The organism is Pseudomonas sp. OIL-1 (assembly GCF_010669185.1).
In the GTDB taxonomy this organism is placed as follows: Bacteria; Pseudomonadota; Gammaproteobacteria; order Pseudomonadales; family Pseudomonadaceae; genus Halopseudomonas; species Halopseudomonas profundi.
The window spans coordinates 804460-861739 of record NZ_CP048629.1 but is presented as its reverse complement, the minus strand read 5'-3'; the positions used below and the strand labels follow the sequence as shown (position 1 = coordinate 861739).

The 57280-nt window shown below is 59.1% G+C and carries 54 protein-coding genes (2 of these 54 running past the window's edge); 20 read left to right on the top strand and 34 right to left on the bottom strand.

All coding sequences use genetic code 11. The annotated features are described in order from the left end of the window. Window positions 1-58, top strand: partial view of a GFA family protein gene (locus tag G3M63_RS03890; protein WP_163981912.1) — the 3' end only. It extends 428 nt beyond the left edge of the window; only the last 58 of its 486 coding nucleotides appear in the window; the start codon falls outside the window, past its left edge; it ends in the stop codon at window positions 56-58. A gap of 51 nt (window positions 59-109) precedes the next feature. Here G3M63_RS03890 and G3M63_RS03885 read toward each other — a convergent pair whose 3' ends face one another. Both G3M63_RS03885 and hexR read right to left on the bottom strand, forming a co-directional pair. Further along, entirely contained in the window at window positions 110-388 is a 279-nt protein-coding gene (locus G3M63_RS03885) for a peptidylprolyl isomerase (protein ID WP_150299826.1), read from the bottom strand. Between the two features lie 29 nt (window positions 389-417). Continuing rightward, window positions 418-1293, bottom strand: a complete 876-nt coding sequence (hexR, locus tag G3M63_RS03880) for a transcriptional regulator HexR (protein ID WP_150299825.1) — start codon at window positions 1291-1293, stop codon at window positions 418-420. A gap of 148 nt (window positions 1294-1441) precedes the next feature. On the opposite strand from hexR, the gene zwf reads away from it, so the two are divergent. Beyond that, window positions 1442-2989 carry a glucose-6-phosphate dehydrogenase gene (gene zwf, locus G3M63_RS03875; RefSeq protein WP_163981911.1) on the top strand — a complete coding sequence of 516 codons (1548 nt, stop codon included), beginning with the start codon at window positions 1442-1444 and terminating at the stop codon, window positions 2987-2989. A 7-nt stretch (window positions 2990-2996) separates the two neighbouring features. On the opposite strand, the gene G3M63_RS03870 is transcribed toward zwf, so the two are convergent. Then, window positions 2997-5837 carry a bifunctional diguanylate cyclase/phosphodiesterase gene (locus G3M63_RS03870; protein WP_150299823.1) on the bottom strand — a complete coding sequence of 947 codons (2841 nt, stop codon included), beginning with the start codon at window positions 5835-5837 and terminating at the stop codon, window positions 2997-2999. Window positions 5838-6040: 203 nt separating this feature from the next. On the opposite strand from G3M63_RS03870, the gene uvrD reads away from it, so the two are divergent. Beyond that, the gene (uvrD, locus tag G3M63_RS03865; RefSeq protein WP_163981910.1) at window positions 6041-8221 is read left to right on the top strand and encodes a DNA helicase II; all 2181 of its coding nucleotides are present in this window, start codon (window positions 6041-6043) and stop codon (window positions 8219-8221) included. A gap of 58 nt (window positions 8222-8279) precedes the next feature. On the opposite strand, the gene G3M63_RS03860 is transcribed toward uvrD, so the two are convergent. The 7 genes from G3M63_RS03860 to G3M63_RS03830 all read right to left on the bottom strand — a co-directional run bounded on the left by G3M63_RS03860 (window position 8280) and on the right by G3M63_RS03830 (window position 15256). Continuing rightward, window positions 8280-8672 carry an acyl-CoA thioesterase gene (locus G3M63_RS03860; RefSeq protein WP_150299821.1) on the bottom strand — a complete coding sequence of 131 codons (393 nt, stop codon included), beginning with the start codon at window positions 8670-8672 and terminating at the stop codon, window positions 8280-8282. A gap of 1279 nt (window positions 8673-9951) precedes the next feature. Further along, window positions 9952-10677 (bottom strand): phosphate signaling complex protein PhoU, encoded by a 726-nt coding sequence (gene phoU, locus G3M63_RS03855; RefSeq protein ID WP_163981909.1) that lies wholly within the window; start codon window positions 10675-10677, stop codon window positions 9952-9954. Window positions 10678-10694: 17 nt separating this feature from the next. Next, window positions 10695-11561, bottom strand: coding sequence for a phosphate ABC transporter ATP-binding protein PstB (pstB, locus tag G3M63_RS03850; protein WP_150300065.1), 867 nt, complete (start codon window positions 11559-11561; stop codon window positions 10695-10697). Window positions 11562-11642: 81 nt separating this feature from the next. Further along, the gene (gene pstA, locus G3M63_RS03845) at window positions 11643-12578 is read right to left on the bottom strand and encodes a phosphate ABC transporter permease PstA (protein WP_150299819.1); all 936 of its coding nucleotides are present in this window, start codon (window positions 12576-12578) and stop codon (window positions 11643-11645) included. 8 nt (window positions 12579-12586) lie between these two features. Further along, window positions 12587-13525, bottom strand: coding sequence for a phosphate ABC transporter permease subunit PstC (gene pstC, locus G3M63_RS03840; protein WP_150299818.1), 939 nt, complete (start codon window positions 13523-13525; stop codon window positions 12587-12589). Window positions 13526-13622: 97 nt separating this feature from the next. After that, on the bottom strand, window positions 13623-14624 hold the full coding sequence (locus G3M63_RS03835) for a PstS family phosphate ABC transporter substrate-binding protein (protein ID WP_150299817.1): 1002 nt from the start codon (window positions 14622-14624) through the stop codon (window positions 13623-13625). Window positions 14625-14929: 305 nt separating this feature from the next. Then, the gene (locus G3M63_RS03830; protein ID WP_150299816.1) at window positions 14930-15256 is read right to left on the bottom strand and encodes a c-type cytochrome; all 327 of its coding nucleotides are present in this window, start codon (window positions 15254-15256) and stop codon (window positions 14930-14932) included. Window positions 15257-15522: 266 nt separating this feature from the next. Between G3M63_RS03830 and G3M63_RS03825 the strand changes: the two genes are divergently transcribed. Together G3M63_RS03825 and G3M63_RS03820 are read left to right on the top strand one after the other, a co-directional pair. After that, the gene (locus tag G3M63_RS03825; protein WP_178100939.1) at window positions 15523-16689 is read left to right on the top strand and encodes an iron-containing alcohol dehydrogenase; all 1167 of its coding nucleotides are present in this window, start codon (window positions 15523-15525) and stop codon (window positions 16687-16689) included. Window positions 16690-17061: 372 nt separating this feature from the next. Then, a complete protein-coding gene (locus G3M63_RS03820; RefSeq protein ID WP_163981908.1) occupies window positions 17062-17964 on the top strand; it encodes a response regulator in 903 nt (300 codons plus the stop codon). Here the strand turns inward: G3M63_RS03820 and phoR are convergent. From phoR to G3M63_RS03800, 4 genes are all read right to left on the bottom strand, one after another. Next, entirely contained in the window at window positions 17946-19262 is a 1317-nt protein-coding gene (phoR, locus tag G3M63_RS03815) for a phosphate regulon sensor histidine kinase PhoR (protein ID WP_371923571.1), read from the bottom strand. The two genes, G3M63_RS03820 and phoR, sit on opposite strands and share 19 nt — an antisense overlap. A 62-nt stretch (window positions 19263-19324) precedes the next feature. After that, window positions 19325-20014, bottom strand: coding sequence for a phosphate regulon transcriptional regulator PhoB (gene phoB / locus G3M63_RS03810; RefSeq protein ID WP_150299813.1), 690 nt, complete (start codon window positions 20012-20014; stop codon window positions 19325-19327). A gap of 87 nt (window positions 20015-20101) precedes the next feature. Then, window positions 20102-20992: a 4-hydroxybenzoate octaprenyltransferase gene (gene ubiA, locus G3M63_RS03805; protein ID WP_150299812.1), complete on the bottom strand. Its 891-nt coding sequence runs from the start codon at window positions 20990-20992 to the stop codon at window positions 20102-20104. 30 nt (window positions 20993-21022) lie between these two features. Then, window positions 21023-21547, bottom strand: a complete 525-nt coding sequence (locus G3M63_RS03800) for a chorismate lyase (protein WP_371923524.1) — start codon at window positions 21545-21547, stop codon at window positions 21023-21025. Window positions 21548-21684: 137 nt separating this feature from the next. On the opposite strand from G3M63_RS03800, the gene G3M63_RS03795 reads away from it, so the two are divergent. From G3M63_RS03795 to G3M63_RS03785, 3 genes are all read left to right on the top strand, one after another. Next, window positions 21685-21852: a rubredoxin gene (locus G3M63_RS03795; RefSeq protein WP_150299811.1), complete on the top strand. Its 168-nt coding sequence runs from the start codon at window positions 21685-21687 to the stop codon at window positions 21850-21852. Between the two features lie 22 nt (window positions 21853-21874). Beyond that, a complete protein-coding gene (locus G3M63_RS03790) occupies window positions 21875-23029 on the top strand; it encodes an FAD-dependent oxidoreductase (protein ID WP_163981906.1) in 1155 nt (384 codons plus the stop codon). Window positions 23030-23417: 388 nt separating this feature from the next. Then, a complete protein-coding gene (locus G3M63_RS03785) occupies window positions 23418-23690 on the top strand; it encodes an HU family DNA-binding protein (protein ID WP_150299809.1) in 273 nt (90 codons plus the stop codon). Window positions 23691-23775: 85 nt separating this feature from the next. On the opposite strand, the gene G3M63_RS03780 is transcribed toward G3M63_RS03785, so the two are convergent. From G3M63_RS03780 to G3M63_RS03770, 3 genes are all read right to left on the bottom strand, one after another. Further along, entirely contained in the window at window positions 23776-25179 is a 1404-nt protein-coding gene (locus G3M63_RS03780) for an aminoacyl-tRNA deacylase and HDOD domain-containing protein (protein ID WP_150299808.1), read from the bottom strand. Between the two features lie 134 nt (window positions 25180-25313). Next, entirely contained in the window at window positions 25314-27398 is a 2085-nt protein-coding gene (gene recG / locus G3M63_RS03775; RefSeq protein ID WP_163981905.1) for an ATP-dependent DNA helicase RecG, read from the bottom strand. A gap of 3 nt (window positions 27399-27401) precedes the next feature. Beyond that, window positions 27402-28325 carry a hydrogen peroxide-inducible genes activator gene (locus tag G3M63_RS03770; protein WP_150299806.1) on the bottom strand — a complete coding sequence of 308 codons (924 nt, stop codon included), beginning with the start codon at window positions 28323-28325 and terminating at the stop codon, window positions 27402-27404. A 72-nt stretch (window positions 28326-28397) separates the two neighbouring features. On the opposite strand from G3M63_RS03770, the gene G3M63_RS03765 reads away from it, so the two are divergent. Together G3M63_RS03765 and G3M63_RS03760 are read left to right on the top strand one after the other, a co-directional pair. Beyond that, window positions 28398-29243 carry an SDR family oxidoreductase gene (locus G3M63_RS03765; protein ID WP_150299805.1) on the top strand — a complete coding sequence of 282 codons (846 nt, stop codon included), beginning with the start codon at window positions 28398-28400 and terminating at the stop codon, window positions 29241-29243. Between the two features lie 74 nt (window positions 29244-29317). Beyond that, window positions 29318-29743: an OsmC family protein gene (locus G3M63_RS03760; RefSeq protein WP_150299804.1), complete on the top strand. Its 426-nt coding sequence runs from the start codon at window positions 29318-29320 to the stop codon at window positions 29741-29743. A gap of 72 nt (window positions 29744-29815) precedes the next feature. Here the strand turns inward: G3M63_RS03760 and G3M63_RS03755 are convergent, their stop codons facing one another. From G3M63_RS03755 to G3M63_RS03735, 5 genes are all read right to left on the bottom strand, one after another. Further along, window positions 29816-30196: a RidA family protein gene (locus G3M63_RS03755; RefSeq protein WP_150299803.1), complete on the bottom strand. Its 381-nt coding sequence runs from the start codon at window positions 30194-30196 to the stop codon at window positions 29816-29818. A gap of 14 nt (window positions 30197-30210) precedes the next feature. Further along, window positions 30211-32352, bottom strand: coding sequence for a bifunctional GTP diphosphokinase/guanosine-3',5'-bis pyrophosphate 3'-pyrophosphohydrolase (gene spoT / locus G3M63_RS03750; RefSeq protein WP_163981904.1), 2142 nt, complete (start codon window positions 32350-32352; stop codon window positions 30211-30213). A gap of 64 nt (window positions 32353-32416) precedes the next feature. After that, on the bottom strand, window positions 32417-32674 hold the full coding sequence (gene rpoZ / locus G3M63_RS03745; protein WP_150299801.1) for a DNA-directed RNA polymerase subunit omega: 258 nt from the start codon (window positions 32672-32674) through the stop codon (window positions 32417-32419). 65 nt (window positions 32675-32739) lie between these two features. Continuing rightward, a complete protein-coding gene (gene gmk / locus G3M63_RS03740) occupies window positions 32740-33378 on the bottom strand; it encodes a guanylate kinase (protein ID WP_150299800.1) in 639 nt (212 codons plus the stop codon). 127 nt (window positions 33379-33505) lie between these two features. Next, window positions 33506-34408 carry a LysR family transcriptional regulator gene (locus G3M63_RS03735; RefSeq protein WP_150299799.1) on the bottom strand — a complete coding sequence of 301 codons (903 nt, stop codon included), beginning with the start codon at window positions 34406-34408 and terminating at the stop codon, window positions 33506-33508. A gap of 103 nt (window positions 34409-34511) precedes the next feature. On the opposite strand from G3M63_RS03735, the gene G3M63_RS03730 reads away from it, so the two are divergent. After that, on the top strand, window positions 34512-35345 hold the full coding sequence (locus G3M63_RS03730) for a class III extradiol ring-cleavage dioxygenase (RefSeq protein ID WP_150299798.1): 834 nt from the start codon (window positions 34512-34514) through the stop codon (window positions 35343-35345). Window positions 35346-35390: 45 nt separating this feature from the next. Beyond that, on the top strand, window positions 35391-35912 hold the full coding sequence (locus tag G3M63_RS03725) for a cytochrome b (protein WP_150299797.1): 522 nt from the start codon (window positions 35391-35393) through the stop codon (window positions 35910-35912). A 31-nt stretch (window positions 35913-35943) separates the two neighbouring features. Here G3M63_RS03725 and G3M63_RS03720 read toward each other — a convergent pair whose 3' ends face one another. Continuing rightward, window positions 35944-37233: an MFS transporter gene (locus tag G3M63_RS03720; RefSeq protein WP_178100936.1), complete on the bottom strand. Its 1290-nt coding sequence runs from the start codon at window positions 37231-37233 to the stop codon at window positions 35944-35946. Window positions 37234-37392: 159 nt separating this feature from the next. On the opposite strand from G3M63_RS03720, the gene G3M63_RS03715 reads away from it, so the two are divergent. Continuing rightward, window positions 37393-38682 carry a DUF2254 domain-containing protein gene (locus tag G3M63_RS03715; protein ID WP_178100934.1) on the top strand — a complete coding sequence of 430 codons (1290 nt, stop codon included), beginning with the start codon at window positions 37393-37395 and terminating at the stop codon, window positions 38680-38682. 18 nt (window positions 38683-38700) lie between these two features. Here the strand turns inward: G3M63_RS03715 and G3M63_RS03710 are convergent, their stop codons facing one another. The 3 genes from G3M63_RS03710 to G3M63_RS03700 form a co-directional block, all read right to left on the bottom strand. Continuing rightward, window positions 38701-41874, bottom strand: a complete 3174-nt coding sequence (locus G3M63_RS03710) for an efflux RND transporter permease subunit (RefSeq protein ID WP_163981903.1) — start codon at window positions 41872-41874, stop codon at window positions 38701-38703. Next, entirely contained in the window at window positions 41874-42962 is a 1089-nt protein-coding gene (locus G3M63_RS03705; RefSeq protein ID WP_163981902.1) for an efflux RND transporter periplasmic adaptor subunit, read from the bottom strand. Before G3M63_RS03705 ends, G3M63_RS03710 begins: the two co-directional genes overlap by 1 nt. Window positions 42963-43412: 450 nt before the next feature. Continuing rightward, window positions 43413-44279 (bottom strand): YicC/YloC family endoribonuclease, encoded by an 867-nt coding sequence (locus G3M63_RS03700; RefSeq protein WP_150299794.1) that lies wholly within the window; start codon window positions 44277-44279, stop codon window positions 43413-43415. A 143-nt stretch (window positions 44280-44422) separates the two neighbouring features. Between G3M63_RS03700 and rph the strand changes: the two genes are divergently transcribed. Together rph and G3M63_RS03690 are read left to right on the top strand one after the other, a co-directional pair. Further along, entirely contained in the window at window positions 44423-45142 is a 720-nt protein-coding gene (gene rph / locus G3M63_RS03695) for a ribonuclease PH (RefSeq protein ID WP_150299793.1), read from the top strand. Between the two features lie 260 nt (window positions 45143-45402). After that, a complete protein-coding gene (locus tag G3M63_RS03690) occupies window positions 45403-45774 on the top strand; it encodes a DUF4870 domain-containing protein (protein WP_371923570.1) in 372 nt (123 codons plus the stop codon). Window positions 45775-45837: 63 nt separating this feature from the next. On the opposite strand, the gene G3M63_RS03685 is transcribed toward G3M63_RS03690, so the two are convergent. Further along, the gene (locus G3M63_RS03685; RefSeq protein WP_150299791.1) at window positions 45838-46617 is read right to left on the bottom strand and encodes an exodeoxyribonuclease III; all 780 of its coding nucleotides are present in this window, start codon (window positions 46615-46617) and stop codon (window positions 45838-45840) included. Window positions 46618-46687: 70 nt separating this feature from the next. On the opposite strand from G3M63_RS03685, the gene pyrE reads away from it, so the two are divergent. After that, on the top strand, window positions 46688-47344 hold the full coding sequence (gene pyrE, locus G3M63_RS03680) for an orotate phosphoribosyltransferase (protein WP_150299790.1): 657 nt from the start codon (window positions 46688-46690) through the stop codon (window positions 47342-47344). A 32-nt stretch (window positions 47345-47376) separates the two neighbouring features. Next, window positions 47377-47976, top strand: coding sequence for a DUF4124 domain-containing protein (locus G3M63_RS03675; RefSeq protein ID WP_150299789.1), 600 nt, complete (start codon window positions 47377-47379; stop codon window positions 47974-47976). 29 nt (window positions 47977-48005) lie between these two features. On the opposite strand, the gene G3M63_RS03670 is transcribed toward G3M63_RS03675, so the two are convergent. From G3M63_RS03670 to coaBC, 5 genes are read right to left on the bottom strand one after another with little or no spacing between them, the layout of a single operon-like run. Next, entirely contained in the window at window positions 48006-48452 is a 447-nt protein-coding gene (locus G3M63_RS03670) for a thioesterase family protein (protein WP_150299788.1), read from the bottom strand. Beyond that, on the bottom strand, window positions 48452-49357 hold the full coding sequence (argB, locus tag G3M63_RS03665) for an acetylglutamate kinase (RefSeq protein WP_150299787.1): 906 nt from the start codon (window positions 49355-49357) through the stop codon (window positions 48452-48454). Before argB ends, G3M63_RS03670 begins: the two co-directional genes overlap by 1 nt. 20 nt (window positions 49358-49377) lie before the next feature. Then, the gene (locus G3M63_RS19630) at window positions 49378-51912 is read right to left on the bottom strand and encodes a phosphomannomutase/phosphoglucomutase (protein ID WP_306110146.1); all 2535 of its coding nucleotides are present in this window, start codon (window positions 51910-51912) and stop codon (window positions 49378-49380) included. 31 nt (window positions 51913-51943) lie between these two features. Continuing rightward, window positions 51944-52399, bottom strand: coding sequence for a dUTP diphosphatase (dut, locus tag G3M63_RS03655; protein WP_150299785.1), 456 nt, complete (start codon window positions 52397-52399; stop codon window positions 51944-51946). A 9-nt stretch (window positions 52400-52408) separates the two neighbouring features. After that, window positions 52409-53623: a bifunctional phosphopantothenoylcysteine decarboxylase/phosphopantothenate--cysteine ligase CoaBC gene (gene coaBC / locus G3M63_RS03650; RefSeq protein ID WP_150299784.1), complete on the bottom strand. Its 1215-nt coding sequence runs from the start codon at window positions 53621-53623 to the stop codon at window positions 52409-52411. A gap of 212 nt (window positions 53624-53835) precedes the next feature. Here coaBC and radC point away from each other — a divergent pair, with 212 nt between their 5' ends. From radC to rpmG, 3 genes are all read left to right on the top strand, one after another. After that, complete coding sequence (radC, locus tag G3M63_RS03645) at window positions 53836-54510, top strand: DNA repair protein RadC (protein ID WP_150299783.1); 675 nt, start codon at window positions 53836-53838, stop codon at window positions 54508-54510. A 182-nt stretch (window positions 54511-54692) separates the two neighbouring features. Next, window positions 54693-54929 (top strand): 50S ribosomal protein L28, encoded by a 237-nt coding sequence (gene rpmB / locus G3M63_RS03640; RefSeq protein ID WP_150299782.1) that lies wholly within the window; start codon window positions 54693-54695, stop codon window positions 54927-54929. A gap of 11 nt (window positions 54930-54940) precedes the next feature. Further along, on the top strand, window positions 54941-55096 hold the full coding sequence (rpmG, locus tag G3M63_RS03635; RefSeq protein WP_150276539.1) for a 50S ribosomal protein L33: 156 nt from the start codon (window positions 54941-54943) through the stop codon (window positions 55094-55096). Between the two features lie 85 nt (window positions 55097-55181). Here rpmG and G3M63_RS03630 read toward each other — a convergent pair whose 3' ends face one another. Both G3M63_RS03630 and desA read right to left on the bottom strand, forming a co-directional pair. Next, window positions 55182-56072 (bottom strand): M23 family metallopeptidase, encoded by an 891-nt coding sequence (locus G3M63_RS03630; protein WP_163981901.1) that lies wholly within the window; start codon window positions 56070-56072, stop codon window positions 55182-55184. A 188-nt stretch (window positions 56073-56260) separates the two neighbouring features. Next, window positions 56261-57280, bottom strand: partial view of a delta-9 fatty acid desaturase DesA gene (gene desA, locus G3M63_RS03625; protein WP_163981900.1) — the 3' portion only. It continues 174 nt past the right edge of the window; the window shows 1020 of its 1194 coding nt (coding positions 175-1194); its start codon lies beyond the right edge, outside the window — the gene reads right to left on this strand; the stop codon is at window positions 56261-56263.

Here is a 57280-nt window from a genome sequence, read left to right as displayed (position 1 = left end):
GGAATATCCCGAGGAGTCGATTGCCGAATGGCACGAACGGCTGGGGTTGAGTCAGTAGTTGAAAGCTAGAGGCTAGAAGCTAGGAGGTGATGTGTGAGAAGGGTGGCTGTCAGTCGCGGTAGAAGACTTGCACCAGGTGATAGCCGAACTGGGTTTTCACCGGGCCGTGGATCTTCTTGAGCGGCTTTTTGAAAATGATCTGATCAATCGCCCTGACCATCTGACCCGGGCGCACTTCGCCCAGGTCGCCGCCGCGCTTGCGTGATGGGCAGGTCGAATATTTCTTCGCCAGCACATCGAAGGCTTCGCCGGCAGCGAGGCGTTTCTTCAGATCTGCGGCTTGTGCTTCGGTCTTTACCAGAATGTGGCGGGCCATCGCGGTAGGCATCGTGTCGAGTCTCCTGCAGAGGAAGGCTTTCAGTCGTGGCTGTCGGCGCTGCGTTGGCCTGCCTTGTGGGACAACCGCAAGCCGCGCAGGCTGCGCTTGACGCTTTTAAGATGATTGACCAGTTCCGGTCCACGGCGCATGGCCATGCCCATCGCCAGCACGTCGATCACCACCAGATGGGCAATACGCGAAGACAGCGGCGTATAAATCTCCGTATCTTCCGTCACATCGATGGGAATGTGGATTTTGCCGAGCTCTGCCAGCGGCGTATTGCTCGGACACAGGCTGATCAGCGTCGCGCCGCTTTCCGCGACCAGCGATGCGGAATGCAACAGGTCCTTGGTGCGCCCGGTCTGCGAGATCGCCACGGCGACATCTTCAGGGCCCAGGGTAACGGCTGACATCGCTTGCATGTGCGGGTCAGAATAGGCCGCTGTGGATACCTGCAAGCGGAAAAACTTGTGCTGTGCATCGCTGGCTACGGCACCGGAGGCACCGAAACCGTAAAACTCCACCCGCCGTGCATGGGCCATCGCCTCGATTGCCCGTTCGGTGGCTGCGGTGTCGAGCCGTTCGCGTACTTCCATCAGAGTCGCCAGTGTCGTATCGAAGATCTTGTGTGACAGCTGATCGACGCTGTCATCCTCGTTTATCGAAAACTGGCCAAAACTGGCTCCGGCCGCGAGGCTTTGCGCTAGTCTCAGTTTGAGGTCCTGGAATCCGGTACAGCCGATAGCCCGGCAGAAGCGCACAATGGTCGGTTCACTCACGCCCACTTCCCGGGCCAGATCGGCCATGGATGAGTGCATTACCTGCGCCGCATGTGCAAGAACGTGGTCTGCGACCTTGAGCTCTGACTTGCGGAGCAGCTGGCGGCTGGCGGCGATGTGCTGGAGCAAATTCACGTGGACTTCATGCTAGTCTGGGTGCCATTGGGATGAGATTTCTTGTAGTTATACTACAAAAAGCGCCGAACCAGCGTTAATGGCAGCGTATTAACGGTTTGAAGAAACTTGCTTCCGCCTCGATGCGGACCGACCCAGACGCTCTCTGATGCCGGGACGCGCCGGTTATTCAAGAATAGCCAGCCTCCCCCAAGGCGCCTTTCAACAGCGTAACAGGAGAATTGCTGTGTCAGCAAAACGCGGCCTGGCCTGCGACATAGTGGTATTTGGTGGCACCGGGGATCTGGCGATGCGCAAGTTGTTGCCTTCCCTGTATTACCTGCATCGAGACAGGCATCTGCATGCCGAGACGCGCATCATCGCTACTGCACGCGGCAAGCACGACGCGCAGAATTATCGCAAACTGGTGCAGCGTCATGTCAGCCAGCACGTGGCGCAGGGGGATTTTGATCAGTCGGTGTGGGAGGCCTTTGCGCAACGGCTCGAATTCATGACGCTGGACGTCAGTCAACGGACCTCCTATTCGCGTCTGGGTGAAAGGCTGGGCGAGCATCCGGATCGTATCCGCGTGTTTTATCTGGCGACCCTGCCGAACCTGTTTGCTTCCACCGCCAAACATCTGGACTCAGCCGGACTGGTCACCGCCGAAGCGCGCATTGTGCTGGAAAAGCCGCTGGGCCAGAGTCTGGAAACCGCCAATCAGATCAATGATCAGATCGGCTCGGTCTTTGATGAGTCGCGCGTGTTCCGTATCGACCATTATCTCGGCAAGGAGGCGGTACAGAATCTGCTGGCGTTGCGTTTCGGCAACGCCCTGTTCGAACCGCTCTGGCGCAATGCGCATGTTGATCATGTGCAAATCAGCGTGCTGGAAACGGTAGGCGTGGAAAATCGCGGCGATTATTACGACAAGGCCGGCGCGATCCGGGACATGGTACAGAACCATCTGTTGCAGCTGTTGTGTCTGGTGGCGATGGAAGCACCGGTGCACTTCGAACCTGAGTCGGTGCGTAACGAAAAACTGAAAATTCTCGAAGCTCTGCGGCCCATCGGTGGCATGGACGTTCAGGACCACACGGTGCGGGGCCAGTATTCAGCGGGGGTGCGGGCAGGTGAGAAGCTGCCCGCTTACTATTTTGAGAAAAGCGTCGATCACGACAGCAATACTGAAACCTTTGTCGCGCTCAAGGCTGAGATAGACAGCTGGCGCTGGGCCGGAGTGCCGTTTTACCTGCGTACCGGCAAATCGCTGGCGCAGCGTAAATCCGAAATTGTGGTGCAGTTCAAGGCTGTGCCGCACCGGTTGTTCCCGCAGCGCGGCGATTTCGCGCCCGGTAACCGTCTGGTCATCCGGCTGCAGCCTGACGAAAGTATCAGCCTGTCATTGATGGCCAAATCGCCCGGCCGGGGCATGGCATTGCAGGAAGTCGAGCTGGATCTGAATTTCGCCGATGCGTTCAAGCGCCGTCGCTGGGACGCTTATGAACGCTTATTGCTCGATGTGATCGACGGGGATGCCACGCTGTTCATGCGCCGTGATGAAATCGAGGCCGCCTGGCGCTGGGTTGATCCGATTATCGAAGGCTGGCAGAACAGCTACCGGTCGCCCAAGCGGTATGCTGCCGGGAGCTGGGGACCTGAAGCGGCGGACAGTCTGCTCGAGCGCCAGGGACATACCTGGCTCGACGAACGCTAGCCCCGGGTCAGATGGGCAGGCTTTGCTGGGCGTCAGTCAGCAGTCTGGCAAAAGCCTGGGCCGGCAAGGGGCGGCTGATCAGGTAGCCCTGTATTTCATCGCAACCGTAATCGCGGAGAAGCTCGAGTTGACTTTCCAGCTCGACGCCTTCGGCCACCACGTTGAGACCGAGACTGTGCGCCATGGCAATAATGGCGCGCACGATCGCCGCGTCCTGCGCACCGTCCTCAAGCTCCGCGATAAAGGCCCGATCAATCTTCAACGTATGCAGCGGGAAACGCTTTAGGTAGGCGAGAGATGAATAACCCGTGCCGAAATCATCCACCGCCAGCCTGATGCCCATCTCCTGGAGCTCGGCGATATTGCGTGTCACCACGTCCAGATGCTCAAGTAGCATGCTTTCGGTCAGCTCCAGTTCCAGGAACTGAGCCGGCAGATCGGATTCTTCAAGAATATCGAGCACAACCCGCGAGAAGTTCTCCTGACGTAGCTGCTGCACCGACAGGTTGACTGCTATACGTACCGGCGCCGGTCCCTGGTGATACCACCGGCTGGCCTGTGCGCAGGACTGGCGCAGCACTATTTCCCCCAGCGGGACGATCATGCCGGTCTCTTCGGCCATTGCAATGAACTGCCCGGGCAACAGCAACCCGCGCTGCGGGTGTTGCCAGCGGACCAGTGCCTCGGCGGCCGTGACGTGGTCGGTCGTCAGGTCCAGCTTGGGCTGGTAATGCACGACCAGCTGAGAGTCGACAAGCGCCTTGCGCAGCTGATTCTCCAGTTGTAGACGATCAAGGCTGTAGGACTGCAGCAGATGGGTATAAAACTGATAGTTGTTACCGCCAAGATGCTTGGCGTGATGCATTGCCTGGTTGGCCTGGGCAATCATATGCAGGCTGTTACGCGCTGTACCGGGAAACTGGCTGATCCCGATGGATGCCGTCACTACCAACTCGTGCGCACCGATCAGGGTCGGGCTGCGTACTTCCTCAAGCAGGGTCGCTGCCAGTTGCTCCAGGTCGTGGCGGCTCATCTGTCTCTCTACCAGGATGACAAACTCGTCGGCTGAGAGTCGCGCGAGGAGATCGGACTGATCCATCTCGCCCAGCCGCAACGCGATCTGTTGAAGCAACAGGTCTGCCACAGCGTGACCCAATGTATCGTTGATATGCTTGAATCGATCCAGATTCAGGTGCAGCAGCGTTATATTTCGCTTGTCGGTGCGCGCGCGGCCGGTGGCCTGATTAAGCTGCTGGGTAAACAGATTGCGATTGGCCAGCTGCGTGAGCGGATCGTAGTTGGTCAAATAGGTGACCTGTTCTTCGTTCTGGCGATGTACGGTCAAGTCAGCGAAGAAGGCTACATAGTGGATAATCCTGCCGCGCTCGTCGCGTACCACTGCGAGCTGCAGCCATTGTGGATACTGTTCGCCGTTGCGGCGGGTCGCGATCCGCTCACCCTGCCAGCGACCCTGGCTGTGCAACGTGCTTACCAGCTGTTGGTAGTCCTCGGGCTCCATGGATTGGCCGAGAATGTTCAGCACCTTGCCGATGACCTCGCCTGCGGTATAGCCAGTGATCACACTGAACGCCTGGTTGACTGCCAACACCTGAAGCTGCCGGTCGAGAATGAGAATGCCCTCGGATGACGCCTCGAATACAGTCGCCGCCAGCAGCGCTTCCTCTTCCTGGAGCTTGCGCGCAGAAATGTCCCGACGGGTACCGAGCATCCGTAACACGCGGCCTGTGGCGTCGCGTTCCACGGCACGGCCGCTATCCTCGACCCATAACCAGTGGCCGTCGGCATGCTTCACGCGGTACTCGAGCCGGTAGGGTGCCTTCTGATCCTTCATATGTCCGATCAGCGCAGCACGTACTGTTTTCACATCGTCAAGGTGCAGGTGCGGCCGCAGATCCCCGAGCATTGTCGGGCGTGATTCGGGCGGCAGGCCGAAGATGGTGTCCAGCTTGGAATGCTCGACCTGATCCGATTTCAGGTCCCAATCCCACAACGCCAGTCCGCTGACCTCCAGCGCCAGGCTAAGCCGGTCCTGGCTGGAACGCAGTGCCCGGCTGATATCTTCAAGCTCGGCGGTTCGCTGCTGGACTCGCTGCTCGAGTGCCTCATGGCTCTCCAGCAGCTCCTGTTCAGCGCGTCGCCGGTGCTGGACTTCAGCTGTAAGCTGCTCATTGAGTGCTTTGGCCTGCTGGTGGGTCTGCTCCAGCCGGGCGACCAGCGCAAGGTTGTGATCGTCTGCACGAATGGTCCGGGTAACGGAGCGGTTAATGAAAGCCCCGGCAAGCAGAATGCAGGAAAATACGGTCACCCCCATGACACCCCAATACACACTGATAGAGTCATCACGGGTCAGTAAAAAGATGATACTCGGCAGCCAGGCGGGCACCAGAAAGCTGGCAAAAGCAAGAAACCGGCTGGCGTAGATGATGCTGACACACAGGCTGACACCGGTAGTCAGGCTGTAAGCAGGAGCCTGCAAGGTGAATGTTTCCAGCGGGACCAGGCCGATCTGGATGTAGGTCGCAGCGAAGCCGGTCAGGGCATTGCCAAGATAGAAGAGCACCCGCCATCGCGGTTTCAAACGCGCCTCGGGCGGACTCTGTCGATACTGGCTGGTCAGCAGATTACGCAGCAGTGTCAGTGCGAGAACCAGCGCCAGCCAGCCAAGCAGCAGGGTATGATCGACGTGATCCCAGACCAGGATGCTGATCAGAACCGCGGCGAGCAGGATCAACCATTGCGGTAGGCGAGAATATTCATATAGCAGATCGAGCTGGCGTATGCGCAGGTCGATATGAGTGCCGGGTGCGTAACTGTCCTGAAACGCCATGGTCAATGATCCCTCAAATGCTCAGCGCTTCCGCTCCAAGAATGCCATCATGATGGCATTTCTCCCTGAACACGCACCTTACATCACCGCCCGGGTTTGGCACAGCCCCCCCCGCACGGCTGAAACCATGACATCCAGCGCTGACATCAAGGCTGTGGTCGGTTTCCTACCGACCGGTGGGCAGCGGCTGGTAGAATGCGCGCATGGATATCTCTCATCTGCTTAATTCGCTCAATGACGCCCAGCGCCAGGCCGTATCTGCGGCTCCCGGACAACAACTGGTGCTGGCTGGCGCCGGCTCTGGAAAAACCCGCGTGCTGGTGCACCGTATCGCCTGGTTGTGCCAGGTTGAGAACGCGTCGCCCTGGAGCATTCTTTCGGTGACCTTTACCAACAAGGCCGCCTACGAGATGCGCGCACGCATCGAACAACTGCTGGGAATCTCGCCCCAGGGAATGTGGGTCGGCACCTTCCACGGGCTGGCGCACCGCCTGTTGCGGGCGCACTGGCGCGAGGCGGGGTTAGCCGAACAGTTCCAGATTCTGGATGGTGACGATCAGCTGCGGCTGGTCAAGCGCGTCATTCGCGAGCTGGGTCTGGATGAAAACCAGTGGGCCCCGCGTCAGGCGCTCTGGTGGATCAATGGTCAGAAGGATGAAGGCTTGCGTCCGCAGCACATTCAGCCGGCCGGCGATCTGTACCTCACCACCATGCTGCGCATCTACCAGGCCTACGAACAGGCCTGTGCCCGCGCCGGTGTGGTGGACTTCGCCGAATTGCTGCTGCGCTCGCTGGAATTGTGGCGCGATAATAACGCGCTGCGTGAACAGTACCAGGCGCGTTTCCGGCACCTGTTGGTGGACGAATTCCAGGACACCAACGCGGTGCAGTACGCCTGGCTCAGGTTGATCGCCGGCAAGAATCCCAGCCTGATGGTGGTCGGCGATGATGATCAGTCGATCTACGGCTGGCGCGGCGCACGCATCGAAAACATCCAGCAATTCCAGACGGATTATCCGTCCGCCGAGTTGATTCGCCTGGAGCAGAACTACCGTTCAACGGCGAACATCCTCAAGGCCGCAAACTCGCTGATCGGCAACAACGCGGGGCGTTTGGGCAAGGAACTTTGGACCGAAGATAACGAAGGCGAGCCGATCGCCCTGTACGCCGGCTTCAACGAGCAGGATGAAGCGCGCTTCATCGTTGAAAGGATCGAACAGGCAGTCGGTGAAGGCATGGCGCGTAGCGAGATGGCCATTCTCTACCGCTCCAACGCACAATCCCGGGTGCTAGAAGAGGCCCTGCTGCGCGCGGCGATTCCCTATCGGATCTACGGTGGCCAGCGCTTCTTCGAGCGAGCCGAGATCAAGAACGCCATGGCCTATATGCGGCTGATTGCCAACCGCGGCGATGACGGCGCACTGGAACGCATTATCAACGTGCCCGCTCGCGGTATCGGCGACAAGACCGTTGAATGCCTGCGCCAGCACGCCCGCGAGCAGGATGTGTCGCTGTGGCAGGCCGGCTGCGATTTGCTCGACAACAAGGGATTGCCCGGCCGCGCCGCCAATGCCGTTCAGGCGTTCATGCAGATGATCGAAGACATCACCGAACGGGTCGAGGGGATGCCCTTGTACAGCATGGCCCAGCAGGTGATCGAGCACAGCGGGCTGTTGCGTTTCCATGAGCAGGAGAAGGGCGAGAAGGCGCAGGCGCGGGTGGAAAACCTTGAGGAGCTGGTATCGGCTGCGCGGGCTTTTGAAAACGAGATGGCCAGCGAAGAAGAAGAAGGCGACACCCTGCTGGCCTTCCTGGCCCACGCGTCGCTGGAGGCGGGTGAGACGCAGGCCGACCGTTTTGAGGACAGCGTACAGCTGATGACGCTGCACAGCGCCAAGGGCCTCGAGTTTCCGCTGGTGTTTCTGGCCGGAATGGAGGAAGGGCTCTTCCCGCACAAGATGAGCCTGGAAGAGCCGGGTCGGCTGGAAGAGGAGCGCCGGCTGGCTTACGTCGGGATCACCCGGGCCATGCAGCAACTGGTCATTACCTGGGCAGAAACACGGCGGCTATATGGCAGCGAGACCTTCAACAAGGTGTCACGCTTCGTTCGGGAGATCCCGGCGGAACTGATCCGCGAGGTGCGCCTGGGCAGTCAGGTCAGTCGGCCTTTCGGCCCCGGCAAGGGCAAAGGCACCATGTTCGCCCAGGAAGCGACCGAAAGCACCGGTTTCGCGTTGGGCCAGCGGGTCATGCATTCGCTGTTTGGTGAGGGCGTGGTGCTGAACTATGAAGGGCACGGCGCGCAGGCGCGGATTCAGGTCAACTTTGATGATGAAGGCAGTAAGTGGCTGATGGTTGCCTACGCCAAGCTTGAGGCGATGTAGCGGTATGCTAGACGGCGCTGGGTTTTAGCTCCAGCGCCTGAGCTACGGCGACGCAGAATCAGGAAGGTATGATACGCGTGCGGCCACGGTCATCGATGGCGACAAAAACGAATATCGCTTCGGTAACCTTGCGGATGCCATCGTGCGCCAGATCTTCGCTCCATACCTCAACGCAGATCTTGGTCGAGCTGCGGCCAACATCCAGAACGTGACAGTGAAACGCCAGCTGGGCTCCGACCGATACCGGCACCATGAAACCCATGCGATCGATTGCGACGGTGGCGACTCGGCCGCGGGCAATGCGCGCCGCAGTGCTGGTGCCGGCGACGTCCATCTGTGCTACCAGCCAGCCGCCAAAAATATCCCCGAAACTGTTGCAGTCTCGTGGCAAGGTGGTGATCTTGAGCGCCAGCTCTCCCCGAGGGGTTGGATCCATGTCTAGGTCTTGCATCGAATGCTCGGTAATGTGCGTTTTAATTTTTGTAGCAGCAGTCAAGCGGGAAAACTGAAAACTGCGAAGGCGCCTATGTTATGTGATAGCGGGTTATCACTCAATGGTTAGGGGCTGTTGCCGGCGTTCGACCCCGGACGTAGCCGCTAGTTTGAGCTGGGTGAAAGCTCGAAGCCAGCCCCCGCGAGGCGACAGGGCTGTGCCGACACGCTGCAAGTACGTCCCTGTAAGCTCGCCGATGACATCCATGTCATCGCACGGTCGGCTCAACCCTGTCGCCTCGCTTCGCGTAGAGATTTGAGTTGCCTGATGGCACACCCCAACACCGGTTTACTCTTCGCATCACGCCGATGCTCGACCGAGCCCACCGGCTGTCAGGGTGAAGCAAGTGTTTAAAACAGGGATGTTTTCACCAAGCCCCCAGGGATGGGTTTACGGCGTCTTGTGTAGTCCTGACAGCCGGTGGGCGACTGGCCTGGGACGTAGCCGCAAATTTGGGTTGAGTGAAAGCTCGAGGTTAGCTGCCGCGAGCCGACAGGCCTGCGCCGACACGCTGCAAGTACGTCCCTGTAAGCTCGTCGATGACATCCATGTCATCGCACGGTCGGCTTAGCCCTGTCGTCACGCTTCGCATGAAGATCGGAGTTGCCTGACAGGTAAATCTGGAAGCGCTTTTAATCTCCGCTTCACGCCAATGCTCATTCAAGTCCGCCGTCAGTCAGAGTGGAGCAAGTGTTGAAAACAGGGATGTTTTCACCAAGCCCCCAGGGAGGGGTTCACGGCGTCTTGCGTATTCCTGACGGTCGGTGGGCGGCTGGCTTGGGACGTAGCCGTTAATTTGGGCTGAGTGAAAACTCTAGGTCGGCTCGCTGCGCATGAACATTAGAGTTGCTGAGAGCAAGACCAAAGCGAAAAGCGGTTTTAGATACCCATGTCACGCCAATATTCATTCAAGCCTGCCGACTGTCAGGGTGGAACAAGTGTTGAAAACAGGGATGTTTTCACCAAGCCACCAGGGATGGGTTTACGGCGTCTTGTGTAGTCCTGACAGTTGGTGGGCGGCTGGCTTCGGTTCAGCCGGGCACAATGACCTTGATCCAGTCTGGCGAAACATTTTAAAGCCAATCCCCCAGCCCCCTTTTGCCAAAGGGGGGATGGTTTGGTGCTTTCCGGGGTTGAACGTGCTCGTGGGTTACCGCTAATCCGGTCGGACAGTTTGTGCCAAAACAAATAAAGAAAGGGCCTGTATAGGCCCTTTCAGCTTCATTGCGAACCGACCTCAACCTCGACCCTCGACAGCACGCTCGGCTATTTCCATTGGCGCGTGGCGGACGTCGGTGCCTTCGACCATATAGATAACCTGCTCCGCCAGATTGCCGGCGTGGTCGCCGACGCGTTCCAGTGCGCGCAGTACCCACATGATATTCAGGCAGCGGGTGATGTTACGGGTGTCTTCCATCATGTGGGTGACCAGGGTGCGGGTTGCGCTGCGGTATTCGCTGTCTACGGTATCGTCCTCGCGCATGACCTGCAGGGCTACCTGGGTGTCGAAGCGCGCGAAGGAATCCAGGGCATCGCGCAGCATGACGGCGACATGATTACCAATATGCCGGACTTCGACGCGGCCCCAGGGGCTGGTCGTTTCTTCGTCTAGTGCGATAGTCAGCTTGGCAATCTTTTTCGCCTCGTCGCCGATACGCTCGATATCCGCGACCATCTTCACCACCGACATGACCAGACGCAGGTCGCTGGCGGTGGGCTGGCGCTTGGCGATGACGCGGTTGGCTTCTTCATCGATAGCCAGTTCCATGGCGTCGACCTTCTTGTCACCGGCTTTTACTTCACGGGCCAGCTCAACATCGCTGTTGATGAGTGCCTCGACGGCCTGGCGCAGCTGCTGTTCAACCAGCCCACCCATTTCCAGCAGATCCTGCTTGAGCTGACTGAGGTCGGCGTTGAAGCGGCTGGAAATATGCTTAAGGTGGCTTTCGCGATCTGTTGTCATTATCTGGGACTCCTTTATCAGCCGAACCGGCCGGAAATATAGTCTTCCGTGCGTTGGCACTTCGGGCGGGTGAACAGCGCATCGGTCTCGTTGAATTCGACCAGTTGACCCATGTACATGTAAGCGGTGTAGTTGGAGATACGCGCAGCCTGCTGCATGTTGTGCGTCACCATCAGGATGGTGACCTGACCTTCCAGCTCATTGAGCAGATCCTCGATGCGCGCCGTCGCGATCGGATCCAGCGCCGACGTGGGTTCGTCGAGCAGCAGGATATCCGGTTGTACCGCCAAAGCGCGGGCGATACACAGGCGCTGCTGCTGACCGCCGGAGAGGCTCAGGGCAGATTGATGCAGGCGGTCCTTGACCTCATCCCACAGCGCCGCCTGGCGCAGCGACTTCTCGGCCATTTCATCCAGCACTGCGCGCTTCTTGATGCCGCGAATGCGCAACCCGGCGATGGTGTTTTCGTAGATGGTCTTGGGAAAGGGGTTGGGCTTCTGGAAAACCATGCCCACTCGCAGGCGGACCACCATCGGGTCGAGCTCGATGAGATTCACGTTCTCCGGCATCAGGGTGATCTCGCCGGAATATTTTACGCCTTTGTACAGGTCGTGCATGCGGTTCAGGCAGCGCAGGAAGGTACTCTTGCCGCAGCCTGAAGGGCCAATCAAGGCAGTGACGCGCTTGTCTACCAGAGGCATATTCAGTTTCTGGATAGCCTGGGTACCGTCGCCATACCAGAACTCCAGATCAGACACCCGCGCACGCAATTCCTCTTCCGGTTCGAGCAGCCACGTATCTTCCTGTCCGGCCGAGGCGGGCGGAGGGGCGCTATGGGTCCGTTTGGTTGCTACGGGTTCTGCGGTCGTGCTGACGTTTTTCATCATGCCAATGCTTTTGCTGAAGGAAGTCATATATGTTTACCGTAATCGTCTATGTACGAGGAGCCTGGTTTGGGACCGGTATCAGTCCTTGTGGCGAACCTTGTAGCGAATGTAGATAGCGATGGCGTTCATCATCAGCGTCAGCACCATCAATACAACCCCTGCTGCCGCGGCGTTGATCTGGAACTCGGCTTGCGGACGAGACACCCAGCTGAACATCTGGATCGGCATGACCGTGAACGGGCTGGTGATCCAGTCGAAGTTGATGAACGGGAAGTCGCCGCTGATCGGCGCGTTGGGCAGGAACGCAATGTAGGTCAGCGCGCCGATGGTGATGATCGGTGCTGTTTCGCCGATCGCCCGTGACAGGCCGACTATCGCGCCGGTGATGATGCCCGGACGCGCCGCTGGCAGGATGTAGGCGTAGGTGGTCTGCCATTGATCCGCGCCAAGACCGATCGCGGCTTCCTTGTACGCCTCCGGTATCGAGCGGATGGCTTCCCGGGTGGAAACGATGATTACCGGCAGAATCAGCAGCGACAGCACCAGGCCCGCGACCAGTACCGTCTCGCTCATGCCGAACGCATAGATAAACAGGCCGAGCGCCAGCAGGCCGTACACGATTGACGGCACGCCGGCGAGGTTGGTGACATTGATCTCGATGAGGTCGGTCATCCAGTTGGAGCCAGCGTATTCCTCGAGATAGACGCCAGCAGCGACGCCCAGTGGTATCGAGATGGCAGCGGTAACGATCATGACCAGGATAGTGCCGACCCAGGCCGAGAGGATGCCCGCTTGCTCCGCCTTGCGCGACGGGAAGCTCATGTAGAAGTCAGGATCCTGCAAGCGTGGCAGGCCGGTAATGAACAGATCCAGGAACATCGCCAGCAGCGTAGAGATGGCGATCACCAGGATCAGCATGCCCAGCCCGGCGATCAGGATGTCCTGATTCTTGTTGCGCCGGACCAGCGAGGCATGGCCCTGCGCGTCACTGATAGTTTGATTTAACGTAGCCATGTTTTACCTTAATAAGCCAGACGGTAGCGGCGGCGCAGCATGAAGCCGATGACGTTGAACAGCAGCGTCATCAGGAACAGCACAAGACCGACCGCGAAGATGGACTGGTAGCCAATCGAGCCATGGCGTACGTCGCCGAGGCTGACCTGCACGATGAAGGTGGTGATGGTCGCGGCACCTTCCATTGGGTTGAAGGTGAAGTTGGCCATCTGGCCTGCCGCAATCGCCACCACCATGGTTTCGCCGACGGCGCGGGACATGGCAAGAATGAAGGCCGCGGTAATACCGGAAATGGCTGCCGGGATCACGACCTTGATCGCTGTGTAAAAACGTGAATATCCCAGTGCGTAGGCGCCTTCTCGCAGCTCGCGCGGTACAGCGCGCATGGCGTCCTCGCTGAGCGAGGTCGTATAGGGAAGGATCATGATGCCCATAACGATACCCGGCGAGAGCATGTTGAAACCGGGCAGCCCCGGAATGAAGGCCTGCAACAGGGGCGTCACCATCATCAGGGCGAAGTAGCCGTAAACGATGGTCGGTACGCCTTCGAGCATCTCCAATACCGGTTTGACTGCTTCACGCACCTTCGGCGGTGCGTACTCGCTCATGTAGATCGCCAGCAGCAAGCCGAGTGGAATGGCGATCGACAGGGCAATCGCGGATACAGTCAGCGTACCGGATAGCAGCGGCCAGATCCCGAAGGAGGGTGCTGCGAAAAGGGGAGTCCAGGTGGTGGACGTCAGAAATTCCGTCAGCGAGACGTTCTCAAAGAAAACCAGCGACTCGCTGACCAAAATGTAAACGATACCGATGGTCACGAAGACCGATACGGCGGCAGCGGCGAACAGAATACATCTCGCCAGCTTGTCGATCATTGCACGCTTGCGCAGGAAGTTGGGAGCCGGGGTAACAGCGGCTCGCAACTGGTCATCTGGCGTGTTAAGCATAATAGGCCTGCTGCGGTGAAACTTGCTGATGGTCAGGGTTCAGAAACGGCAACAAGAGCGCGCCATCTGGCGCACTCCTGCTTTTCTGCCGATCTACTCAGTAGTGCTTGTCGCGGCTGAGCAACTCTACAACGTTCACGCCGATCTCTGAACCGGTGAAGGCAGTGCCTACTTCCAGTTCACGCAGGGTGCGCAGGGCTGCCTGGTAGGATTCTGAGCTCATCGGCACATAGCCAACTTCCTCTACCAGGTCGGCGGATTTATCTTCGTTCAGATAGTATTCCATGAACTTCATGGAATGCGGTTCTGACTGCATCTTGTTCTTGCTGGCGTACATGAAGATCGGACGCGACAGCGGCTGGTAGGAACCGTTGCCAGCGGTCTCGACGGAAGGCAGTACCGCTTCCTTGCCCTTCCATGAAATCGCTACAGCGTCCAGCTTGTCCTTGTTTTCTTCATAGTAGGCAAGACCGAAGAAGCCCATGGCGCTCGGGTCGTTGGCCACGCCCTGAACCAGCACGTTGTCATCTTCACTGGCGGTGAAATCGCCGCGGCTGGAGTGTTCCTTGCCGACGATGGCAGCGGTGAAGTAGTCATAGGTCCCGGAATCGGTGCCGGCACCATAGAGGCGCAGCGGCTTGTCGGGGAAGGAGGAACGGATCTGGTTCCAGTTGGTGATCTTGCCCTGTGCTTCAGGCTCCCAGACTTTTTTCAGTTCCTCGACCGTCATAGTCGTGGCCCAGTCGTTATCGGGGTGGATGACAACAGTCAGTGCATCCATGGAGACAGGGAGTTCGATGAACTCGATACCGTTCTGCTTGCACAGTTCGGCCTCTTCTTTTTTGATCGGACGTGAAGCACCTGTTGCGGCGGTTTCACCATTACAGAACTTCTTGAAGCCGCCGCCAGTACCGGAGACGCCGACGGTCACCCGGATGTCGCCTTTCATTTCCTTCTGGAACTCTTCGGCAACAGCTTCGGTAATCGGGAAAACGGTACTGGAACCATCTACCTGAACGGTTTCAGCTGCCATGGCGAAGGGTGCGGCTAAGATCCCGGACATCAGTGTCACGGAAGCGGCGGTAAGTGCTTTGTTCATGGTCAATATCCTGTCCACATTTAGGTTTGGTCACTAAATCGGTTGAGGTTGCAGCGCATGCCGCTGTGAAACCTGAGCCGACCTTTCGGCGACGAAGCCAATATATCCATGGAAGATGACTCTTTTGTGACAGCCGAAACAAAGCAGAAAAAACGTGGTCGGTTGTAGCTGATGCTCCCTCGACGGCCTTGTTCTTTCTGAAAAGCGCAGTCTAAAGCGGTCTGACAGCGATGCTTGAAGGATCTCCAGGCACAAAAAAGCCCACTTCGATTCAACCGAAGCGGGCTTTTTTTGATACTCAACGGTTATTCGAGAGTCATAACCCATTCAGCGAGAAGCTTGGCTTCATCTTCGGTAACCTGGTTCGGCGGCATGGGGATTGCGCCCCACTGGCCGGAAGAACCATTCTTGATGTTGGCAGCAATGGTTTCGACTGCATTTTCTTCTTCTTGGTATTTGGCAGCGACAGCCTTCAGAGCCGGGCCAACCAGCTGCGCGTCGACATTATGGCAGGCAACGCAGGGCTTGCTTTTGAACAATGCTTCGCCGCCTTCGCCCGCTTCCTGGGCAGTGACCGCTTGAGCAGAGAAGAGTGCGCCGGTGACGGCAAGGGGTAACAAAAACTTTTTCATGACATATCCTCAGAGGCTGTTCTGTCGCAGGTCAGGCCTGCTTGTTTTGTCGGCGGATTGTAGATCCTGTGACCGCAAGTTTGCACTGCGATTCAATTTAATCAAGCGCCAGGTTGTCGCATGATCCCTAGTAGATAGACTACAGCCCTCGATTTGGGTATGTTTCGGGACAATTTTGAATTTTGTACCCCGGATGGCAGCAATCCAGCGGTCAAGGGTTGTAAAATCAAGCAAATTTCAATCCTGATGAGGGTAGCGGAGAACTCATGGAAATTACCTCTTACAGCATGAATTGGCACTATCCGACAGCGGTAAAAGTCGGCGCCGGACGTATCAGCGAACTGGCCAAGAGCTGTGGTCAGCTGGGTATGAAAGCGCCGCTGCTGGTTACTGACCCCGGCCTGGCCGCACTGCCTATGATCGAGCAGGCCTTGCAGCAATGCCGCGACCACGGTCTGCGTCCCGGACTGTTCACCGGCGTAAAGGGCAACCCTACTGGCGGCAACGTGGCTGACGGTGTTGCGGCGCTTCACGAAGGTGAACATGATGGCGTGATCGCTTTCGGTGGCGGTTCCGCTATCGACGCAGCCAAGGCCATCGCTCTGATCGCAAACCAGAGCTGCACGCTTTGGGAAGCGCAGAACCCGGCTGTGGTCGATGTCAGCAAAATGCTGCCGCTGGTTGCCGTGCCGACTACCGCGGGCACCGGCTCGGAAGTAGGTCAGGCTGCGGTGATATCCGATGAGGAATCGCATAGCAAACGCATCATCTTCAACGCGCGCATGATGCCGCCGATCGTCATCCTTGACCCTGAACTGACCGTTGGTCTGCCGCCCAAACTCACTGCGGCGACCGGTATGGACGCGCTGGCCCACAACATCGAAGCCTTCTTCGCGCCAGTCTTTCATCCGATGGCCGAAGGTATCGCGCTGGAAGGTGTTCGCCTGATCAAGGAATTCCTGCCCCGCGCAACGGCTGACGGCTCGGACATCCATGCCCGTTTGCAGATGATGGTTGCCTCGAGTATGGGCGCCACGGCGTTCCAGCGCGGGCTGGGCGCGATTCATTCGGTATCGCATAGCGTAGGCGCGCTCTACGACAGTCACCACGGTTTGCTTAACGCAATCATGCTGCCCTACGTCATGGAGGCCAACCGGCCCGCCATTGAACAAGAGACTGTCCGTCTGGCGCGCTACCTGGGACTGGAACAGGCCAACTTTGACGGTGTGATGCAATGGATACTCGACCTGCGCAAGGAGCTGGACATCCCGCACACGCTGGCAGAGATCGGTGTTGACGACAGTCAGGCCGAACTGGTTGGCAAGATGTCAGCCAAGGATGTAACAGCTCGCACCAACGCTCGCCAGCTGGATGCAGCAGCGTATCAGAAGCTATTCCTCAACGCGGTCAACGGCACCGTTCAGGGCGTCTGACCCGCTAGGGTCTGTTGCCGTTTCGTCACGGCCGCGACGGGCCCCGTCCCTTCGGGTGGGGCCGCCTAGGTTGCCTGGCAAATGACCCCATGAGGCGTTGCGGACTGGGCAAGGGAACAACCATTTCCTGCGTCCCGCGCCTTGCGGATCGCCGCCCGGCCTGGCGCCCTTTGCCACAGCAACGCGGCTCGCGATGAAACGGCAACAGACCCTAGTCCCCCGCCTGTCGTCATGGCGGGCGGGGTGTTGTCACTTCTCCTCAGGCCGAACCCTCTGCCACGCGCTAAATTGCCTGAAATCCCCGCTGGTTGATTGGGGTTTGCCAGCACTCTGCGGTAAGCTGCGCAGGTTATCTGTTCAAAGAGAATCAACATGGCGAAAGTCTCGGTCCTGGTAGTCGACGACGCTCCGTTCATCCGTGACCTGGTGAAAAAGGCTCTGCGTAGTCATTTTCCCGGCGTGCAGGTCGAAGAGGCGGTCGATGGTCGCAAGGCCCAGCAGATCCTCAGTCGCGTGGGTTTCGATCTCATTCTATGCGACTGGGAGATGCCCGAGATGAATGGCCTCGAGTTGCTCCAGTGGTTCAGAGGGCAGCCGGACGCGGCGGCTATACCCTTTATCATGGTGACCAGTCGCGGCGACAAGGAAAACGTGGTCGAAGCCATACAGTCCGGGGTCAGCGACTACATCGGCAAACCATTCAGCAACGAGCAGTTGGTGGCCAAGGTGCGTAAGGCGCTGCACCGCGCTGGCAAGCTTGAACTACTGGAGGGGCGAAAGGCCCGGGCCAGTGTCGGTACGGCTCAGGACACCATTGCCAATCTTACCGGTGGGCACAAGCCCAGCTCGGCTCCGCCTGCCAGCGCAGCCACTCCGGTCTCTTCGGCGTTACCCGCTGAAACTGACAAACCCGTAGCCGGTCCGGTTGCCACGCAACCGGTGCGCGGCCAGGGACAATTGCGTTTACCGGGCCGGCAGTTGGCGTGCGTTATCAAGACGCTGAGTCTGCGCGATGCGCTGGTGGTGGTCCGGCGTGGTGAGCAGATGCCGCAGATATTCGAGAGCGGCGTGCTGGATCTTGAACAGGATAGTGACCGCTCGGTAGCGCGAATAAACGCCTATATCCATTCGGTGGCCTCGATGGAAGCGCGTATGGACTGCGAGTGGTTGAAGGTTACGCTACGTTTTGTCGACCAGGACCCGGAAAAGCTCGACTACCTGTCGCGGCTGATTGCTACCGGTAGCAGTCAACAGCATTACTCGCCGAGCGCCTGATCCATCGGAACCAGCCGTCTGGTGGGGAAATGGCAGATAAAACAGCTGCCCGTGCCTTCTTCACTGATAATTTCCAGCCGGGCCTGATGGCGCAGGAGCACGTGCTTGACGATCGCCAGACCCAGGCCGCTGCCCCCGGTGTGGCTGTTACGGCTTGAGTCGATGCGGTAAAAGCGTTCGGTCAGGCGGCCGATATGTTCCGGCGCAATACCCGGCCCGTCGTCGGTGACGCTCATATGGGCTCCCGCCCCGTCTGACCACCAGCGTATCTGTATCGCGCAACCGTCCGGGGTGTACTTCACTGCGTTGAATACCAGATTGGAAAAGGCGCTACGCAGTTCGCCGGCGATGCCGATGAGCGGCTGTTCGGTCTCGTTGGCCAGCGTTATGCGGTGCTGTCGTTCGCCGGAAAATGCCAGCGCATCGTCCCGGATACGCGTGAGCAGCAGATGCACCGATACCGGTTCTTCATCCAGGGTGGTGTCGGTGGTTTCCAGGCGCGACAGCAGTAACAGATCATTAAGCAGGGTGTGCATCCGCGAGGCCTGCGTTTGCATCTGTAACATGGCGCGCTTCCAGCGAGAGGCGAGTACGTCTTCGTTATCCAGCAGGGTTTCTAGATACCCGATCACTACGGTGAGCGGGGTGCGCAGCTCGTGGGATACGTTGGCGACGAAGTCCTTGCGCATCAGTTCGAGGTTATGCAAGCGGGTAATGTCGCGCACGATCATCAGGCGTTCACCCTGCCCGTAACGGGTAATGGCGAATTGCAGATGAGTATTCTTGCTGGTCGGCGAGTCGAGATTCAGTGGTTCGGAGTGCGAACCTGTCTCGTAATAGGTCACGAACCGCGGATCACGAATCAGACTGGTGACATGTTGCCCCTTGTCCGCCGGGTTACGCAATCCGAGTAGTCGATCGGCCGAGGCGTTCCACCATCGCAGGCGGCCCTGCCGATCTATCATGACGACTGCTTCGCTCAAGGCAGCAGTAGACGCCTGGATCTGGTCAATTATTTCTTGCAGCTTGTGTTGGCGCCGGGCTGCGCTTTGTCGCTGTCGATGGATCGTGCTGAATATCTCGCCCCATATGCCGCGGGCATCGGGGAGATCTGCTGAGGGATTGTCGATCAGCCAGTTATGAAACCGCAGCAGCTGGCGAAGAGTCCAGCTGACGTACACCACCAGACCAAACACCAGCGTCCAGGCCAGATGTCCGGTCAGCAGGCCTACCGGCAGGCAGATCAGCGTGAGCCAGAACAATCTGACAAGTAAGGCCCGGGTCCAGCTGGTGGTCAATTCCGTCTCCGTGATGATTACGGCATCTGTCGTGCCGGTTAGCCGCTCCATGGTCGAGCCCTTCAGCCCTTGGTGGAGAACCGGTAGCCGGTTCCTCGGACTGTTTGCACGAGGTTTTCGTAGCGGCTTCCCAAAGCCTTGCGAAGACGCCTGATATGAACATCTACGGTGCGTTCTTCAACGTAGACATTGCCACCCCAGACCTGGTCAAGCAACTGGCCGCGGGTGTAGGCGCGCTCCTGATGCGTCATGAAGAACAGCAACAACCGGTATTCGGTGGGTCCGATCTCGCCAGGCTCGCCATCAATAGTAACGCGGTGGCTGACCGGGTCCAGACAGAGCCCGTCCACTTCCAGCGGTGTTTCAGCATCAGCGGGGCCTGCGCGGCGCAATACCGCCTTCAGGCGCGCCACCAGTTCACGCGGGGAAAAGGGTTTGGTGATGTAATCGTCAGCGCCCACCTCAAGCCCCTGAATCTTGTTGTCTTCCTCGCCCTTGGCGGTGAGCATGATGATCGGGATATCTGCAGTCATCTCGTCGCGCTTGAGCCGGCGTGCCAGTTCAATACCGGTGGTGCCTGGAAGCATCCAGTCGAGCAGTATCAGGTCAGGCTTACGGTCGACGATGCTGGCATGGGCCTGTTGGGTGTTGTCTGCCTCCAGGCATTCATAGCCGGCCATTTCCAGAGCGACGGCAATCATCTCCCGGATAGGTGCTTCATCATCGACGATCAGTATCGTTTTTCCCTGCATGGTATCTACCGTCCCGTTGCGGATTGAAACATGCGTCGATTAGATAACATTTTTGTTGCAGTTGTATGACCGCAGAGCGAGCGCCGATCAGCCTAGCCAAAAATCCAGTGCCAGTCCGATAAACACCAGCATGCCGCTCCAGTGGTTGGACAGAAATGCAACGAAGCAGGCGTGCGGTTCGCGTTCGCGAATCAACCACTGCTGCCAGCCGAAGCTGACCAGCATGGCCAGCAGGCCGAGGTGGTAGTAAAGCCCAAGATCGAAGCGGGCACCTGCCAATAACAGGCAGATCAGGGTCAGCCCCTGCAGCAGGCCAATGATATGCCGGTCTGATTCGCCAAACAGAATGGCGGTCGATTTCACGCCAATACGCAGGTCATCTTCGCGGTCACAGATGGCGTACTCGGTATCGTATGCCACGGTCCACAGCAGGTTGGCGAGAAATATCAGCCACAGCGCACTCGGCAGGGCTTCGGCCTGGGCAGCAAAAGCCATGGGGATCGCCCAGGAGAAGGCAGCGCCGAGCACTACCTGAGGATAGAAAGTGAAGCGCTTGCAGAATGGGTAAATGCTGGCGAGGAAAATGGCGCCGAAGGCCAGCAGTACAGTCATGCGGTTGGTCAGCAACACCAGTATGGCGCTGACCGCTACCAACGCCGCAAAGGTGATCAATGCCTCACGCGAACTGATGCGGCCGGTCGCCAATGGCCGCTGCGTGGTGCGCCGGACATGCCCGTCGATCTTGCGGTCGGCAAAGTCATTGATAACGCAGCCGGCGGCGCGCATGAAGATTACGCCGAGCACGAAGATGACCAGCACTGACCAGTCGGGAACCCCTTCGGCCGCAATCCACAATGCCCAGAGCGTCGGCCACAGAAGCAGATAGGTGCCGATGGGTCGGTCCATGCGCATCAGCTGGATGAAATCATTGGCCCGTGGGTGGACGCGGCCAAAAGGTCTGATCAACAAGCCAAGCAAAGCAGTTCTCCGTGCGACATGGGATTGGGATCAGCTGGCGGGCGGCCAGCCTTCTAGAAACACTTCACACACCAACAGCTGCAGGCGACCATCGCCGAAGCGTGAGCGGCGTGCCCAGCATCTTTCGCTGCGCCACGCCGACGGCAGCCACTCGGCGGGATAACGGCTGATTTCAATCGGCCCGCGGCTGATTCCCAGGCCGCCGCGAAAAAGCAAATCGCCGAGACTGCGGGTGCCCAGGTTGGTCAGGTCGCCCTTCCCTTCCGTCAGCGTGTGCATGGGCGCGACGCTGCGGGCAAATACGCGCGGTGCGCCAGCAGTATGCAGTAATACTTCACGCACCCACACCTGAGTGCCGGGCTCGAGACCCAGCGCGCAGGCTTCGTCTGCACGCGCGGGCTGCAGCGATTGCTCCAGCAGTTCAACCCTGAAATCGTTGTCGCCGGCTTCGGTCAGACGTTGGGTCAGCGACCCTTCGTTCTGCAGCCAATCCAGCAACATTCCGGCAGGTTTGCAGGGATGTCGGGCGGCGGAATGCCAGTCGGGAAGTCTCACGTGTCATAGCCGGATTGCAGATGGATAGTGCGGCAAGGTTATCACGAATGCCTCGTGCAGCGCGCCAGTGCCTGTGCTTGGCGTCCGCCGGCGAATCCGGTAGTGTCGACGCAGTTTTGGCTACCAAGGATCCGTGAATGAAAAAATGGCAATGTATCGTGTGTGGTTTTATCTATGACGAAGCCGAAGGCTGGCCGGACGACGGAATTGCGCCGGGAACTGCCTGGGAAGATGTGCCTGCCGACTGGCAATGCCCCGATTGCGGTGTGGGCAAGGAAGACTTCGAGATGATCTCGATCGGCTGATCTCTGTTCAAGGATTCATATAGTGTCTGATGCATCTCCGCTGGTTATCGTTGGTACCGGTTTGGCCGGCTATAACCTGGCAAAGGAATTTCGCAAGCTCGACAGTAGCCGTCCGCTGCTGTTGATTACCGCCGACGACGGTCGATTCTACTCCAAGCCGCTGTTGTCCACCGGCTTCGCCAAGGGCAAGGAGGCCGACGAGCTGGCCATGCAGGATGCCGCTACGATGGCTGCTCAGCTCGATGCTGAAATACTCGTACAAACCCGGGTCGACGCTATCGATCCGGCCACGCGGAGTCTGATGGTGGGTGAGCGGCGGGTGCAATACAGCGATCTGGTCCTGGCTACCGGCGCTTTGGCCCGACAACTTCCAGGGGCCGAGGCGTTGGGCGAGCACGTACTGTCGATCAATGCTCTGACTGACTATGCGCGCTTTCGTCGGGCGCTTGTTGGCAAGCGCTCAGTGGCAATTATCGGCGCTGGCCTGATCGGCAGTGAGTTTGCCAATGATCTCGCAGCCGCCGGTCTCGACGTTCAGGTGATAGCACCGGACCGGACGTTGATGGCTGGACTGATCCCTACGCAGGTGGCTGAACCTGTCAGGGCTTCGCTGGAAGACCTGGGAGTAGGTTTCCATTTGAGCAAGGGTATCCAGCAGATGGACCTGACCGACGAGGGCGTGTGTATCACGCTGGAAGATGGCACCCGTGTAGAGGCCGAGCAAGCCCTGTCCGCCATTGGTCTTGTGCCCAACCGGGGGTTGGCTGAAGCCGCTGGGCTGGAGGTGGCCAAGGGCATCAGCGTCGATCGCCAGTTGCGGACGTCAGCTGAGCACATCTACGCGCTGGGTGACTGCGCGGAAGTGGCGTCCTTGAGCTTGATGTATGTGATGCCGTTGATGACCTGCGCGCGAGCGCTTGCAAAAACGCTGACGGGCAATCCGACCGAGATTAGCTATTCGGCCATGCCGATCATGGTAAAGACGCCGGCCTGTCCCCTGGTGGTTTCGCCGCCGCTCACCGCTACCGAAGGCGAGTGGACCGTCACCGGCGAAGGCTCGGACCAGCGTGCTCTGTTTCATGATTCTCAGGGCGTTTTACACGGCTATGCATTGACCGGCGCGGCTGTGAGGGAAAAGCTGCAATTGAACCGCGAACTCCCTGGCTGGTTAGTGTAGAAACGGTTTGCCCTGGCTCGCCCTGTCGAGCCAGTTCACTGTCGGCCAGAGGGCGAAGAATTCCAAGCCCCTTCTCAACCCCCCCCATTCTGATTGTTGAGCAAAGGTGCCACCCAGAGCGGTTCAGCGCTCAGTGATTGCATCTTGCCTTCTGTTCTGAGCCAGTTTCCTTTTCGAAGTTTGCCCAAATAAGCGTCTCGTTCCGGGGACTACCCGCCTTTTGTCGGAAAAAACCGCTCTCCTATCGCGGATGACTTCATCAGGGGCTGGCGCATAGCCGCTACTTCTGCGATGCTGATCTGGCTATGCGGTCCGTCCGAGAGGGGTTGGCTGCTGGCGCCGCTGCGAAGGACGCGGCGGAAAACAACAACAGATAACGAGGCTCTATATGCGTAAACCGGATCTCGCCGCGGCAATCGCCGACAAGGCTGACCTAAGCAAGGAACAGGCAAGCCGTGTACTCAATGCAGTTCTCGATGAAATCACCCAGGCACTGAGCAAGAAGGAAACTGTGACTCTGGTAGGTTTCGGAACCTTTCTGCAACGACATCGTGGCGCCCGTACAGGCAAAAACCCGCAAACAGGCGAACCTGTCCAGATCAAAGCCAGCAATACCGTCTCCTTCAAGCCAGGCAAAAGCCTCAAGGATTCGATCAATTAAGTGGTTGTCGGAGGCTGCGGTGTTATCACTGAGCCTCCGATCGCAGTACGCCTTCCTGAATCATTCCACGCCCATTGCCCCGATATCAGCCGTGCTGGTACACAGTGACCAGTTTGCGCAGCGCATCGCGCGCTTCAAGTACTTTGTCTGCCGCCTTGGCAGCGCTTTCTGCAGTCAGGCCTAGCCGCTCCAACAGAGCGGGCGGTATTGGCATTTCAGACCCGCTACCTATTCCTCTTTCGCTCAGTAGCGCCAGGCTAAGATAGGCCAGGTTGGCATACAGGTGCAAATTGCCCTGATAGTCCGGATCGTGTTGGTAGCGGATGGCGGTGGATATCTCGGCAGGCATATCCCAGTAACGCATCAGCCAACTGCCGATCTGGTCACGCGTCACGCCCAGCAGATGCTGGTCCACGAGATGCGGTGGAACATGCGGGTTGGCTTCGACATGCCGGCAAATCATCTTGAAGTGGGGCGGGAAGATATACGCCAGCACCAGATAACCGAAGTTATGCAGCAACCCTGCGAGATAGTTCAGACCCATTTCGGGACGTTTCGCAACGGGCATGGCCCGAGCAAGGCCATCAATCACAGCAGCGGTGTAAATCGCCTGTTCCCAATAGGGTGTGGTGCGTTCGGCTGAGTCTCTTGGTAGCGTGAAGGTCTTGCCCAGCGCAAGGCCCACCGCCAGGTTGATAACCAGGTCGAAACCCAGCACCCGGCTGATGGCGTCCTCCACCGAGCGGATTTTGCCGGGCGCGGCATAGAACGGCGACGATGCCCAGCTGACGACCTGCGCAGCCAGGCTCGGATCGGTTTCCACCACGTCGGCAAGCTCTTCGATGCTGGCGTCCGGGTTGACGCGCAGCTTCATGACCTTCTGCGCGGACTGCGGCAGCGGCGGAATTTCTATGGTTTCTTCCAGACGCTGACGCATGCGCAGGGCAGTGAAGTTGCGCACGGCATTACTAAGGTCCTGTTGGTCCTGCTCGGGGTCATCGGGCAAGCTGGCCAGGCTGCTCAGTGGCACGGAAAAACGGCCTGAGCTGGCCTTCGCCATCAGCACACGGGCGTCGGCCTGATCGAGTTCCAGGCACCAGCCTTGCAGGCCGCTATCCATCCACACCACAGGCTCATCTCCGAGGCTCTGCTCGAAGATCGCCGGTGAGTTGAACAGCATTGGCAGACCCGGCAGTTGACTCAGCTGGTGCTGGGTCAGCAGTCGCTGCAGGCGCTGATCACGCAATGGCTCAAGCTCGCGTCCGAGCAGTTCACCGACACGTTTAAGGTCGAGCAGATGATCGCGCGGGAATAGCGCCAGCACGCTCCCATCGCTGTCGGACAACAGGCAGGCCTGCACGCGGCGTGGGGTGACCTCTGTCTGCCCTGCCTGGCGTAACCGGTAACGTATTCCCTGTTGTTGCAGCTGCTTTTCAATCAGATCGGGCAGGCTGATGCCGTCGGTTTCAGTGGCCGAATGGGTATTCATGAATTGTCCTTTTTGCCGGTACCGCCCAGGGAGGCTTTGCGCTGATGGTAGCACGCAGGAACCGGTCGTGCTGTCGGGCCCAGGGTCTGTTGCAACAGATCCTGGGCCTTGACGCGACTAATTAGGGGTACCCATCAGACCTGGGCGAACTGTTGGCCGTGGGCGAGCCAACGATCAACCAGCGGCTGGACCTGCTGAGGGTGCTGGGTGGCGAGACTCTGCGCGGCACGTTGTACATGGGGTAGCAGGTCTGCGTCGCGGACCAGATCGGCAACGCGAAATTGCACCAGTCCGGTTTGTCGGGTGCCCAGCACTTCACCTGGCCCGCGCAGCTCAAGGTCCTTCTCGGCAATGACAAAGCCATCGGAGCTTTCGCGCATGATGCCAAGCCGTTCGCGACCCAGCGCCGACAGCGGGGCGTGGTAAAGCAATACGCAATGGCTTGCCGTACTGCCGCGCCCGACCCGTCCACGCAATTGATGCAACTGTGCTAGTCCCAGACGCTCGGGATTCTCGATAATCATCAGGCTGGCATTGGGCACATCTACCCCGACCTCGATCACCGTAGTGGCGACCAGCAGATGCAGATCGCCGCCCTTGAACGCAGCCATGATGTCGGCTTTTTCCGCCGCTTTCATACGACCATGGATCAAGCCGATCGACAGCTCCGGCAGGCTTTCGCAGAGCTCCGCCCAGGTTACCTCGGCGGCCTGGGCCTGCAACTGTTCGGACTCCTCGATCAGCGTGCACACCCAGTAGGCCTGGCGTCCCTGGGCGCAACCGGCACGCACACGCTCGACCACTTCTTCGCGGCGCGTGTCAGCGACCAGTACGGTGTTGATGGGTGTCCGCCCCGGCGGCAGTTCGTCAAGGACTGAGGTGTCCAGATCGGCATAAGCGCTCATCGCCAGGGTGCGGGGAATGGGCGTGGCGGTCATGATCAGCTGATGCGGAGAGAAGCGCCCCGCCGCGCCCTTGTCGCGCAACGCCAGCCGTTGCTGCACACCGAAGCGGTGCTGTTCGTCAATAATCGCCAGCCCCAGATTGTTGAAGCGCACTTCGGGCTGGAACAGCGCGTGGGTGCCCACCACCATGGCTGCATCACCTGTTGCGATAAGTTGAAGCTGATTAGCCCGCGCCTTGCCTTTGAGTTTCCCGGCCATCCATGCCACGGAAATGCCCAGCGGCGTAAACCAGCGCTGGAAATTGATGAAGTGCTGCTCGGCCAGAATCTCCGTAGGCGCCATGAGCGCGACCTGCCAGCCAGCTTCCAGGGCGTGCAGTGCAGCCAGAGCAGCGACCACCGTCTTGCCGGCGCCGACATCGCCCTGAACCAGTCGCAACATTGGTCGTGGCTGCTGCAGGTCGGCGATGACCTCACCGGAAACTCGCTGTTGTGCGCCGGTCAAGGGGAAGCCAAGCAGTCGCAGATAGTCCTGGGCCAACGCACCGCTGGCATGCATCGCTGGCGCCGCGCGCGAGCGGATTTCGGCGCGCAGACGCAGCATTACCAGCTGGTGTGCCATCAACTCTTCAAACGCCAGGCGATGTTGAGCCCAATGCCGCCCTTCCTCCAGGGCTTCCAGGTCGATATCCGGCGGCGGACGGTGCAGAGTGTGAATCGCCTCGCGCAACGGGGCGAGCCGATACTGCTGGCTGAACTCGACGGGCAGCAGATCAACCAGGCTGTTGCCCTGGTCCAGCCACTGCAAAGCGGCCTCACTGAGATTGCGTAACCGCTGCTGTGACAAGCCTTCGGTTGCCGGGTAGATAGGCGTCAGGGTCTGTTCGACGGGCGCGGACTGAGCGCTGTCGAGGCTGGACATTTCTGGATGATAGATTTCCAGCCCTGACGCGCCGGGGCGCACTTCGCCATAGCAGCGCCAGTGGCTGCCACGTTGCAGGTTGCTCTTCAACGCACCTGAGAAGTAGTAGAATCGCAGACTGATGGTGCCGCTGCCGTCCTGCAGCCGAACCAGCAAACTCTTGCGCCGCCCCATGACGACATCCGCACCGGCTACCACGCCTTCTATAACCGCATCCATGCCCGGGCGAAGCGCGCCGATCGGCGTTACGCGGGTGCGATCCTGATACCGCAGCGGCAGGTGAAAGAGTATGTCCTGAACACTTTTCAGTCCGAGCCGCTCGAGCTTCTCGGCTACCGCCGGCCCGATCCCCTTGAGGACGGTGAGCGAGGTACGTTCCGGCGCCGAGAGCATTGGTTACTCGGCGTCCCTGGTCACTGGCTTGACCGAGCACAGGCGAATCGAGTCGCTCAGCAGTTCCACTGCCTTGGGTCGCGGGAAACTGGCGCGCCAGGCCACCGCAACCGTGCGGTAGGGTGCAGGCGTGGTGAAGTTCTTGGTGACCAGCAGGTCGGAGCTGTAGTAGCGGTCATCGGCGGCGGACATCGGCAGCACCGTCATGCCGATGCCCGAGGCGACCATGTGCCGGATGGTTTCCAGCGAGCTGGATTCCACCGTGGTGTGGCGATGCTGTTCTTCACCCTTGCGGATGGTCGGACAAGCCTCGAGCACCTGGTCGCGGAAACAATGGCCTTCACCCAGTAGCAGCAGCTTGTCATCATCGAGCTCATGGAGATCGACCTTGTCGCGCTTGGCCCAGGGGTGCGAGGCGGGCACCAGTAAGCTGAATGGCTCGTCGTAGAGTGGCCGGGTCAACACATCCGGCTCACTGAAGGGCAGGGCGACGATGATCGCATCCAGCTCGCCGTTGCGCAGTTTGTCACGCAGGATGTGGGTGAAATTTTCCTCGATATACAGCGGCATTTCCGGTGCAACGCGATGCAGCTGCGGCACCAGATGCGGGAACAGGTAGGGCCCGATGGTATAGATCGCGCCGACCTTCAGTGGCGTGGAAATCTGATTCTTTCCTGCACTGGCCAACTCGCGAATGGTCAGCGCCTCCTCGAGCACCTTTTGTGCCTGGGAGACGATGCGCTCACCGATGGGCGTTACCCGTACCGCGCTCTTGCTGCGTTCGAAAATCATCACGCCTAGCTCGTCTTCAAGCTTTTTGACGCCTACGCTCAGGGTAGGCTGCGAAACATGGCACCGTTCAGCCGCGTGGCCGAAATGCTGTTCCTGGGCAAGGGTCACGATGTAGCGCAGCTCGGTAAGAGTCATGGCGGTATACTGGGCCTCAATAGATAGACCGGCCCAGCATAACGGGTTGATCGATAGAGGAAAACAATCAGAATGAAACAGGTGGTTATAGCGGGTTGTGGTGATGTGGGTACGGCTCTGGGTGAGCGTTTGAGCGCGCGGGGCTGGAAGGTATTCGGGTTACGGCGTAACACCTCGAATCTGCCCGACAACATCGAGCCCATCGCGGCCGATCTTACTCAGCCCGACAAGCCGGACGGCTGGCCGGACAAGATCGATTACCTGGTGTATTGCCCGGCAGCCGGCAAGCGTGACCCTGAGCTTTACCGCAAACTGTACGTTGAGGGCCTGGAGCATGTGCTGGCCTGGGCCCGCTCCGGGCGCAAAAAGCCACAATTTCTTCTGCAGGTGTCAAGCACCGGGGTATACGGTCAGTCAGACGGGGAGTGGGTGACGGAGAACAGTCCGGCGCTGGCCGAATCGCCTACCTCACGGATTCTTGTCGAAGCCGAGGACGTTGCCCTGCGCGGTGGTATCCCCTCCGCCGTGGTGCGCCTGGCCGGTATCTACGGCCCGGGTCGCAACCGCTTGATCGAACAGGTGCGCGCTGGGCTGTGTGTGCCGGTCGAACCACCGCAGTACACCAACCGCATACATAGGGATGACGCTGCAGCGCTGCTGGAGCACTTGCTGCAACAGGCCGAGCAGGATGAACTGCTGGCGCCCTGTTACCTGGGCGTGGATGACGAACCCGCGCCGATGCACGAAGTGGCTGCCTGGTTGGCCGAGCAGCTTGGCGTGCAATTACTTGACGAAGGCCCGACCAGTGGGCGGACCGGAAGCAAGCGCTGCAGCAATGCGCTGGCGCGTGAAAGTGGTTGGGAGCCGCAGTATCCGAGTTATCGCGAAGGCTATGCCCGGATGTTGAAGGACGCATAGCACAGCATTGAGCGATCCGGGATTCGAGTTGTCTTACTAAGGGTCTGAAAGCTTCAACCCACCAGGAGTCAACTATGAACAAGACCGCATCAGCGCATTGGGAAGGTAGTCTCAAGGAAGGTAAAGGCACTCTGTCCACCGAGAGCGGTGCCCTCGAATACAGTCCTTACGGATTCAACACGCGATTCGAAGACGGGCCGGGAACCAACCCGGAGGAGCTGATTGGCGCCGCCCATGCAGGATGCTTTTCCATGGCCTTTTCCATGCTTCTGGGCGAAGCAGGGTTTACCCCCGAAAAAATCGCCACCAATGCCTCGGTGACATTGGAGAAGCTCGAAGAAGGCTATGCCATTACCGCGGTTCGCCTTGATCTTCAGGCGCGGATCCCCGGTATTGAACAGGCGCAATTCGAGGAAATAGCCGAGAAGGCCAAAGCGGGCTGCCCGGTTTCCAAAGTGCTCAACGCTGAAATCACGCTGGAAAAAAGCCTCGACGATTGAGGCTGTATGCCGGAACGAAAAGAGGCGCCCCCAGGCGCCTCGATTCGTTCAGCTGCATGTCCGGCTGGATCTTCAGCCGACGACCATGATGCCATCCATTTCCACCGGCACGCCCTTGGGTAGCGCGGCGACGCCGATCGCTGCGCGCGCAGGATAGGGCTTCTGAAAGTAACGGGACATGACTTCATTGACCAGGCCGAAGTGGCTCAGGTCAGTCAGGAAGATGTTCAGCTTGACAATATCCTGCAGCTTGCCGCCGGAGGCTTCAGCAACAGCTGTCAGATTGTCGAAGACCTGGCAGATTTGCTGTTCCATGCCTTCAACCACTTCCATAGTGGCTGGGTCGAGCGGGATCTGGCCTGACAGATAGACGGTGTTGCCTACCTTGATGGCCTGGGAGTAGGGACCAATAGCCGCAGGGGCATTGTCACTGGTGATGACTTGCTTGTTCATGAGTGCTCCAGAATTCAGTTTTTCATTCGGGTAATGCGCAGGACGCCGCTTTGTGCGCGGATGCGCTTGATAAGTTGTGACAGGTGCAGGCGATCGCGGACCCGGATGACCAGTTGCACTACGCTGGTTCGGCCGTCGCGCTCGTCGACGCTGATCTTGTCGATGCTCGCGTCAGCCATGGCAATGCCGGTGGCAAGCTGGGCGATAATGCCGCGTTGATGTTCCAGCTCGACGCGCAGTTCGACGGTAAATTCGCCGGTGACGTCCTTGTCCCAGGTGAGATGCAGAATCTTTTCATCGCTGTGGCGGTTGTCTGCCAGATTCCGACAGTTGGCCTGGTGAATCACCATACCCTTGCCGGATGACAAAAAGCCGACGATCGGATCGCCGGGGATCGGGTTGCAGCAACGCGCGAAACTGACGACCAAGCCTTCGGTACCGCGTATGGCCAGTGGCAACTCGCTGATATTCGACGTTTCCTGGGATTCAGCAGCTGCATTTTCCACACTGGAGGTAGCTTCGCTGGCAATCAGCCGGCGGGCGACAACATAGGCCATCCGGTTGCCCAGACCTATATCGGCCAAGAGGTCGTCCAGAGTCGGCATGCGCGAATCCTTCAGCACCTGGGCGATCCTGGCCTCGGAGATATCTTCGAGTCTGGTATTGAAGCTGGCCAGGACCTTGTCGAGCAACCGCTCACCCAGCACGATGGATTCGGAATGCCGCTGATGCTTGAGGAAGTGCCGGATATTGCCACGCGCCTTGCCGGTAATTACAAAACTCAGCCAGGCGGGGTTGGGGCGTGCACCCGCTGCGGTAATGATCTCTACCGTCTGCCCGCTCTGCAGCGGTTCGGACAGCGGTGCCAGCCGGCGGTTGACCCGGCAGGCGATACAGCTATTGCCCACATCGGTATGCACGGCGTAGGCGAAATCAACCGGCGTCGCGCCCTTGGGCAATTCCATGATCCGGCCCTTGGGCGTGAAGATATAGACCTCATCGGGGAACAGGTCGATTTTGACGTTCTCGATGAATTCCAGCGAATTACCGGCGCGTTGTTGCAGCTCGAGTACGCCCTTGAGCCACTGACGGGTACGGGCGTGGTTGCCGTTGATCACTTCATCGTTGGACTTGTAGACCCAGTGCGCAGCGATCCCATTGTTGGCGAGCTCTTCCATTTCCTCGGTACGGATCTGGATTTCAATCGGTACGCCATGCAGACCGAACAGGGTGGTGTGCAAGGACTGATAGCCATTGGATTTGGGAATCGCAATGTAATCCTTGAAACGGCCCGGGAACGGCTTGTACAGACTGTGCACGGCGCCCAGTACGCGATAACAGGTGTCCGGTTTGTCGACGATGATCCGGAAGGCATAGACGTCCATGATCTCGTTGAACGCTTTGCGCTTGCCGCGCATCTTCTGGTAGATGCCGTACAGATGCTTCTCGCGGCCCATTACCTTGCCGGGCAAACCTTCTCGCTCAAGACATTCCTGCAGGGTACCGAGGATCTTGCCCAGCAGCTCCTTGCGGTGGCCGCGTGCGCTGCGCACAGCGCGGTCAATCATCCGCGAGCGCATCGGATGCATGGCCTTGAAGCCCAGATCTTCAAACTCGGTACTGAGGCTGTGCATGCCCAGGCGATTGGCGATCGGCGCGTAGATCTCCAGCGTTTCCTTGGCGATCCGCCGGCGCTTCTCTCCGGACAGGGCGCCCAGGGTGCGCATGTTGTGCAAGCGATCGGCAAGCTTGACCAGAATCACGCGGATATCGCGCGCCATGGCCAGGGCCATCTTCTGGAAATTTTCCGCCTGGGCCTCGGCCTTGGTCTCGAAGGTCATCTGGGTCAGCTTGCTGACCCCGTCGACCAGTTCGGCCACGGTGTCGCCGAACTGGCTGACCAGTGCATCCTTGGGGATGCCGGTATCTTCGATAACGTCGTGCAGCATGGCTGCCATGAGACTCTGATGGTCCATGTGCATGCTGGCGAGAATATGGGCTACGGCTAGCGGGTGGGTGACGTACGGCTCGCCACTGCGGCGGGTCTGGCCGTCATGGGCCTGCTCGGCATAGAAATAGGCGCGCCGGACCAGGTTGACCTGGTCCGGCTCAAGATAGCTTCCGAGTGATTCTGCAAAGACTTCTATACCGGACATGTATATCTCCTGCACCCGGCCGAGCGGGCACGAACGTCAGAAATGCATGTCCTTCGCAAGGGCGTTACTCCGCCAAATCGGATTCCAGCGAGTACAGCGGTTCCTGCTGATCCTGAATCGCTTCCTGGGCAAGAATTTCATAGGTGACCAGGCCTTCAGCGATTTCACGCAGCGCGAGCACTGTGGGCTTGTCGTTTTCCAGCGGAACCTTGGGCTCCTTGCCGCCAGTGGCAATCTGGCGTGAACGCTTGGTAGCCAGCATGACCAGCTCAAAACGGTTCTCTACATTTTCAAGGCAGTCTTCAACGGTAACGCGGGCCATGTGTACTCCGGAGCAACTAAAAAAGAAACGGACGCGTACCGAACAGGGACGCGGGACCTGACAGTCTACTTAACTGCTGGTGCTTCTGACAAGAGCGCAGCGAGCAGGCCGGAATGCCGGGTCTGCTGGAATGGCAGGCTGAGACGGCCAGATCGCAGGATGGCCTTCAGATCGTCGAGTGCATCCTGGAAACGATCATTGATGACGACATAGTCATATTCCACATAATGGCTCATTTCCTCAACAGCCTGCTGCATGCGGCGGTCGATCACGCTTTCTTCATCCTGCTGCCGGTTGTTCAGGCGCTCACGCAGATCTTGCAGCGAGGGGGGGACGATGAATATCGAGCGCGCCTGGGGCAACTTGCGACGCACCTGCTGCGCGCCTTGCCAGTCAATCTCCAGAATCAGATCAAATCCCGCCGACAGCGTGTTTTCCACCGTACTTTGCGACGTGCCGTACAGATTGCCAAACACTTCCGCGTGCTCGAGAAAATCAGCGTGTTCCACGCGCTCGATGAACTGTTCCCGGCTGACAAAATGATAATTCACCCCATCCACCTCACCGGGGCGCGGTGCGCGTGTGGTGTGCGAAACAGAAACGCGCAGGCTGTCTATCTGATCGATCAGCGACTTTACCAGGCTGGTCTTGCCCGCGCCGGATGGAGCGGAAATGATGTAAAGGGTGCCTGTGGCTGGGGTCATTTGCGTGTCCTGCGTGTACGGCGGAGCGAATTGGCCTGTGATTATAGGATTATTCGCTAGCCCCGTCATGACGGTTTTCCTTGCCGGTCAGGCTGCATCACGCGGCCGTACCCTCGGCGTAACGGGTTCAGGGGGGAGACGAGGCGAATTGTTCTGCAAGATAATCGATCATTACCCGGACTTTGGCCGGAGGCCGGCGATCGGGCGGGAAAAGCACATGGATCCCGCCAAGCTCGATGACTGGCTGATCCAGCTCCAGGGCAATCAGCTCGCCGCGAGCCAGTGCCTCACCGACGATGAAATGCGGCTGGTAGATGATTCCCTGCCCGCCGACAGCGGCTGCCAATAGAGCATCGCCATTGTTAGCTAGCAGGTTGCCGGTGATGGGCACCCGTATTTCGCCCTTGCTGCCGAACGCCCAGGATTGGCTGCCTTGCATTGCTGACAGGGTGTAACTCAGGCAATTGTGCTGGGCCAATTCTGCAACGCGGCGCGGTGCGCCCCTTTGCGCCAGATACACTGGCGCAGCGCAGAGCAGCATGGCGCTGTCGCCAAGCTTTCGTGCTTGTAGCGGGCTGTCGGCGAGACGACCAATCCGCACGGCAAGATCCCAGCCGCCGGTAATCAGATCCAGCTGAGCATCGCTCAGGCCCAGTTCAACGGTCACTTCGGGATGCCGGCGGCTGAATTCAGGAATCAACGGAGCGACGAAGCGTGCACCAAAGGACAGCGGGACATTCAGGCGAAGCAGACCGCTTGCCCTGGTGCGTAGTGAAGCGGCTTCGGCTTCGGCTTCTTCTATATCGGGCAGAATGCGCTGGCAGGCATCCAGATAATTACTGCCTGCTTCGGTGAGGCTGAGCCGCCGCGTGCTGCGGTGGAAGAGTTTGACGCCGAGTCGCGCTTCCAACGCATCGACATGTTTGGTCGCCATGGCGGGGGACATGCTCAGATGGCGCGCCGCTGCTGACAGGCTACCTGCGCTGGCGGCTCGCACGAAAACCCGCATACCGGTAATCCGATCCAGCATTTCATTTCCTACTATGAGTGATAACTGTTAGCGCATTTTAGCTAGTTCTCTACCTATGGTTGACACCTCATACTCGATCCAGACTTTTTATGAGGACTTTGACATGAACGACAATGGCGACGCTGCAACTGCTAAAACCGGGCCGATGCCCGTGTTCTTTATTCCCCATGGAGCGGGCCCGTGTTTCTTCATGGATTGGAGTCCGACGGACACCTGGGTACGGATGGAGGCCTTTCTCAAGGGTGTGGCTGATACCTTGCCGGCGCGTCCAAAAGCCATTTTGTTGATCTCAGCCCATTGGCTGGAGCCTGCGTTCAGCCTCACCGGTAATCCCCGCCCGCCACTGATTTTCGATTACTACGGCTTCCCACAACATACCTATGAACTGACCTATCCGGCCCCGGGTAGTCCGGAACTGGCCGAGCGGGTAGCGCAACTGCTTCATGAGGATGGTGCTGACGCTCAGCTGGACCGCGAGCGCGGTTTTGATCATGGCGTGTTCATTCCCTTGAAATTGATGTTTCCCCGCGCCGATATTCCGGTTGTGCAGTTATCGCTTCGCCGTGATTTTGATCCGGCAGCCCATCTGGAAGTCGGTCGGTCTTTGGCGGCCTTGCGCGATGAGGGCGTGCTGATTGTTGGCAGTGGCATGAGCTTTCACAACATGCCGGGCTATGGGGATCCGCGCTTCGCGGCGATCTCGGCCGAGTTCGACGACTGGCTGAGCGCGGCGGTGGAAAGCCAGCCGGACCAACGTGACAGCCTGCTCGCAGCCTGGACGCAGGCGCCCAATGCCCGCTTGTGTCATCCGCCAGGCGGCGAAGAGCATTTGCTTCCGTTGCTTGTGGCGGCGGGCGCGGCGTCGGGCTCGAGGGGTATCAAGGTGTATTCCGAGCAAGTCATGCAAACCAGTATTTCCGCCTATCGGTTCGGTTAGTTGGCCGAACGTTGCAGAATTTTCCCGTTACAGCAGGAGCAGTAGATGTCTATCGACACAAAAGAACGGTACGGCAGGGTCACCCGTGTATTCCATTGGCTGATGGCGTTGCTTATCGGCTGGCGATTATTGAAGTTTTTCGACCGTATCGCTGAAGGTGAGCACTGGATCGGTGAGACGCTGGTGCCATGGCACATCTCGATCGGGGTTCTGCTGTTTGTGCTGATTGCGCTGCGCATCATCTGGGCGTTAACGCAGCGCAACAACAGGCCCGAGCAGGATCCGAAGACTGCGATGCTGGTCAAGGGCGGACACTTTCTGCTGTATGCGGCCATGCTGTTGATGCCACTGACAGGCGTTATGGTAATGCTGGGTAATGGATATGGATTGACGGCTTTCGGCGTGCAGCTGGCAGCCAAAGGCGATGAAATCCCCTGGGCCGCTGCAGTGGGCAGTCTGCATTCCCCGCTGGCCTGGTTCCTGCTGGTCATGGTGGTGGGCCATATCGGCATGGCGCTCTTGCACCACTTCATCAAGCGTGACGGTGTGCTGCAGCGAATGGTATAGGCACTGAGCCCCGGGATGCTCCGGGGTCAGATCATTTAGGGTTTTGCCCGGCGCCCTGAGCTGACAGGTGCTCGGGTGAGGCATCTTCAAAACGCGATACCTGGCGCAGGGACCTGAACGCCAGCGCCCAGCCACCCACCACGCCGAGGGTACAGAACCCGCCGAGCAACGCGGCCGGTACTGCGCCGACCCAGGCGGCGCTGGTCCCGGCGCGGAATACGCCCAGCTCGTTGGACGAGCTGATAAACAGCATGTTTACCGCGTTCACCCGCCCACGCATGTTATCCGGCGTCGAAAACTGGATCAGCGCGGAGCGTATGTACATGCTGACCATATCGGCTGCACCAGCCACCAGAAGCGCAGCGAAGGACAACCAGAACAGTGTCGACAGTGCGAACACGATATTGGCCACACCAAATATCGCCACCGCGATGAACATGATGATGCCGACATGGTTGTTGAAGGGTCTGGCGCTGAGATAGATCCCCACCAGTATTTCCCCTATGGCCATGGCGCTGCGCAACAGGCCCAGCCCTTCGGCGCCGACATGCAGCACGTCGCTGGCATAGATCGGCAGCAGCGCCACCACACCGCCCAGCAACACCGCAAACAGGTCCAGCGAAATGGTTCCGAGCACGATCGGGCGCGAGCGGATGAACCGGATCCCGGCGGTAAAGCGCTGCCAGCCGGTGGTGTCCTGAGCGGCCGGGCGCTGGTCGGCATATCGCACCGGGACGCGGGTCAGTAGCAGCAGGCCGCCGGCAAAGCAGGCCAGGCACACCGAGTAGGTCAGTACGCCTCCGTCTATCGCATAAAGCACACCGCCGAGTACCGGGCCGAGTATGGTTGCGGTGCGCATGATCATGCTGTTGGTGGCAATCGCCTGGGCAAGGTGATCGCGCGGCACGATCTGTGGCAGCAGGCTGGTCAGCGCCGGTCCGATGAAGGCCCGGGCACAGCCATACAGCACCAAAGCGGCATAGAACCAGTACGCATCTTCAGCTTCATGCATGGAGAGCCACAACAGCACGCCGCTGCACAATGCCGCGCCGGTCCAGCTCAGTGCCAGTACCCGCTTGCGGTTGTAGCGGTCGATCAGATCGCCGGCTGGCATCAGCAAAACCAGCATCGGAATGAATTGCGCCAGCCCCACGTAGGCCAGAGAAAGGGGCTCGCCGGTTATCTCATAGACCTGCCAGGCGACCACGACCGCCTGGATCTGCATGGCGAACACGGCGATCAATCGGGCAATCACGAAGGCGATAAAGCCTGGCTGACGGTAGACGTTGGGGCGGCCCGTGGGCGTGTGAATCCGGGACAAGGAAGGCTCTCTTCGACAGTGCGAGACGGCTTGGCTGGTGCGGCAAGCTGAGCACTATAAAGCCAATCGCGCGTGCCGTCAGGGACACTATTGGCGTATCGCTGGTCAATAGGTGGGAATACCTGCAGCGTGTCGACCAGATTCTGGCGGAGAGAACGAATGATATCGAAGTGGCAATGGATACTGAGTCAGATTGGCCGCATGCTGTGGGTTCGGGCTTCGTTGTTCGCGCTGCTGGGCATTGGCTCTGCGTTGCTCGCCACCGCTGCGGACCAGTTCTGGCCAGGTGAGGCGCCGATCGACATTGCCGCCGAAGCGATAAGCGATATCCTCAACATCCTGGCCTCCAGCATGCTCGCGGTCACCACCTTCTCCCTCACCGTGATGGTATCCGCCTACGGCACGGCAACATCCAACATTACGCCACGCGCGACCCGCCTGCTGATGCAGGACACCACGACGCACAATGTGTTGGGCACCTTCCTGGGCTCATTCCTGTTCAGCCTGGTCGGCATTATCGCGCTGCATACCGAGATCTACGGTGAGCGTGGCAGGATGATCCTGTTTGCCTTCACCCTGCTGGTCATCATTATCATCGCTGCGACCATGCTGCGGTGGATCGAACATCTCACGCATTTTGGCCGCATGGGGGATACCACCGCCCGGGTCGAAGCGGTAGTCCGCAAGGCGCTGACCACGCGGATTGATAACCCGGCCATTGGTGCTCAGGCACTTTACGACCCGGTAAACGAGATCCCGCAATCCGCGCTGCCGGTTTATCCGGGCTCGACGGGTTATATAGGTCATATTGATATCGGGGAGCTCTCTACATGGGCACAGGAGAATCACGCTCATGTGTATCTGGTGAGCACCACTGGCTCATTCGTTAATCCGCTTGAGCCGATGGTCTGGGTAGACTGCCAGGCGGGTGAATTGCCCGACAGTATTTGCGAAGCCTTCACCATCGGCTCTGAACGATCCTTCGATCAGGACCCGCGGTTTGGTCTGGTGGTGATGGCGGAGATCGCCTCGCGAGCCCTCTCACCCGGGATCAACGATCCAGGCACCGCGATAGACGTGCTTGGGCGCGTGGTACGGCTGTTCTCGCACTGGAACGACGACCCGGAAATCGGACCCATGGGGACGATGGCACACGCGCGGGTACACGTACCGCCGATGCAGTTGGATGATCTGTTCGACGACATATTCACACCGATAGCGCGTGACGGGGCAGCGCTGATCGAAGTACAGGTGCGCCTGCAAAAATCGCTGAGAGCGCTCGCCGACCGTGGCGGGCTATTCGCCGCGAGTGCTGCAAAATATTCAGTCCTGGCGCTCAAGCGCGCCGAGCTGGCGATGAATATGGAGGAGGACAAGGAGCGCTTGCGTAAGCTCTCGGACCAGGTGGTCAAGATGGCGAGCGCGGGGCAGGCTGGCTCGCGACGCTGACAGGGATGCCTTCTGACGTCAGGTCGCGCGGGCTATTTTTCGTTTTGACAGACGACCTCGCCACTCCAGTACAAGGATGGTCAGTGCCGGCAGAAAAGTGACCGTTACTACCGCCGCACCGAACAACCCGAACAGCACGATGGCCCCAACGCCCCGATAAAGCTCTGTGCCTTCACCCGGCAAAAATACCAGTGGGGAAAGGCCGCACAGGGTGGTGAGCGTGGTCATGGCAATGGGTCGCAGGCGCGTCTGCACCGCGGCCACGACAGCATCCACCACGGACACGCCAGGTTGCTGCAGGTTCTGCCGGGCCTGATCCACTACCAGGATCGGGTTGTTGACCACTGTGCCCATCAATATCAGGAATCCGAGCATGGTAATCATGTCGAAGGGTTGCCTCAGCGGCTCAAGCCCTGCCAAGGGTAGAAGCCCTCCGACAAGGTTCATCAGGGCAAGGCCGACGATGCCGCCGGCAACACCCAGGGGTATGGCAGTCAGGATCAGCAGTGGGAAGCCCCAGTGGGCAAAGATAGCCACCAGCATCAGGTAGACGATGACAATGGCGATCAGGAAGTTGCCAGTCAATGCGTCTCGCGTGGCGTTAAGCTGGTCGCTGGCACCGGAGATATCGACATTTACCGAAGCGGGCAGCTCGCCGCTGGTTCGCATGGCTTCCAGCAACTCTGTTCTGACCCGTTCCACCCCTGCTTCGAGAGGAACGTTCGCTGGCGGAATGATGTTCAGCGTTACGGTGCGTCGGCCATCCACTCGCCTGACTGTGCTGGTGTCGACGGTTTCCTCGATATCAGCCAGGCTTGCCAGGGGCAGGGCCTGACCGCTTGCGGTATAAATTTGCACGTCGGCCAGCTGGTCCAGCTGGGGATCACGGCCTTGATTACCGTAGAGATAGATGTCGATTTTCTCGTCATCCAGAAAAAAATCGTCCACATAGGCGCCCTCCGTCGCAGCGGCGACCGTGAAGCCAATTGCGTCAGCATCGAGACCGAGTTCTGCCGCACGATCCCAGTGGGGGCGGATCTGGATGAGTGGCTGGGCCAGCCTCAATGTCGACGGCTGGCTCTGGATTCTGGGGTTGTCAAAGATTTCACCCGCACGCTGGTAGGCTGCGTTCGCCGCCTGATACACCGGTCCCAGTTCTCCGCCGGAAATGTCCAGATTGATGCTTCGAGTGCCGCCGTCGTTACTGGAGATAATCGATCCCTTGGTGGCAAACGCACGCATGCCGGGGAACTGTCGGTAAAACCGGGTGAGTTCGTCCATGAGCGCTGTGATATGGCGGGGATCGAGTGTTTCGGCAATCACCCGTACCTGCGCGGTCGTCACCTGCATGTTCAGATAGGCCAATGGGGGCACCTTCGTTTCACCCGCTGCATAGGCGTCTCCGTCCGCGTTCACATGGGGCAGGAAATAGTCTTCGACCTGCTGAGCGATGCTCTGCATTTCATCGAGGTTATAGCCAGGCGGGGCGGTCATGGCTGCGAACGTCTTGGGCTCTTCTCCCTCTGGCAAATATTCTGCTGGCGGGGTCAGCATCAGAATGATCCATATGCTCGCGGCGACGGTTATTGCAATCACCGTTAGACGACGCACAGAGCTGGCAACCAACCAGCTCACACCGGACATGATGGTTTTGGTCCAGCGACTGCCGGTTTCGTTGCCGTATTGGTCGGTAGCGACCGTCGCACGCCCAAAGTCGAGCCGGGCACATAACGTGGGAATCACGGTTACCGCTACCAGCATTGAAGCCACGATCGCGGCTGAAATGGCGATCGCAACATCGGAATAGAGCTGACCTGCTTCTTCTTCGATAAACAGGATGGGCAGGAAAACCAGAACAGTCGTGGCGGTGGATGCCAGCACCGCAGGCCACACCTCCGTCACGCCGGTAATTGCGGATTGCAGGCGATCCAGGCCAAGACGCCGGTGCCGCTCGATGTTTTCGAGCACTACGATGCTGTTGTCCACGGTCATCCCGATGGCGAAGGCAATGCCTGCCAGGGAGATCACATTTACCGTACGGCCCGCCAGCAACAAGCCAATGAAGGCTGCTATCGCACACAAGGGTATGCCGATCACACCGGCAAAGGTCGCTGGCGCGGAGCGTAGAAACATGTACATCACCAGCGTGGCGAAGATCGCGCCGATGCCCAGGTTGGTCCACACATTTGCCACTGACGCCTCGACGTAACGGGCATCATCCGAGGTCAGCTCCAGCTGCATTCCGGCCGGTTCCAGCACCTCTCGGTTGATGGTCTCCACCGCGTCCAGCATGGCGCGCTTGATATCGATGACATTGGAGCCGCTCTCACGCCGCACCTGTAAGCCAATGCCCCGCTGACCATTGATAATGGACAGCTCGCGGATGCGGGAGCGGCCCTGACTTACCTCGGCGACATCACCCAGGCGAATCACGCTGTCGCCCCGACGGGCAATCACCAGATCTTCCAGCGCTTTCACATCATCAAAGCGACCCACAGTTCGCAGCAGATACCGGCGCTTGCCGGCATCGATCTCGCCTCCCGAGGTATCCCGGTTGCGCGCAGCAATCGCCTGTCGCACATCCGTCAGGCCCAAGCCGCGTTGAGCCAGCGCAGCTTCCGCGACGGTTATCTGAATCTGCCGGTCCGCGCCGCCACCGACAGTGACCTCGGACACCCCGGACACACTTTCCATGCGTGGGCGCACCCGATCTTCAATAAAGTCGCGCATCAATTCGATATCCAGCTCCCGGGGATTACCCTCCAGGGTGGATACGCGAAAATACATGAAGGCATTGGCAGAGAAGGACGCAGCGACAATGCGCGGTTCGTCGACGTTATTGGGATAGCTGGACACCTGGCTCAGCGCATTGTTGATCTGGATCAGCGTCTCGGTAATGTCTACGCCGAAGGGGAACTCCAACTCGATCTCTGATGAGCCGCTGGAGGCGGTGGCGGTCATGCGGCTCAGATTCGGCACGTTACGCAGGAAGCGTTCCTGCTCGATCAGAATTTCCTTTTCAATATCCTGAGGCGTCGCTCCGGCCCAGCTCGTCTCGACGGTAACCGTGCGCACCTCGACGTCGGGAATCATCTGGACGGGAATTCGAAGCGCCGCAGCGGCGCCCAGAATCGCCATTATCAATGCGATGACAGCAACCAGTGTGCCGTGTCTGATGATTCCGGCAAACATCAGTTGCTTTCGCCCCTGCCGCTGGCAAGGCTCACCTGGATGCCTTCACTCAGAGACTCGTTGCCGTGGGTAACGACTCGCTCGCCGCCCTGCAATCCATGCGTGACCTCGATCTGGCCCTCGAACGCGGTGCCCAGCTCAACACGTTTCTCCGTCACGGTGAATACGCCAGACTCCTCATGCGGCTCTGCCAGCCAGACAGTAACCCGGCCTTCCGGGTAACGGTTGACGGCATCCCTGGGCACGGTCAGCCCCTGTTTTCCGGTAGACAGGCGCAGAGTCGCCTGTACCGCCATTCCTGGCAAAAGCTTCACTGCTGTCGGAGCCCTGGCGCGTAGAAGAAAGGTGCGAGCAACCGAATCGGTCACGGGCACCAGGGTTTCGATTGTTGCCTTCAGGCTCTCGCCCTGATGCTCTATCTGCAGACGGGTGCGTTCATTAATGCGGGCGTAATGCGCCTGGGGGACCTGGAAATCCAGCCGCAGATTCTTGATATCCACCAGACGCAGCAGTTCATCGCCGGGCGTCACCCATTCCCCGAGATCGCGGAGACGTTGACTGACCACGCCGTCAAAAGGCGCCTCGATCCGGTGTCGTTGAAGGCTCACCTGGCGTGAGCGGCTTTCTGCTTCAAGCCGTTTCAGGGTCGCTGCTGCCGAAGCGGCGACGCTTTCCCGGGCACTGATCTCAGTGGCGGCAATGTTCCGGCCCGCGCCCACCGACTGGGCCTCCGTCATGCGGCGGCGCGCCTCGATCAGGGCGACCCGGCTTTCTTCTGCTGCGGCCGCGGCCTGCTCCAGCTGCAGAGCGGCCTGTTCGTCGTCGAGCCGCATCAGCAGGTCCCCGGCGGCGACACGGGTACCTGGCTCTACGGAAACCTGATCGAGCAAGCCGGCGACTGAGGTGGACAGGCCTGAAGATCGCATGGGGTTTACGGTGCCATTGAGCGGCACCTCGGCGACGATGTCCGTCGTGCTGACCTTCGCCACCCGAACCTCCGGACGGTTCTGTGCCAGCGCGCTGAAGCACGCGCTGGACAAGAGAAGCGCCAGGAAAAGACGCCCCGCTACCGATAACTGACTCAACATCCACTCTCCCCTGGCGGGTACTCAATCTGTTCAAAATCTGTATAAAACGAATACTAGGGGAATACCCGCCTCGATAATACGCGAGATCTTCTTCGCCAAATAATCGGGCCGCAGGTGCTCGGCCGCTCTACGCTCCGGGGAGCGAGACTCCCGGAAACGGATCTCAACCGGCTCAGGTCAGACCGATATCGATGGGCTTTGTGCATGAGCGGTGAGCACGACAAGCTGACAGGTCGTTGAGCCGAACAAGTCATATTCGGCTCATATATCAATGAGAGGGGTCGCTAGCCAGAAGCTCATCGCAAACTGCGTTTTGACTGATATGCCAAAAGGGCTGCTCGCTCTACCCGGTAGCAGATGTAATGCGACCCTGTGATCGGGTGACCGATTGCCAGCAGTTGCTGTCGGTGGTTCAGATCAGCTGAATAAATTGATAACGATGCCTCAGCATCATTCAATATTCTGCACCTGCTCGCGCATCTGCTCGATGTACACCTTCAGATCCACCGCGGCCTGGGTGCTGCGGCTGTCGATGGCCTTGGAGCCGAGGGTGTTGGCTTCGCGGTTGAATTCCTGCATCAGAAAGTCCAGCCGGCGACCCATGGCAGCATTGCCCGAGAGTACGCGGCGGGTTTCGTTTACATGGGTGTCCAGGCGGTCGAGCTCCTCGGCAACGTCGATTTTCTGCGCTAACAACACGAGTTCCTGCTCAACGCGGGTATTGTCCAGATCCAGGCTGGCTTCGGCGAAGCGTTCAACCAGCTTCTGGCGGTGGGCGGCGAGCATCTCGGGCATCATTCCGCGCAATATCGCAACCCGGTCGATGATCGCGGTCAGGCGTGCTTCAAGCATGATTTTCAGCTCTGCGCCTTCCCGCGCCCGTTGTGCGCGCAGCTCGGCCAGCGCCTGGTCGAACAGGTCGCGGGCCTGCTTCAACAGTGTCGGCTGATCATGCTCGGCGCTTTCCATTACGCCAGGCCAGGCCAGTACTTCCAGCGGGTTGACCGGGGCAGGGTTGTCCAGCTTGTTGCTGATCTGGCGTGTCGCTTCGATCAGCTGCTCAACCAGCGGCTGGTTGAGCGTCAGTCCGCGGCTGTCATCTGCAACAGGGTGAAAACGCAGTGTGCATTCGACCTTGCCACGGGCCAGGGTTTTGCGCAGCTGTTCGCGCAGCGGGCCTTCCAGTTCACGCAGCGACTCGGGCAGCCGCAGACTGATTTCCAGGTAGCGATGATTTACCGAACGCATTTCCCAGGACAGATTTCCCTGTTTGCTGTTGAGCTCGCAGCGCGAGAAAGCAGTCATGCTGTAAACCATCGTTGGCCTCTTCGTCCGTTGAGTTGCATTGCAGTCGACTCGATTGTAACCCCTGGTCCGCAGCGGGAGTACCGGCGCTGTCATGCCAACCTCGCGGTCCGTATAATCCATCGCACATTTAATGCTGTACAAGGATTCGAATCATGAAACGACCCAGCGGCCGCGAAGCCGATCAGATGCGTCAGGTAACCCTGACCCGCCAATACACCAAGCACGCCGAGGGCTCGGTACTGGTCGAGTTCGGCGACACCAAGGTGATCTGTACGGCCAGTGTTGAATCCGGTGTGCCGCGATTCCTGCGCGGCTCGGGACAGGGTTGGATTACCGCAGAGTACGGCATGTTGCCGCGTGCGACCGGCGAGCGGATGCAACGTGAAGCGAGCAAGGGCAAGCAGGGCGGTCGTACGCTGGAAATCCAGCGGCTGATCGGTCGTTCGCTGCGCGCGGCGGTCGATCTGCACAGCCTGGGCGAAAACACCATCTACTTCGATTGCGATGTTATCCAGGCCGATGGCGGCACCCGGACAGCCTCGATCACCGGTGCCTGCGTGGCGCTGGTCGACGCATTGCGAGTGATGAAGCAACGCGGTGCCATCAAGAAAATGCCAACAGTCCAGATGATCGCTGCCATCTCGGTGGGGATATACAAGGGCGAGCCGGTTCTGGACCTCGATTACCTGGAAGACTCCTCGGCCGATACCGACCTGAACGTGGTGATGACCGACAAGGGCGGATTTATTGAAGTGCAGGGTACGGCCGAAGCCGCGCCGTTCAGCCCGGAAGATCTCAACGCCATGCTGGCGCTGGCTAAAAAGGGTGTTGATGAGCTGTTCAGCCTGCAGTTGGCTGCATTGCAGGACTGATCGATTGTAACGAGCCGTCGTCTCAGCCCTGGCACCTTCTGTCGAGGCGTCAGGGATCGGATGTTCCATTATGGGATCCACGTCGCTGTGGGTATGACACCCGTTCAGTCCGTTCAAGCTCGATGCTATGCTGGCGCTGCCAGGCCAGGCACAGACGATGTGTTCGCAATTCCGGTGGCGCTACGCCAGTAGCCCGCCCGACAGGGACTGTCTCCAGTGGCCGGCATTATCAAAAAAACGGACAGGAGCGTCGCCACATGATCGAAGATCCGCAACATCCCCTCGAAACAACACCCGGGCCTGAAGCGCGCAAGTGGGCTTTGATTGCCCACCTTTCAGGCTTCCTTGGCTGCATCATCCCTTTTGGCAGTCTGGTTGGGCCGCTGCTGGTATGGCAGCTGAAAAAGGATCAGGCCCCGTTCATTGACGACCAGGCCAAGGAAGCGCTGAACTTCCAGATTACCGTCGCGCTGGCCGGTCTGCTGTGCATGTTGTTGATGGTCGTGGTAATTGGCTTCCTGTTGATCTGGGTGGTGATCATTGCTGCGGTTGTTTTGATGATCATTGCTGCGATCAAGGCAAATGAAGGCCAGGCTTATCGCTATCCCTTCTGCTGGCGGGTTATCAAGTAGTTGGTGAGCTTCAAGTCGCCGGTCGCGGCTTGAAGCTTCTATCAATGTGGGCAGCGGATCGCGTCAGATCGACAGGGTCCAGTCATATTCGATGATGACAGGAGCATGCTCAGAGAAGCGCACCTTGCGCGGGATCTGGGCGTTCTTCACGAAGCGGCGCAGGCCGGGCGTGAGAATCTGATAATCGAAGCGCAGGCCGAGGTTCAGATCCTGAGCCTGTTCGCTGTTCGGCCACCAGCTGTATAACTCGGACTCACGGGTCACTTCACGCAGCGCATCGACATACCCCAGATTGCCGAATATCTCGTCCATCCAGGCACGCTCGGGCGCCATGAATCCAGGCTGCTCCTGGCAGTCGCGCCAGTTCTTTACGTCCAGCTTCAAATGCGCGGTATGCAGCGAGCCGCAATAGATGAACTCGCGTCGCTTGCGCCGCTGCTTGTTCAGATATCCGGTGAAGTCATTCATGAACTTGAATTTCTGGTTCAGGTCAGCGTCTCCGTTGCGCCCGGATGGCAACAGCAGAGAGGCAATGCTGACCTTGTCGAAATCAGCCTGAATGAAGCGGCCATAGCGGTCCGCCAGTTCAAACCCCAGGCCCATGATGATCGCCTTGGGTGCGGTCTTGGTATAAATGGCGACGCCGCCCTGGCTCGGCACTTCTGCTTCGAAGCAGTACTGCCAGTAACCTTCCAGCCAGTAGGGGTCCTGTTCCAGCTCAGGGGCAGTTACGCGAATATCCTGAAGACATATAACATCTGCGTCCTGTGTGCGCAGCCAGTCGAACAGGCCCCTGGCCGCTGCGGCCTCGACGCCGTTGACATTCAGACTGATAATTCGCATACATGGCTCCGTCAAATTCGTGCGTGTATGATAACTGAGCTTGCAGGATTTTTGTTAAGACGAGGGTGAGATGCACGAATATCAACGAGAGTTCATTCGCTTCGCGCTGGATAGAGACGTGCTGCGCTTTGGAGATTTTACCCTCAAATCCGGCCGTAAAAGTCCGTATTTCTTTAATGCAGGGTTGTTCGATGATGGCTCCGCACTGGCCAGGCTTGGACGCTATTATGCGCAGGCGTTTGTGCATAGCGATCTGGAAGATGTCGACATCATCTTCGGGCCGGCCTATAAAGGCATTCCGCTGGCTGCGGTAACAGCCGTTTCATTGGCGGAAAGTTTTGATCGCAATCTGCCATACTGTTTCAATCGAAAAGAAGCCAAGGATCACGGTGAAGGCGGGAGCCTGGTGGGCGCGCCGCTCCGGGGCCGGGTATTGATCATTGACGACGTTATCACTGCCGGTACGGCGATCAGGGAAGTGATGCAGATCATCAAGGAAGCCGGTGCCACACCGGCAGCCGTGATGATTGCATTGGATCGCGAAGAACGGGGGCAGGGTGAGCTGTCTGCTATCCAGGAAGTGGAGCGGGATTTCGGCGTTCCGGTGGTCAGCATAGTATCGCTGACCCAGGTACTCGGTTTTCTGCAAGAAGACGAAGCGCTTCGTCACCACCTGCCAGCGGTTGAGGCATATCGGGCGAAGTACGGTATTCAACAGGAAATTTGAGCCGGACCGGGCTCAGGGATGGGGTATCGGCGATGCGATGGACACGGCGGGTAGGCAGGTGGGTAGGACTGGGTGCGGTAGCCATGATGCCGGCCAGCGGGCACGCAGAGCTGTATCGATACATTGATGACCGCGGCGTAACGGTGCTCGACAGTCGGGTGCCGCCTGAGCACATCACCAACGGTTATGAAGTGCTGGATGCTCAGGGGCGCGTTCGGGAAATCATACCTGCCTCACCCACCCAGACAGAGCTTGAAGCGATGCGCCGCGCCCGTACCGAGCAGGAGCGTCAGCGCATCGCTGATTCCACCCTGCTGCGCCTGTACAGTGATGTGAACGATCTGGACCGCGCGCATGCTCGTCAGATCGCTCAGATTGACAACCAGATTGCCACCGCCGAGAGTGAATTGCAGGCTTTGCAGGCACAGCGTGAAGAGCTCCAGCGCAGGGCGGCGAGCCAGGAGCGAGCGGGCCGGCAGGTGGAGCCACGGCTCCTTGAGCAATTGGCAGAACTAGACGAGGAGTCGGGCCGTCTGCTGCGCCTGATTGACTCGAAGCGCGAAGAGATCAAGGACGTTGATCGCGGTTTCGCTGTCCAGCGTGAGCGCCTGTCACAACTGACGCAAGGTTGAACGCCAGGAACTGAATCCCGGCGATCACGCTAGTTGGCCGACGCGTCCTGCGGTGGGGTTTTCTCAAACGCGTGGACCGCTTCCCTGAACGCAGCGGGAACAGGCTTGGGGCGTCGACTCTGCTGATCGGCATGCACGTAGACCAGCTCACCCGTGGTCAGCAGCTCCTCGTCCCGATAGATCCCGATCTCGAATTGCATGCTTGAATTGCCCAGCCGGGCGATCCGCACATGCACATCCAGCACGTCGTCATAGTACGCGGGAGCCTTATACTCAAGCAGGGTGCGTACGGCAAAGAACTCATTGCCCTGCGCGCTGCTTGCGCCCTCGGTCGTTTGCTTGAGGGCGCGGAAGTACTCCGTGGTGCCAATATCGGCGTAGGTCAGATAATGACCGTTGAACACGATGCCCTGCATGTCAGCCTCAGCCCAGCGCACGCGCAATCGGGTGCTCAGGCGAAAATCGTCCCGCTGCATCACAACAGTTGCGTCTGATTGGTGATCAGGGTGCCGACGCCGGTATTGGTGAAGATCTCCAGCAGCACTGCGTTAGGGACCCGGCCATCAACGATGATTGCGCTGCCGGCACCGCCCTGTACCGCATCAAGGGCGCAACGGATTTTCGGCAACATGCCGCCGTAGATTGTGCCGTCCTCGATCAATGCATCGACCTGTGCGGTGGTCAATCCGGTGAGCACCTTGCCTTGCTTGTCCATCAGGCCAGCGATGTTGGTCAGCAGCAGAAGCTTCTCGGCCTTGAGCGCCTCGGCCACCTTGCCCGCCACCAGATCAGCGTTGATGTTGTACGAGGCGCCATCATCGCCGACCCCAATGGGCGCGATCACCGGGATGTAGTCATCTGAGACCAGGCGGTTGATCAGTCGGGTATTGACCTCGACGACTTCGCCAACCTGCCCGATATCGATGATCTCGGGCTTGTCCATGCCCGGTGTACGCCGCGACACCTTCAGCTTGCGTGCGCGGATCAGTCCCGCGTCTTTGCCGGTCAGGCCGATCGCAGCGCCGCCGTGGCGGTTGATCAGATTGACGATGTCTTTATTCACCTGGCCGCCAAGGACCATTTCCACCACGTCCATCGTCTGGCTGTCGGTAACCCGCATGCCTTCGATGAATTCGCTCTGGATGTTCAACCGGGCCAGTAGATCAGCTATCTGCGGCCCGCCCCCGTGCACAACGACCGGATTGATTCCAACGGTCTTCATCAGCACGATGTCACGGGCGAAGCTGTTTTTCAGCTCCTCGCTTTCCATGGCGTTTCCGCCGTACTTGATAACAATCGTTTTGCCGGTGAAGCGCTGGATATAAGGCAGGGCTTCGGTCAATACGCGGGAAACCTGGGCGGCAGCGTCACGACTCAACATGTTAATGATTCTCTCCTGATTCAGAATGGCAGCTGCAGATCAGGGGCTACGGCAGCCAGCTGATCGCGGAATAATTGTTGGACAAGCTCGAGGTCGTCTTGTTTGTCCGCTTCGAAGCGCAAGGTCAACATGGGTGTGGTATTCGACGCGCGGACCAGGCCCCAGCCGTGCGGATAATCAACGCGAATGCCATCCAGCGCGGTCAGCTTGCCCTGACCCCAGTCGGCCTGGTCGCGTAGCGCCTGAATAATCTCAAACTTGCGTTCTTCGCCGACGCGGATGTTCAATTCCGGTGTGCTAAGGCCGGTCGGATAGCGGTCCAGCAACTCGGCGCTGGTGAGGTTATCCGGCTGCACGGAGAGAATTTCCAGCAGGCGGCACGCGCTGTAGAGCCCGTCGTCGAAGCCGTACCAGCGTTCCTGGAAAAAGATATGGCCGCTCATCTCGCCGCCGAGCAGGGCGCCGACTTCCTTCATCTTGGCCTTGATCAGGGAATGCCCGGATTTCCACATCACCGGTCGACCGCCGAGCTTGCTGATCAGGGCAGGCAGACGCCGTGTGCACTTCACATCGAACACGACGTCGGCGCCGGGATTGCGCACCACGACATCCTCGGCCATCAGCATCAACAACCGATCAGGGTGAATCAGCTCGCCATCGCTGGTGACCACGCCCAGCCGGTCGGCATCGCCGTCGAAGGCAACGCCGATATCGGCGTCGTGCTGGCGGACCGCAGCGATAAGGTCGGCGACGTTTTCCAGCTTGCTCGGATCCGGATGATGATTGGGGAATTTTCCGTCCACCGTGCAGAACAGCGGTATGACGGTACAGCCAAGCTCTTCCAGCAATGACTGGGCGATAACACCGGCGACCCCGTTGCCACAGTCCACTACTACCTTGAGCGGGCGTGCCAGCGCGACATCTTCAACAATGCGCTGCTGATAGGCAGGCAGCAGGTCGCGCTGTTCGCGGGTGCCGTTGCCGGCGCTCAGGTCATTCTGTTCGAGGCGGGTATGCAGCGCCTTGATGCGTTCTTCCGAGAGCGTCTGACCGGCGATGACAATCTTCAGCCCGTTGTATTCGGCGGGGTTGTGGCTGCCGGTCAACACCACGCCGGAAGAAGATTCCAGCGTGTGGGTCGCGAAATACACCACCGGTGTCGGCACCATGCCAAGATCAATGACGTGGCAGCCGCTGTCCATCAGGCCTCTGATCAGTTGCTCTGACAGGCTTGGGCCAGATAATCGGCCATCCCGGCCGACGGCTATTTCCGATTGCCCGGACGTTATGTTTTCACTGCCGATTGCGCGGCCGATCCAGTACACGTTTTCTTCAGTCAGGGTCTGCCCGACCACGCCGCGGATGTCGTAAGCGCGGAATATCTCTGCGGGCACGCTCGGGAGAGCGCTGGGCGCAGGCTCGTTACCAGCCATATCGAAGGGGTCTTCCTCATCGAAAATATCCATGTCGAGGATATCGTCTTCGTCGAGTATCGGTGTGGTATCGGCGACTACCGGTGAACGGGACGCAACGGGTGCAGCGGCAACGGCAGAATCCGTGGTTGGTTGCTTTTCCCGTGGCGGGCTGGCACCTGGCGTTTGCCCGTGGCGTTGCGCCTGCTGCATGATTGCCTGCGCGACCGGTTCCAGCACCCCCAGGCGTAATCCAGCGACCTTGTGCCCTTTGGTGAGCTGGGACAGGACGTCGGCGTCCGCCTGTATGCTGGCGCACCATTGCCGCTGTAGCCAGAGCAGCCCCGCGAGCAGGCCGGCCAACGCTAGCAGCACCGCGGCGAGCAGCAGCAACGGATTGACCAGCCCGGAAGACAGCGCGCTGCCGGCCCGGAACTCCAGGCGCCAGGCCGGATTATCGGTGGGCAGTCTCAAGGCAGGGCCATGGCCTTCACCGTGCTGGTACAGGATCTGTTCCGGCGCGTCGGGAAACTGTTGAATCAGCGTGATGCGGCCGCTCTCGGGCGGCAGAGCCGGAAGGCTGTCTACCAGGCGCTGCATGTCGAATACGGCGATCACCGATCCGCCAATAGGCGCACTGGATGTTACCCGTAGCGGGCGGGCGGCATACAGACGCCATTCGGTGCCCACTTTATGCGCCTCGGCTGGAACGGGCATGTTGCGTTCGGCGCGGCGGATCATGTCCAGCGCGGCAAAGCTCAGGGGGGCAACGTCACTCTGGATATTGCTGGCGGTGCCGGGAAGATGGCTGTAGATCGCCAGCGCATCGGCGTAGATATGCCGCATTGAGCGAGTCAGAGCAGGGCTGCCGCCATTGGTCAGGGCGACCTGCAGCTGCGGATTGCTTGCCAGCGTCGTGAGGTCAGCGTCCAGCCGTTTCAGCGCTTTGTTCAGCGCACCGGCCTGTTGGCTGGCATACGCCTGGGCCATGTCCTGCGAATAACGTTGATTGCTTTCGCCGAATAATGTGAACCAGATCAATAGTGCGGCGGCACCCAGCCCGGCCAGAGCCATCAGCAAGGGAACCAGTGTTCCGGGCAACGCCGGGGATCGAGCCCCCGGTAACGCCTTGGTGAGTTTCATCTGTAACGCCTCCTTGCTCAGATGGATGTGCTCAATGGCTGCCCGTGTGGCCAAAACCACCTGCGCCGCGTGCACTGTTGTCGAAGTCGTCGACTATTTCGAGACTGGCCTGCAATACCGGTACCAGCACCAGCTGGGCAATGCGTTCGCCAGGCTCGATGGTGAACGCTTGCTGGCTGCGGTTCCAGCAGGACACCTTCAGCTCGCCCTGGTAATCCGAATCGATCAATCCAACAAGGTTGCCCAGCACGATGCCGTGTTTATGGCCCAAGCCTGAGCGCGGCAAAATCATGGCAGCCAGTCCGGGATCAGCGATATGAATCGCCAGCCCCGTTGGCAGTAACGTTGTCTGCCCTGGCTCAAGGATGAGTGGTTCGTTCAGCAGTGCGCGCAAGTCGAGGCCGGCCGAACCCCCGGTTGCATAGTGCGGTAGAGGCCATTGCTGGCCCAGGCGGGGGTCAAGTATCTTCGCTTGCAGCGCGTGCATCCTAAATCCTCAGGCAGTGGGTGGAGGGAGTTGGTCTGCGATAAAAGCAATGATCTGCCGGGCCAGCTTCTGCTTGCTGGCATGCGGCAGGGAGTGCTGTTCAAGCGCGCGGTCTATCAGCGTTACCGCATTGTCGTCACTATTAAACCCGATACCTGGCACACTGACATCATTCGCGACGATCAAGTTCAGGTTTTTTCGCTGCAGCTTGTCCTGGGCATAGGCGAGGACGTCGTTGGTCTCGGCGGCGAAGCCTACGCACCAGGGGCGCTGGGGATGATTGGCAAGGGCTGCGAGGATGTCCGGGTTGCGTACCAGCGACAGCGTCATACCGTCCTCGTTGCCGGGGGCTTTCTTGAGCTTGTTGTCGGCGCACTCGGCCGGGCGATAATCCGCTACAGCGGCGGAAGCGATAAACAGATCTGCCGGCAAGGCGTTCTGGCACGCGTCCAGCATTTCCTGTGCGCTGGTCACGTCGACACGCTGCACGCGCGGTGGCGTAGGCAGACTGACCGGGCCTGCGACAAGCGTAACCCGCGCCCCCGCTTCAGCAGCGGCGGCAGCCAGGGCAAAGCCCATCTTGCCGGAGCTGTGATTGGATATATAGCGCACCGGGTCAATCGCTTCACGGGTAGGGCCCGCGTTAATCAGTACGTGGCGGCCGGCCAGCGCGCCGTATTCGAAACATTCGGCAGCGCGGGCGGCGATGTCGGTTGGCTCCAGCATGCGCCCGGGGCCGATGTCACCACAGGCCTGCTCACCGGCAGCCGGGCCGAACACCTTCACGCCGCGTGATATAAGCGTGGCCAGGTTGGCCTGGGTGGCCGGGTCGCGCCACATGGCCTGATTCATCGCCGGTGCGATGGCGATCGGGGCGTCCGTCGCCAGCACCAGAGTGGTGAGTAGATCGTCGCCGCGGCCCTGGGCCAAACGTGCCATCAGATCGGCCGTGGTTGGGGCGATCAGTACCATGTCGGCCCAGCGCGCCAGCTCGATGTGCCCCATTGCGGCCTCTGCAGCCGGGTCGAGCAGATCACCATGCACCGGGTGGCCAGAGAGCGCCTGCAGCGTCAGCGGCGTAATGAACTCGCGCGCCGCCTCGGTCATGACCACACGTACCTCGGCACCGGCGTCACGCAGCCGTCTGACCAGTTCAGCGCTCTTGTACGCTGCTATTCCACCGCTAACGCCGAGCACAACCTGTTTATTGAACAACCGCTGCATTGTCTACCTCTCCCACGGCGTGCTTTGAAAGCGCCAAAAATACGGATTCTTTGAGGTTTTTCCTGATAAACGAGAAGCCCGTCAAATGCTCGCTAAGATACCACAGCGCTTGGCCCGCAGCATGCTCGACCTCGGCCGTTGCGGCTGCCTATACTCGGTTTCGATATAGATGCGTAAAGGAAGTACGCACCGCCCCCGCAAGGAGCATCTGAATGGCTATAACCGATTGGCCTCTGGCCGAACGTCCCCGTGAAAAACTGCTGAGTCAGGGAGCTGCCGCGCTGTCTGATGCGGAATTGCTGGCCATATTCCTGCGCACCGGCATTCCCGGACGCAGCGCTGTGGATCTGGCGCGCGACCTGCTGAGCGGGTTTGGCAGCCTGCGCGCTCTGTTGCAGGCCGATCTGAAACTGTTCTGCGGCCACCCGGGCCTCGGTCCGGCCAAATTCGTGCAGCTGCAAGCCGTCATGGAAATGGGCCGCCGGCATTTATATGAAGAGATGCAACGCGGCGACGCCCTGACATCGCCCGGTTCGGTGCGCCGCTACCTGAAAAGCCAACTGCTCGGTCTCCCCCACGAAGTCTTTGCCTGCCTGTTTCTGGATAACCAGCATCGAGTCATCGCGTTTGAGGAGCTGTTTCGCGGCACGCTGGACAGTGCCAGCGTCTATCCCCGCGAGGTGGTCAAACGCGCGCTTGCCCACAACGCAGCAGCGTTGATTCTCACGCATAACCATCCGTCGGGGGTTTCCGAGCCAAGTCAGGCCGACCTGATGCTGACGAGACGGTTAAAGGAGTCCCTGGCGCTGGTGGATATCCGCGTGCTCGACCATCTCGTCGTGGGGGACGGAGAGCCTGTATCCTTTGCGGAAAGGGGCTTGCTTTAATGAAAAAACATTGCCTGAAGAGGCGCAGTTTGATATAAAGCTCCGCTCTTCTCGGGGCTGTGCCCGCGTTGTCTTATTCAGGCAGCGCAGGATCGCACCATTTCATTGCCCCGGCTGGACAACAGATTCTTTTATGGCTTCCAACCAGTTCGGGTTGGGCAAGTGGTTGGAGAGGGTTAACCATGTCTCGAGTATGTCAAGTGACCGGCAAAGGCCCGGTGACTGGGAACAATGTTTCCCACGCTAACAACAGAAGCAAGCGTCGTTTTCTGCCTAACCTGCAGCACCATCGCTTTTGGGTTGAGTCGGAGAAGCGTTTCGTACGCCTGCGTACTTCCACCAAAGGTATGCGCATTATCGACAAGCGCGGCATCGATGCGGTGCTGGCTGAAATGCGCGCCCGTGGCGAAAAAATCTAAGGAGCACTTCCATGCGCGAATTGATTCGTTTGGTGTCTTCTGCCGGTACTGGTCACTTCTACACTACCGACAAGAACAAGCGTACTACGCCTGACAAGATCGAAATCAAGAAATTCGATCCGGTCATCCGCAAGCACGTGAACTACAAGGAAGCCAAGATCAAATAAGATCTCGGCTATCCAATAAAAAACCCGCCATGTGCGGGTTTTTTATTGCCTGGGTTTCGCGGCTACGCCTTTAAAGGGAGGAAAATTACTCGCCGCCCACAGCGTAGTTGGGCTGGCCGTTTATAGGTTGTGAGAATTCAAAAGGAATCGATACCGTCTCCATGCCAATGTTGCGCTGGATGACGAAATGCAGGTGCGGCCCGGTGCTGTTACCAGTATTGCCAGATCGGGCCAATGGAGTGCCTGTGCGCACGCGGTCACCCGCCTTGACGCGTACTGATCCGCGCTGCAGGTGCAGGTAAACGCTCATGGTGCCATCGTCATGTAACAGCCGTACAAAATTGCCCGCGGGGTTGCTGCCCCGCCCGCTCTGATTGTTTTCCACATTGACTACCAGCCCCGGACGAGCCGCGAGAATGGGCGTTCCCTCGGGCATGGCAATGTCGATCGCATGACGGCCTTTAGGGCCGGTGTGGCTGAAACTGCCGCCAGGGCCCTGGGTGACCCTGAAAGGTCCGCCGTTCCAGGGTAGCGGGTATTTGGTAACGGTGGGCTGGGCGCGCGGATCGCCAATCGCATAACGCAATCGTGGTGTATAGCTCGCAGTCTTGCCTGCTTCAGGAACAAGCGTCACCAGACGGATGCTATCGCGTGGCGGTAGCACCCAGCGAATCGGCTTGTCCGGCGCGCCGGAAACATTGCGAGGCTTTTCAATGGTCAGCTCGATCTCGACCGGGGCGTGTAGTTCGTTGTTGACGATCAAGGTCTCACCACCCGCGTGCTTGCGAGTGGTGACATAGACCTTCTTTTCGATGTTTTCGACCATGGCGTCCTGGAATACCAGTTCGCGAGCGCCCTGTACCTTCTGATCGGTATAGGTGGTGACGCCGTTTTGATCGGTGAATTTGTAAATGGTAGAAGCGAGCAGCGCCGGGGTGAAGAGTAGTAGGCCCAGGCCGCAAATCAGGGTTCGCATCCGTTGCTACCGTCTTTGTCAGAGTATGTTGATCGGCAAGCATAAACGGAAGCAAACGCCGTTGCGACCCGCACGTTTGGGTTACCAGACGGCTGACACAAAATAGCCTTTCGACGCTATTCACCGGGTATAAAAAAGCGCACCGGGACAAGAGGTCCGGGTGCGCTTTTTGTCGTAACGGCTGCAGGCTAGCGGGCAGATACTGGTGCGGGCTGCAGGGAGTACGTCCGCAAAGAGGCAGCGAATTCCTGAAGCGCCTGGATGCGGCTGGCTTCTGCCTGGGCGCACCACTCGCGGAGCGCCTGCAGCATCTCATGACCGTTCGCGCTGGTGCGCGTCCAGATCTGTTGCAGTGCGAGTCGCTTCTCGTAAGTCACCTTGAGCACTTGACTGTGGGCGAGCATGGTCTGGATGCGCGCTTCATGCTCAGGCTCAAGAAGGCTCGGCTCACGACTCAGCAGGCGCTTGCCGCGGCTGAATAAATGTCGAATGGAATGATCAACGCGTCGCAGCTCCTGTTGCACCAATGGCTTGATCACCAGCTTGCGATATTGCGCCATGATCTGAAAACGGTTGTTCAGGATGGCCATCGCCGTGTCCATATCCAGGGTCTGCTTACCTTCCACCTGATGCGCGATCGGAGCGGTACGACGAACCTTTGCCAGCCCGAGCATGCTGAACACTCTGATCCACATCCAGCCCATATCGAACTCCCACTTCTTGACCGAGAGTTTGGCCGAGTTCGGGTAGGTGTGGTGGTTGTTATGTAGCTCTTCACCGCCAATCAGGATGCCCCAGGGCAGGATATTGGTTGCCGCATCCTTGCATTCGAAGTTGCGGTACCCGACAGCGTGTCCTAGCCCGTTGACTACGCCGGCAGCGAAGATCGGAATCCACATCATCTGCACGGCCCAGACGGTCAGGCCCAGAACACCAAACAGCGCCAGATTGATCAGCAACATCATACTCACGCCACCATTGGGGAAGCGCCCGTAAACGTTGCGCTCCATCCAGTCATCCGGACAGTTCTTGCCGTAGATGCGCAGCGTTTCCTCGTTCTTGGCTTCTTCCATATACAGCTCGGCGCCCTTGCGCAGCACTGTGGTCAAGCCTTTGTGAACAGGGCTATGCGGGTCGTCGGGGGTTTCGCATTTGGCGTGATGCTTGCGGTGGATCGCAGTCCATTCGCGGGTATTCATGGCTGTAGT

Coding starts and splice junctions, on each gene's coding strand:
- gmk (WP_150299800.1), bottom strand. CDS start 33,378: ATGACCCCAGCCACAGGCACCCTTTACATCATTTCCGCTCCATCCGGC.
- G3M63_RS03730 (WP_150299798.1), top strand. CDS start 34,512: ATGAACGACAATGGCGACGCTGCAACTGCTAAAACCGGGCCGATGCCC.
- rpoZ (WP_150299801.1), bottom strand. CDS start 32,674: ATGGCCCGCGTTACCGTTGAAGACTGCCTTGAAAATGTAGAGAACCGT.
- G3M63_RS03675 (WP_150299789.1), top strand. CDS start 47,377: ATGCGATGGACACGGCGGGTAGGCAGGTGGGTAGGACTGGGTGCGGTA.
- zwf (WP_163981911.1), top strand. CDS start 1,442: ATGCCGGGACGCGCCGGTTATTCAAGAATAGCCAGCCTCCCCCAAGGC.
- G3M63_RS03735 (WP_150299799.1), bottom strand. CDS start 34,408: ATGCTGGATCGGATTACCGGTATGCGGGTTTTCGTGCGAGCCGCCAGC.
- G3M63_RS03780 (WP_150299808.1), bottom strand. CDS start 25,179: ATGAATACCCATTCGGCCACTGAAACCGACGGCATCAGCCTGCCCGAT.
- G3M63_RS03685 (WP_150299791.1), bottom strand. CDS start 46,617: ATGCGAATTATCAGTCTGAATGTCAACGGCGTCGAGGCCGCAGCGGCC.
- G3M63_RS03785 (WP_150299809.1), top strand. CDS start 23,418: ATGCGTAAACCGGATCTCGCCGCGGCAATCGCCGACAAGGCTGACCTA.
- spoT (WP_163981904.1), bottom strand. CDS start 32,352: ATGTCCGGTATAGAAGTCTTTGCAGAATCACTCGGAAGCTATCTTGAG.
- recG (WP_163981905.1), bottom strand. CDS start 27,398: ATGCTCTCGGCGCCGGAACGTACCTCGCTCACCGTCCTCAAGGGGATC.
- G3M63_RS03770 (WP_150299806.1), bottom strand. CDS start 28,325: ATGACTCTTACCGAGCTGCGCTACATCGTGACCCTTGCCCAGGAACAG.
- G3M63_RS03670 (WP_150299788.1), bottom strand. CDS start 48,452: ATGCAGCGGGACGATTTTCGCCTGAGCACCCGATTGCGCGTGCGCTGG.
- pstC (WP_150299818.1), bottom strand. CDS start 13,525: ATGCTTAACACGCCAGATGACCAGTTGCGAGCCGCTGTTACCCCGGCT.
- pstB (WP_150300065.1), bottom strand. CDS start 11,561: ATGAAAAACGTCAGCACGACCGCAGAACCCGTAGCAACCAAACGGACC.
- radC (WP_150299783.1), top strand. CDS start 53,836: ATGGCTATAACCGATTGGCCTCTGGCCGAACGTCCCCGTGAAAAACTG.
- G3M63_RS03820 (WP_163981908.1), top strand. CDS start 17,062: ATGGCGAAAGTCTCGGTCCTGGTAGTCGACGACGCTCCGTTCATCCGT.
- G3M63_RS03825 (WP_178100939.1), top strand. CDS start 15,523: ATGGAAATTACCTCTTACAGCATGAATTGGCACTATCCGACAGCGGTA.
- phoU (WP_163981909.1), bottom strand. CDS start 10,677: ATGACAACAGATCGCGAAAGCCACCTTAAGCATATTTCCAGCCGCTTC.
- G3M63_RS03710 (WP_163981903.1), bottom strand. CDS start 41,874: ATGTTTGCCGGAATCATCAGACACGGCACACTGGTTGCTGTCATCGCA.
- G3M63_RS03700 (WP_150299794.1), bottom strand. CDS start 44,279: ATGGTTTACAGCATGACTGCTTTCTCGCGCTGCGAGCTCAACAGCAAA.
- pstA (WP_150299819.1), bottom strand. CDS start 12,578: ATGGCTACGTTAAATCAAACTATCAGTGACGCGCAGGGCCATGCCTCG.
- G3M63_RS03885 (WP_150299826.1), bottom strand. CDS start 388: ATGCCTACCGCGATGGCCCGCCACATTCTGGTAAAGACCGAAGCACAA.
- phoB (WP_150299813.1), bottom strand. CDS start 20,014: ATGCAGGGAAAAACGATACTGATCGTCGATGATGAAGCACCTATCCGG.
- G3M63_RS03760 (WP_150299804.1), top strand. CDS start 29,318: ATGAACAAGACCGCATCAGCGCATTGGGAAGGTAGTCTCAAGGAAGGT.
- G3M63_RS03835 (WP_150299817.1), bottom strand. CDS start 14,624: ATGAACAAAGCACTTACCGCCGCTTCCGTGACACTGATGTCCGGGATC.
- G3M63_RS03830 (WP_150299816.1), bottom strand. CDS start 15,256: ATGAAAAAGTTTTTGTTACCCCTTGCCGTCACCGGCGCACTCTTCTCT.
- pyrE (WP_150299790.1), top strand. CDS start 46,688: ATGCACGAATATCAACGAGAGTTCATTCGCTTCGCGCTGGATAGAGAC.
- uvrD (WP_163981910.1), top strand. CDS start 6,041: ATGGATATCTCTCATCTGCTTAATTCGCTCAATGACGCCCAGCGCCAG.
- coaBC (WP_150299784.1), bottom strand. CDS start 53,623: ATGCAGCGGTTGTTCAATAAACAGGTTGTGCTCGGCGTTAGCGGTGGA.
- G3M63_RS03765 (WP_150299805.1), top strand. CDS start 28,398: ATGAAACAGGTGGTTATAGCGGGTTGTGGTGATGTGGGTACGGCTCTG.
- rpmG (WP_150276539.1), top strand. CDS start 54,941: ATGCGCGAATTGATTCGTTTGGTGTCTTCTGCCGGTACTGGTCACTTC.
- G3M63_RS19630 (WP_306110146.1), bottom strand. CDS start 51,912: ATGAAACTCACCAAGGCGTTACCGGGGGCTCGATCCCCGGCGTTGCCC.
- G3M63_RS03795 (WP_150299811.1), top strand. CDS start 21,685: ATGAAAAAATGGCAATGTATCGTGTGTGGTTTTATCTATGACGAAGCC.
- G3M63_RS03725 (WP_150299797.1), top strand. CDS start 35,391: ATGTCTATCGACACAAAAGAACGGTACGGCAGGGTCACCCGTGTATTC.
- argB (WP_150299787.1), bottom strand. CDS start 49,357: ATGTTGAGTCGTGACGCTGCCGCCCAGGTTTCCCGCGTATTGACCGAA.
- rpmB (WP_150299782.1), top strand. CDS start 54,693: ATGTCTCGAGTATGTCAAGTGACCGGCAAAGGCCCGGTGACTGGGAAC.
- G3M63_RS03755 (WP_150299803.1), bottom strand. CDS start 30,196: ATGAACAAGCAAGTCATCACCAGTGACAATGCCCCTGCGGCTATTGGT.
- G3M63_RS03870 (WP_150299823.1), bottom strand. CDS start 5,837: ATGGCGTTTCAGGACAGTTACGCACCCGGCACTCATATCGACCTGCGC.
- G3M63_RS03860 (WP_150299821.1), bottom strand. CDS start 8,672: ATGCAAGACCTAGACATGGATCCAACCCCTCGGGGAGAGCTGGCGCTC.
- G3M63_RS03630 (WP_163981901.1), bottom strand. CDS start 56,072: ATGCGAACCCTGATTTGCGGCCTGGGCCTACTACTCTTCACCCCGGCG.
- dut (WP_150299785.1), bottom strand. CDS start 52,399: ATGCACGCGCTGCAAGCGAAGATACTTGACCCCCGCCTGGGCCAGCAA.
- G3M63_RS03705 (WP_163981902.1), bottom strand. CDS start 42,962: ATGTTGAGTCAGTTATCGGTAGCGGGGCGTCTTTTCCTGGCGCTTCTC.
- G3M63_RS03715 (WP_178100934.1), top strand. CDS start 37,393: ATGATATCGAAGTGGCAATGGATACTGAGTCAGATTGGCCGCATGCTG.
- rph (WP_150299793.1), top strand. CDS start 44,423: ATGAAACGACCCAGCGGCCGCGAAGCCGATCAGATGCGTCAGGTAACC.